Genomic DNA, 47,679 nt, shown 5'->3' with positions numbered 1-47,679 from the left:
GTCATGCCCGCTCTGGCCACCCCGTCGCGGCGGCTGGTATGTTCCCGCCTATTCGATATATCCAAACGATGGAGTGCGAGTTCATGGACCAGGGCGGCCCCCCGATGCTCGACGACCGCGTGCTGCGCGAGGTGACCGACCGCGTGTCCGCCGCGTTCGACGTCCCGACCGCCACGGTCTTCGCCGAGGCGATGCGGCACACGCTGCGCGACGCCGTCGTGCTCGAGCCCGACGGCACCGCCTTCGTGCTCACCGGCGACATCCCGGCGATGTGGCTGCGCGACTGCGCGGCGCAGATGCGCCCCTACCTCGCGCTGCTCGACCTCGACCCGGGGATCGGCGACGTCGTCGCGGCCCTGGTGCGGCGCATGAGCGCGCAGGTCCTGCAGGACCCGTACGCCAACGCCTTCAACCGGACGCCGGACGGTGCCGGGCACCAGGCCGACCGCACGGCGATGACCCCCGGCGTCTGGGAGCGCAAGTACGAGATCGACTCGCTCGCGTTCCCCCTCCAGCTCGCGCACCAGCTGTGGCTCGGCACCGGCCGCACCGACCACCTCGACGAGGCGTTCCGCCGCGCCGCGGAGCAGGTGCTCACCACCCTCCGCACGGAGCAGGACCACGACGCGCGGTCCGACTACCGGTTCGAGCGCGACGACTGCCCGCCCACCGACACGCTCGTGCGCGACGGCCAGGGGTCGCCCGTCGCCGTCACCGGCATGTCCTGGAGCGCGTTCCGGCCCAGCGACGACGCGTGCGTCCACCACTACAACGTGCCCGGCAACCTGTTCGCCGCCGCCTCGCTGCGCGACCTGGCCGAGCTCGCCCGCGGTCCGCTCGACGACGCGGGCCTCGCCCACCGGGCCGACGAGCTCGCGGCCGAGCTCGACGAGGCGACCCGGCGGCACGGCGTCGTCGACCACCCGGAGCACGGGCGGATCTTCGCCTACGAGGTCGACGGCCTGGGCCACCGGCTGCTCATGGACGACTCGAACATGCCGAGCCTGCTCTCGCTGCCGCTCACCGGCGGCATCGCCCTCGACGACCCGCTCTACGTCGCGACCCGCCGGTTCGTGCTCAGCGACGACAACCCCACCTACGTGCGCGGGGCGACCGGCGACGGCCTCGGCAGCCCGCACACGCCGCCGCGCTACGTCTGGCCCATCTCGGCCGCCGTCCGGGGCCTGACCTCGACGGACCCGGCGGAGAAGCGTGCCCTCGTCGCGACGATGCTCGCCGCCAACGCGGCGCGCGGGCGCATGTGCGAGTCGTACCACGTCGACCGACCCGAGCTGTTCACCCGGGAGTGGTTCAGCTGGGCGGACTCCATGTTCTGCGAGCTCGTGCTCGACGTCGTCGGCCTCCGGGTCCCCCGGGCGGCGACGCAGAGGTTCACGCACGCCGCGTAGGAGCGGTCGTGCGGATCGGCAAAGGAGGCGATCAGCACCATGACGGTCACGACAGCGGCGACGGCGCCGCTCGGGCGCGAGGAGGCGGCACCGCCGTCCTCCCCGCCCGAACGCCGCCGCCCCTCACGGCAGTGGCGGATCCAGGAACGGTGGGGGTGGCTGTTCGTCGCCCTGCCGATGCTTCTCTTCGCGGTCTTCGTGCTGGTCCCGGCGGGGATGGCGCTCGTCATGAGCTTCACGAGCTACTCGGTCATCGGTGACTCGCAGTGGCTCGGGCTCGACAACTACCGCCGGCTCTTCCTCGACCCGTACTTCGCGATCGCGCTGCGGAACACGGCGTACTACACGCTGCTGTTCGTGCCGCTCGGCATCGTCGTCGCGCTCGCCACGGCGCTGCTGCTCAACCGGAACGTGCGGGTCGCGTCCCTGTTCCGCACGTTCTTCTACGTCCCGGTGGTCTCCTCGACGGTCGCGACCGCGACCATCTGGTACTGGCTGCTCAACCCGCAGTTCGGCATGATCAACGTGGCGCTCGGCTGGTTCGGCATCGACGGCCCCGCCTGGCTGTACGACTCGGCGTGGGCCATGCCGGCGATCGTCATGATGAGCGTCTGGGCCGGGTTCGGCACCAACATGATGATCTACCTGGGCGGGCTGCAGGGGATCCCGCCCCAGCTCTACGAGGCCGCACGCATCGACGGCGCCGGCTGGTGGCAGCAGCTGCGGTACGTCGTCATGCCGAGCCTGTCGCGCACCACGTTCCTCGTCTCCACGCTGCTGGTGATCGGGGCGTTCCAGGTCTTCGACCAGGCCTACGTGCTCACCAAGGGCGGCCCGGGCAACTCGACGATCACGCTCGTCTACTACATCTACACGCAGGGCTTCGGGAACCTCGAGATGGGGTACGCCTCGGCGATCTCGTTCGTGCTGTTCGCGATCATCGGCGTCTTCGCGGTGATCAACGCCCGCATCACGGGGAGGGACAACACGTGAGCGCCCCGACCGTTCCCCTCCACCACACCCGCCGCACCCCCGCCCAGCACGCGGGTGCCGCCCTGTGGTGGGTCGCCGTGGTCGTCGTCGCGATCCTCACGGTCTTCCCGCTGCTGTGGACGCTCGTGACCTCGCTGAAGCCCGCCGGGGACATCCTCTCCGGGGCCCTCGACCTGATCCCGCGCACCGTGACGATCGAGAACTACCAGCGGGTGCTCACCGCGGTGCCGTTCGCCCGGTACTTCCTCAACTCGATGCTCATCGCCGTCGGCGGCGTGGTGCTCAACCTGTTCTTCGGCTCCCTCGCCGGCTACGCGTTCGCGAAGCTGACGTTCCGCGGCCGCCGGGCGCTGTTCGTCACCCTGCTCGGCTCCCTCATGGTGCCCGGCATCGTGACGATGGTGCCGTCGTTCCTCGTGCTGCGCGCCATCCCGTTCGCGGGCGGCAACAACGCCCTGGGGCAGGGCGGCGTGGGCCTGCTCAACACCTACTGGGCGATCATCCTGCCCGGCGCGGCGGGCGCGTTCGCCGTGTTCTTCATGCGGCAGTTCTTCTCCTCGATCCCGGACGAGCTGGGCGAGGCCGCGCGGATCGACGGCGCGTCCGAGTTCCGGATCTTCGCGCAGGTGTACCTGCCGCTGGCGAAGGCGGGGGCGGCCGTGCTGGCGATCCTCACCTTCCAGGCCGGGTGGAACGCGTTCATGTGGCCGCTCATCGTGCTCAACGTCCAGGAGATGTGGACCGTCCAGGTCGGCCTGGCGTCCTTCGTCACCGACTACGCCACGGACTACGGCCCGCTCATGGCGGGCACCGTGATCACCAGCCTGCCGGTGCTGCTGCTGTTCGTCTTCGCGCAGCGCTACATCATCGAGGGGGTCTCCCATGTCAACGCTCGTTAGCCGCCGCGCGGTGCTGCGGGCGCTCGGCCTGGGCGCCGGCGCGGCCGTCCTGTCCTCCTGCGCCGCGCCGAACCAGCCGCGGTACACCGACACGGGCGCGCGCCGCCTCACGATGTGGGGCAGCTGGTCCGGCGACCAGGCCGGGCAGATCCAGACGCAGCTCGACGCCTTCAACGCCGCCCAGTCCGACTTCGCGTTCCACTACGTGCCGCAGGGCGCCCTCGAGGAGAAGATGCTCACCGGCATCGCGTCGGGCAACGTGCCCGACCTCGTGCTGTGGGACCGCTGGCAGACGGCGAAGTACGGCCGGCGCGGCGCGCTGCAGCAGATCGACGCGTGGGCCGCGCGCGACGGCGTCGACCTCGAGGGCTTCTACGCCGAGGCCGTGCGCGAGATGAGCGTGGGCGAGCAGACGTTCGGCCTGCCGCTGATCGTCGACACCCGCGCCATCTTCTACAACAGGGCGCACCTCGACGAGGCCGGCATCCGCCCGCCGACGACGTGGGCCGAGCTCGCCGACGCCGCCGAGGCCCTGACCGTCCGCGAGGGCGGGCGGCTGAAGCGCGCCGGCTTCGAGATCCAGGACGTCGGCCTGTTCAGCATGTGGCTCGGCCAGGCGGGCGGCCGACTCCTCGACCCGAGCGAGCGGTACACGGCGTTCGACTCCCCGGAGGGGCTCGAGGTGCTCGACTTCTGGGACGACCTGCTGCACGAGCGGAAGGTGTACGAGCTGGGCTTCTCCGACGGCATCGACGCCTTCGCGCAGGGCGTGGTGTCGATGAAGTACGACGGGCCCTGGAACCTCCCGACCTGGGACGCCGTCGACGGGCTCGAGTACGGCGTCGTGCCCGCGGTCGTGGGGCCGCGGGGCGACTCCGGGGCCTCCATGGGCGGCTTCGGGCTCGTCGTGCCCACCGACGCGCCCTGCCCCGAGGGGGCGTGGGAGCTCATGAAGTGGTGGGCCGTGGACCAGGAGAACAGCCTCGCGTTCTCGGAGATCAGCAAGAACATCCCGGCGAACGTCGAGGCGTCCCGGCGCGCGGTGGGCACGGTGGACGACCGGTTCGGCCCGATGGTGGAGACCATCGAGGTCGCGAAGGTCCGCCCGCCGGTCCCCGGGTACTCGGACGTCGAGACGCTCGCCCTCATCCCCGCCCTGCAGCAGGTGATGTCCGGCACCCTGGGCGGCGCCGCCGCCCTCGCCGACGCCGCCGCGCAGGGCGACCGCATCCTGGAGGCCAACCGATGACCACCACCACCCCCGACCCCGCGCGCGTGCAGACCTGGGCCGGGCGCGCCGACGTCGCCCAGCACAGCGTCGACCTGCTCTACGGCGCCGCCCCGCCGCAGCTGCTGCACAACGGGCACCCCGAGCCCGCCGACACCACGTTCAACTACTGGTGGCTCGCGCACGTCGTCGACTGCCGGCTCGACGCCTACGCCCGCACCGGCGACGACGCGTGGCTCGACGCGGCGCGGGCCACCGCGGCGAACATCCGCGAGCGCAACGACGGCAGCCTGTTCAACGACTACTTCGACGACATGCTCTGGTACGCCCTCGCCCTGCTGCGGCTGGCGGAGGCGACGCCGGACGACGGCGAGCGCGCCGCCCTCGAGGCGGACGTCGTGGCGCTGTGGGAGCACGTGGTGACGCTCGGGTGGAACGACGTGCACGGGCCGTCGCTGTCGTGGCGCAAGCAGCAGCCGGACTACAAGAACACCCCGGCGAACGGCCCGCTCGCGATCCTCGGCGCACGGCTGGCGCGGCGCACCGGCGACGGCGCGTACCTCGACCGCGCGCTGGCCACGGTCGCGTGGCTCGAGGAGCACCTGGTCGGGCCGGACGGGTTCGTCGAGGACGGGCTGGGGCGCGAGGGCGGCACGGACGTCGACACGCACTGGCGGTTCACGTACAACCAGGGGCTGTACGTCGGGGCGTGCGTCGAGCTGTACCGCGCCACGGGGGACGCCGGCTGGCTGGACAGGGCCGAGCGCACGGCCCTGACGTCGGTGCGCGAGCTCGCCACGGACGGCGTCTTCCGGCGGGAGGGCGACCTGGTCGACGACGACGTGCCCGACACCGCGGGCGGCGACGTCGGCCTGTTCAAGGGCGTCTGGTACCGGTACGCGGCGCTGCTGCTCGAGGAGCGGGCCGTCCCCGCGGTCGAGGACCTGGTGCGCACCAGCACCGACGCCCTGTGGGCGCACGGACTGGTGCCGCACGACGGCGTGCGTCCCGCGGACGGGGCGTCGGCGGCCGCGGTCGAGGGCGTGCGGCAGGCGGGCGTGGTGCTGCGGCCGGGGGACGACTGGACCCGGCCCGCGCCGACCCAGGTCGGGTACTCGACCCTGCTGAGCGCGGTCATGGCGCTCGAGGTGCGTGCCCGGCGCGCGTGAGCGGCTACGAGCTCGCCGGGCGGGGCGCGGGGGCGGTCGAGCCGCCCGCCAGGATCCGCACGGGCACGGTGTCCTGCGAGACGTCGCCCCGCTCGGCGAGCTGCCGCTCGACCAGCTCGAAGGCGCGCGCGCCGATCGCCTGCTGGTCCTGCTCCACGTGGGTGAGCGGGATCGCGGCGTCCACGTACTCGGGCGGGGCGTCGAAGCAGATCACGGAGAGGTCGTCGGGCACGGTGCGCCCGAGCCGCTGGGCGGCCTGCAGCACGAGGCGCGCGGAGTGGTACTCGGTCACGACGCACCCGGTGAGGTCGGGGTGGGCGTCCAGGAAGGCGACGAGGCCCTCGACGTCCTCCTCCGGCGTCACCGACGCGCCCGGCACCACGGACCGGACGCCGGAGTAGACCTGGGCGTCCTCGAGGCGCACCTGGTGCGCGGCGTGCGCGGCCACGACGCCGCGCTTCCGCTCGTCGAGGGTCGAGACGGCGTTGGGGGACTGGATCAGCGCGATCCGGGTGTGCCCGAGCTCGAACAGGTACTCCGCCGCCAGCCTGCCCGCGGTGACGTTGTCGGAGGTCACGGTGCTGACGGGCACGCCCGTCAGCGTGCGGTCGACGATGACGATGGGGAACCCGCGCCCGACGAGCGTGGCGACGCTCTGCGGGATGGCCTGCGACGACGTGGGCAGCAGCACGAGCCCGTCGATGCCGCGCTCCAGCTGCTCCTCGATGAGGCGTTCCTCCAGGTCGGAGTCGCCGCGGGACATCGCCACCACGACGTGCGCCCGTTCGCTCGACGCCTCGAGGAGCCCCCCGAGCAGGTGCGACCCGAACGCGTCGTCGAAGCCCGGCACGATGTAGCCGACCAGCGGGAGGCGGCCGGGCTCGTCCGGGGGCGCCCCGGCCGCGGGCGTCGTGGAGACGACGACCGTGCCGATGCGCGGGCGCCGGGTCACGAAGCCCTCGTCGCGCAGCATGTCGAGCGCCCGCTTGATCGTGATCGCGCTGACCGAGAACTCGTCGACGAGCTCGGCCTGCGTCGGCAGGCGGTCGCCGACGGCGAGGCCGCCGCCGACGATGCGTGCCCGCAGCGCCTCGTGCACCTGGGCGTACAGCGCCTCGGTCAAGCTCGCTCCCGTCCTCGGACCGTCTGGAAGAGCCGAATGAATATGATCACTGCTCCTGGACCATTGTGGGGCACCCCGCGGCCGCGGTGCCGGACGTGCCCGATGTTCCCGACGGCGGGTCCGTCCCGCGAGGAGGCGTGACGATGCGCATCGAACGGCTCGTGGCCGAGTACGGCGCGCCGGAGCTGGGGATCGGCACCGCCGCCCCCCGGTTGTCCTGGACGCGGGCGGGCGGGGGCGGGGTGCAGCGCGGCTACGAGGTGCAGCTGCGCACCGCCGACGGCGCCGTCGAGGAGCGCGGGGTCGCGGGGCCCGAGCAGGTGCTCGTCGCCTGGCCCTTCCGCGACCTGCGCTCGCGCGAGCGGGTCGAGGTCCAGGTGCGGGCCGAGTCCGACGCCGGGTGGTCGCCGTGGAGCGAGCCCCTCGCGATCGAGGCCGGCCTGCTGTCGCCCGGCGACGTCGAGGCGCGGTTCGTCAGCCCTCGCCATGTCGGTGGGCTGGACGGGGGCGCCGTCGTGCTGGCCCGCGACCTGGAGCTCCAGGGGCCGGTGGCGTCCGCGCGCCTGTACGTCACGGCGCACGGGGTCTACGACGCCTGGATCGGCGGCCGCCGCGTGGGCGACCACCACCTCGACCCCGGGTGGACGGCGTACGACGCGCGCCTGCGCTACCAGACCTTCGACGTCACCGAGCACCTGCGCGCACCCGGCGCGGACCGCATCGCGGTGGGCCTCGGCAACGGCTGGTACCGCGGCCAGCTCACCTGGACGCACCAGCGCGACACGTACGGCGACCGGCTGGCGCTGCTCGCCCAGCTGGAGGTCACGTTCGAGGACGGTCGGCGGCAGACCGTCGTCACGGACGAGCGGTGGCGTGCCGGGACGACGGGCGTGCTCGCCGACGACCTCTACGACGGTCAGACGACCGACCTGCGACAGGCGCTCGCGCCCGACGCCGTCGCGGACGGGCCGGTCGACGTGCTGGAGGCCGGCCCCGCCACCGGCACCGGGCGGCTCGTCGCGCCGACGGGGCCGCCGGTGCGGGAGGTCGCGACCGTCCCCGCTCGCGAGGTCCGCGCGTCGCCGAGCGGCAGGCAGATCGTGGACTTCGGCCAGAACGTGGTCGGGTGGGTGCGCCTGCGCGTGACGGGGGAGCGGGGCGACACCGTCACGGTGCGGCACGCCGAGGTGCTCGAGGACGGCGAGCTCGGCGTGCGGCCGCTGCGTGCGGCGCGGGCGACGGACACCTATGTGCTCGCCGGCGGCGAGCAGGTGCTGGAGCCGGCCTACACGTTCCACGGCTTCCGGTACGCGGAGGTGACGGGCGCCGAGGTGCGCGCCCAGGACGCGCGGGCCGTCGTCGTGAGCTCCGACCTGCGCCGCACGGGGTGGTTCGCGTGCTCCGACCCGGCCGTGAACCGGCTGCACGAGAACGTCGTGTGGGGCATGCGCGGCAACTTCCTCGACGTGCCCACGGACTGCCCGCAGCGGGACGAGCGCCTCGGCTGGACGGGCGACATCCAGGTGTTCGCCCCGACGGCGACCTTCCTCTTCGACGTCGGCGGGTTCCTCGGCTCCTGGCTGCAGGACCTCGCCGCGGAGCAGCAGCCCGACGGCGGCGTCCCCTACGTGGTGCCCGACGTCGTGCGCGAGCTGCGCGGCCCCGGACCGGACGGCGGGCAGCACACGCCGGCCGCCGGCTGGGCGGACGCGGCGGTGCACGTGCCGTGGACGCTGTACGAGCGCTACGGCGACGTCGGCGTCCTGGAGCGGCAGTACGGCTCGATGCGCGCCTGGGTGGAGAAGGCCCGCGCGCTGGCGGGCGACTCCCTGCTGTGGGACACCGGCTTCCAGTTCGGCGACTGGCTGGACCCGGACGCGCCGCCCGACGACTCGGCGGCGGTGAAGGCCGACCCGGGCGTCGTCGCCACGGCCTACCTGGCGCGCAGCGCTCACCTGCTGGCCCGCACGGCCGAGGTGCTCGGGCACGACGCCGACGCGCGATGGTACGCGGGGCTGTCGGCCGACGTCGGGGACGCGTTCCGCGCGGCCTACGTGGGCGCGGACGGCGCGGTGCGCAGCGACTGCCAGACCGTGTACGCCCTGACCCTCGTGTGGGACCTGCTGGCGACCGACGCGCAGCGCCGCGGCGCGGGGAGCCGGCTGGCGACGCTGGTGCGCGAGGCCGACTTCCACGTGAGCACGGGATTCCTGGGGACCCCGCTGATCCTCGACGCCCTGTGCCGTGCCGGGCACCCCGAGCTGGCGCACGCGATGCTGCTGACCCGCACCCGCCCGTCGTGGCTCTACCCGGTGGGGATGGGCGCCACGACGGTCTGGGAGCGATGGGACTCGCTGCTGCCCGACGGCTCGATCCACCCCAGCGCGATGACGTCGTTCAACCACTACGCCTACGGCGCCGTCGCCGACTGGCTGCACCGGTCGGTCGCCGGCCTCGCGCCCGCCGCGCCCGGCTACCGGGAGGTCACCGTGCGCCCGCTGGTGACCGGCCAGCTCGCCAGCGCGTCCGCCCGGCTGGACAGCCCGTACGGACCCCTCGCGGTCACCTGGCGCCTGGTCGAGGGGCGGTTCGAGCTCGACCTCGAGGTGCCCCCGGGGGTCACCGCCCACCTGGACCTGCCGCTCGACGAGCAGCCCCGCACGGTCGGCCCCGGCACGCACCACGTGGCCGGCGCGTGGGTGCCCGTGGGCCGTCCGCTCCCGGCCGGTTGACCGGCGGGTCGCCCGCGCGGACGAGGCGGGGCTGACAGGATCGGCGGACGACGACGAGAGAAGGTGGACGATGGCGATCACCCTGTGCGTGCTGCTGTGGGCGGCCGACGGCGAGGCCCAGGCGCTGGCCGACTACGAGACCGCGGTGCTGGCGCTCGTGCCGCGGCACGGCGGGCGGGTGCTGCACCGCGTGACCAACGTGGCGCACACGGACGACGCCGCGCACGGCGCCGTCCAGCCGACCGAGGTGCAGCTCATCGAGATGCCCGACGAGGAGGCGCTCGCGGACTTCATGGCCGACCCCGACCGCGAGGCGCGGCTCGACGTGCGCGACCGCGCGATCGCGCGCACCGAGATCCTGCGCGTGCGTCCCGTGGGCTGAGCCGGTCCTCACCGCACCGCAGCCACCCGGGTCCGCACGAGCGCGCACGCGGCGGGGACCGGCTCGACGATCGTGACCGCCACGGTCTCGCGCAGGCGCCGCGCGGTCTCGCTGAGCGGCCCGCCGGCGACGATCACCGCCTCGGCCCCCCGTCGCTCGCACGCCCGCACGGCCTCGAGGAGCTGCCGGTACTGCTCCTCGGGGTCGGCGGCGAGCTCGAGCGGCCCGTCGCGGGTGAGCTCCACGCCCGTGAACCCCGCGGAGCAGCCGTGGGCCGCGACGAGGTCGGCGAGCGCGCCCGCGAGGCGGTCGGTCGTCGTCACCATGCCGAAGCGCCGCCCGCCGGCCGCGGCGGCGAGCACCGAGGCCTGCCCGATGCCCACGACCGGGACGTCGAGCTCGGCCTCGAGCGCGGCCCGGCCGGGGTCGCCGATCGCCGCGACGACGACGGCGTCGGGCCGCTCGCGCCGCACGACGTCGCGCACCGCCTCGAGGACCGCGTCCTCGGCCGCGGCGAGCGCCTCGGGCTCGACGATCATGGCGGGCCCGCGCGGGGCCGTCACCTCGACGACGTCGGCGCCGGCCGCGAGCTCGGTCCGTGCGAGGTCGGCCATCATCGCGGTGGTGCGCCGGTTGGTGTTCGGGTTGACGAGCGCGACGAGCGCCCGGCCCGGCGCGGCGTCAGCGGGCGTCGGCGTCGACATCGGGGGTCTCCTCCTCTTCCATGGGCTTGCCGAAGGTCTCCGGCGTGAACTGCACGACGACGGCGAGCACGACGAACAGCGCGGCGAGCACGCCGAACATCCCGACGAGGCCGTACCGGTCGAAGACGGCGCCGCTGACCAGGGGGAACAGACCGCCGGACAGCGAGCCGGCGGCAAGGATGATGGACGTGCCGAACCCGCGCACGCGCGTCTGGTACAGCTCGGGGGCGAACAGCCAGATCGTGGTGTTGAGCACGATGATCGCGAAGTTGAACGCCACGCCGAACAGCAGCACGAAGACGATGTCCGACCCGAGCAGCGCGATCGCGAGACCGGAGCCGCAGCCGATGGCGGCGGCGGCCGTGAGGACCTTCTTGCGGGCGAGCCGCTTGGCCAGGAACGCGGCGGTGGCGGCGCCGAGCAGCGACCCGCTCTGCATGAGCAGCGTGAACCACAGGCTCTGGTTGAGCTCGTAGCCGGTGGCGACGAGGACGGTCGGCATGAGCGTGAGCATGGAGATCTGCGCCGCGTACGACATCGCGACGGCGACGACGAGCAGCACGGTGCGCCGGCGGTACGGGGCGCGGAACACCATCCGCCACGCCCCGCGCGGCGCCGGCGCGGGGGCCGGGGCACGGACGGCGGGCTCGACCAGGAACTCCTCCGTCTCGACGCGACCGGCGAGGCGGCCGCGGGCCATCCGGGTGAGCACCTCGTTCGCCGCGCGCAGCCGTCCGGTGGCGGCGAGGTAGCGCGGGGTCTCGGGCACGTACCGACGGAACCAGAGCACCAGCAGGGCGGGCACGAAGAGCAGGCCGAACACCCAGCGCCACTTGTCGGGGCCCTCGAAGACGGTGAAGACCAGGACGCCGAACGCGGGGGCGAGCATGTTGCCGAGGCCGCCGGCAGTGACGTTGATGAGCCCGACGGCCGTGCCGCGGTGCCGGGCCGAGAAGAACTCGGCCATCATGATGACGGCCACGGCGATCTCGCCGCCGAGCCCGAAGCCGACGATGAAGCGGCCGATCGCGAGCACGGCGTAGCTCGGCGCGAGCGCGCACAGCAGGGAGCCGAGCGCGAACACGATGAGGTTGATCGTGAGCATGTTGCGGCGGCCGAACCGGTCGACGATGAGGCCGGTCGCGATGCGGCCCAGCGCCGTCGCCGTGAACGTCATCGTGTTGAGGAAGCCGATCTCGGCGCCGCCGAGGCCCCAGCTCTCCTGCAGCACGGGGCCGGTGATCCCGACGGCGTTCTGCTCGAGCGCGTCGAAGAACACGCCGAGCAGGATCATGACGACGATCTGCCGGTGCGCGGCGGTCACGCCGATCCGTTGATAGGTGCTCTCGATCTGGTCCGGGATCGAGGTGGTCGGGGCCTCGCCCCGCGGTGCTGTCGTGGCCATTCTTCCGTGTTCTCCTCGTTGAGAAACGTGCTGAGCCGAGCGATGAGATTCCGTGGTTCGGAAGAGTTCTTCCGGGAACAACGGTATACCAAAGTTACAGGGAGGGGGAGCGGGTGTCAACGGGTCGTCCCGCGCGCCCGCCGTCCCCCGGTCAGGAGAACCGCGACGGCGGCGTGCCGAACGCCCGCGTGAACGCCGCGGTGAAGGCCGCGGGCGACGCGTACCCGAGGCGGGCGGCGACCGCCGTCACGGACGAGCCGGGCAGCATCCGCAGGCTCGCCAGCAGGCGGGCCCGGGCGCGCCAGGCGGCGGGGCTGGTCCCGGACTGCTCGCGGAAGCGGCGGTCGAACGTCCGCTCGCCCAGGGCGGCGCCGCGGGCCCAGCGGGCGTTGGTCACGGCCACGTCGGGGGCGGCCAGGTAGGCGCGGCACAGCGTGCGGAACGGCTCGTCGCGCGGCAACGAGATCGCCAGCGGCACCGGCGAGACCTCGCGCAGCTCCCACAGCGCCAGGCGCAGCACGGCGTCCTCGCGCCCGCCCGCCTCGACCTCGGCCGGGAAGGTGGCCGAGGTGCGCAGCAGCTCGCGCAGCAGCGGGCCGACGTCGACGACGGTGCACTGCGTGGGCCACCACGGGACGGCGGCGGGCTCGACGTACAGGCTCCAGGTGGAGACCTCGAGCATCCGGACCTCGTGGGGCACGCGGGGCGGGATCATGACGGCACGGTCGGTCGGGACGGTCCACGACCCCTCGTCCGTCTCGACCAGCATCACCCCGCTGGCGCCGTAGAGCAGCTGCGCCCGGCGGTGCGCGTGCCGGGGGAGCAGGTGGCCCGGCGGGTAGTCGGTCCCGATCGGCAGGACGTCGACCGGGAGGTGGTCGTAGTCGGCGACGGAGACGTTGCGCACGCGTCCACCGTACGACCGCCGTGGCGAAGTCTCGAAAGAACTCGGCGCTCCGTCGGTAGTCAGCCCGGCGGGCGGAGGCGTGTGATGGAGGGCGTGTTCGTTCTCCTCCTCGTCCTGGTCGGTCTCGCCGTCGGCGTGACGACCGTGCTCTTCGGCTTCGGCGGCGGTTTCGTGACCGTGCCGGTGATCGCGGTGGTCGACGTCGGGCTCGGCGGCGACGCCGTCCGCGTCGCCACCGCGACCTCGGCGCTGGTCATGCTCGTCAACGCCGCCGTGGCCACGGCCGCCACCCGCCCCGAGGTGCTGCGCGGGCTCCGTGGCGGTGGCGTCCTGCTCGTCCTGCTCGCCGCCGGCGGGGCGCTCGGCGCCCTCGCGGGGCGGTTCGCCCCGGACCCGGTGCTGCGCTGGGGCTTCGTCGCCTACGTGGGCGTCACGATCGTCGACCTGCTGGTGCGGCCCGGGTTCTTCCGGCCGGCGTCGTCCGCCCGCCCCGGCGGGCCGGCACGCGGCGCCCTGGCCGGCTGGGTGGGCGCGCCGGTCGGCGCGGTCGCCGCGTTCCTCGGGGTGGGCGGCAGCGTGATGACCGTCCCGATGATGCGGCGGGGCGGCGCCTCCATGGCGGCGGCGACCGCCCTGGCGAACCCGCTGACCCTCGCGATCGCCGCGCCGGCGCTCGCGGTCTCCCTGCTCGTGCGGGGCGGGGTGGCTCCCGCGCCGGGCCTGGTGGGCGGCGTCGACGTCGGGTCGGCGGCAGCGCTGCTGGTCGGCGCGCTGCCCGTCGTGGTCCTCCTGCGCCGCCGCCCGCCCCGCATCCCGGACGGCGTCCACGCCTGGACCTACCTCGCGCTGCTCGCGGCCGCGGCCGCGACGGTCGCCGCGGTCGGGTGATCCGGCGCACCGGGCAACCTGGCTAGCGTGGTGCCGTGATCTCCGTCGTCGACTACCACCCGGGTTGGCCCGCGCGCTTCGAGGAGCTCCGCGCCGCCTACGCGCGGGCCCTCGACGAGGCGCGGGCGCCGTACCTCTCCGTCGAGCACGTGGGGAGCACCGCCGTCCCGGGCCTGGCGGCGAAGCCGGTGATCGACGTGGACGTCGTCGTGGCCGAGCCGGACGTCGAGGCGGCGTCCGCGGCGCTCGCCGGCCTCGGCTTCGTCCCGCGCGGCGACCTCGGGATCGCGGGCCGGTACGCCTTCGACACGCCGGAACGGTTCGCGCCGAGCCACACCTACGTGGCCGTGGCGGGCTCCCTGGCGCTGCGCAACCACCTGGCCGTGCGCGACGTGCTGCGCAACGACCCGGCGCTGCGCGACGAGTACGGGGCGGTCAAACGACGGGCGGCGGCCGTGGCCGCCGACATCGACGAGTACCTGCTGCTCAAGAGCGAGGTGCTCGGCCGGGTCCTGCGGCGCGCGGGGCTCTCCGAGGAGGAGCGCCGCGCGATCGCGGGGACGAACCGCGGGATCGCCCGGCGCGGCGCCCGGGGCTGAGCCGTCACGGGACCTCGGGCATGTCCCGACCCGGGATGAGGAGCTCCTCCGGGAAGCAGTAGCCCCAGTGCTCCCCGGGCTCGAGGGACCGCATCACGGGGTGCGCGCTGGCGTGGAAGTGCGCCGTCGCGTGCTTCGCCGGCGACGAGTCGCAGCAGCCGACGTGCCCGCACTCCAGGCACGCCCGCAGGTGCACCCAGGTGCCGCCGGCGGCCACGCACTCGGGGCACTCGCCGACCACCTCCGCCGCGACGGGGACGATCCGGTCCAGGTGCGTGCACGTGCTGGCCATGGTGAGCCCCCCTCCGGCGGGTCCTGTCGCCGCCCCCGGCGAGTCTAGGAAGGTGTGGCGCGCGCTGCGTCCTGGGCGCCACCTCGCTAGCGTGTCGTCATGCTCGCCGGACCCCACCCACGGAGCGGCGACGACGCGCGCGAGCGCACGGCCGTCGTCGTGGAGGACGACCCCGACGTCCGCGACCTGCTCGACGCGGTGCTGACCCAGGCGGGCTTCGCCACGCGCACGGCGGCGTCGGGCCGCGAGGGGGTCGAGCTCGTGCGCACGTTCGACCCGCTGGTCACGACCCTCGACGTGGGGCTGCCCGACATCGACGGCTTCGAGGTGTGCCGCCGGATCCGTGCGGTGTCGGACACGTACGTGGTGATGCTCACCGCTCGCACGGACGAGATCGACGCGCTCATGGGGCTGGACGCGGGCGCCGACGACTACCAGACCAAGCCGTTCCGCCCCCGGGAGCTGCGGGCCCGGATCGAGGCGATGCTCCGCCGCCCGCGCCGGGAGGTGCCGTCGGCGGCCGTGGGTGCGGCCGCTCCGGCCGCCGACGGGCTCGTCGTGAACGTGGCGGCGCGCACGGTGGCCGTCGACGGGGCGGAGGTGCACCTGACGCGCAGCGAGTTCGACCTGCTCGTCGCCCTCACGAGCGCGCCCGGGCACGCCATCCCCAAGGACGCGCTGGTCCGCGTGCTGTGGGCGGACGAGTACGACACGGGCACCCCGGTCACCGACCAGGACCGCCGCAGCGTCGAGGTGCACGTGACCAACCTGCGCCGCAAGCTCGGCGACGATGCCGGGTCCCCCCGCTGGATCCGCACCGTGCGGGGCGTGGGCTACAGGTTCGACCAGCCCTCCTGAGCGAGGACGCCGGCGACGACGATCGCGGCGGTCCGGGCTTCGTCGGCGATCGTGTCGACGTGCCGCTGCGCGCCCACGATCCCCTCGTCCTCCAGAGCGTCGAGCCCGCGCGTGGCGGCGCCCGCGAGCCCGTCCATGCCGAGCATGTCCGCGGTGCAGGTGAGGGTCAGGAGCACCTCGCAGGCGCCGTCCGCGTCGGCGTGCGCCAGTGCCGCCGAGAGCGCCCCGATGCGGTGCGGCAGGAGGCCGGCCCAGGAGCCCGCGAACCCGGCGACCGCCGCCCGGTCGCCGTCGAGGTCGTCCTCGAGCGACTGCCACGCGGCCGCCATGGTGGGGGACAGGCCCGGGTTCATGGACGAGGCCCGGGGCGTTCCTCCCGGAGCACCACCGGTCCCGCCGACCGCGGGGCGTGGCCGTGCACCCAGGGGGAGATGTGCACGGCGGCGGCCCCGGGGGGTCCGGGCGGCGAGATCGACATGGTGCTCCGGGAGGTGATCGTGGGTCGAGCGATCTCGATCCTGCGGTGCGAACCTCGAGGTGACCGCCGTGCGCCGGCAGGTTTGGCTCAAGATCTGCTCAGGATTCCGGCGCCGCCTACCCTGACCGCATGCCCGAGCGTCCGGAAGCACGCGCCGAGAGCCCCGTCGACCGCCCGGTGGTCCTGCTGGTCGCCGACGCGCACGCCTCCCGGGTGGAGGAAGAGTTCCGGGCCCGGTACGACCGCGACTACCGCGTCGAGCTCGTGCGCACCGCCGACGCGGCGCTGGACCGGCTGCGCGACCTGGTGGCCGCGCGGGAGCCGGTGGCGATGATCGCGGCAGAGCGGCGGCTGCCGGACGCGGCGGGCGTCGAGCTGCTGCACCAGGTGCCGGCGGTCGTGTCGACGGCCCGGCGGGTCGCGCTGATCTCGGGCGACGAGTACGCCGACGCGCTGGACGAGATGCGGGCTGCGCTGCTGCGCCGCGACATGGACACGTTCGTCGGCATCCCGCGCGGCGCGCGCGACGAGGAGTTCCACACGGCGCTGGTCGAGCTGCTCTCGGAGTGGGGCTGGTCGGTGGCCCGGCCCACGGTGACGTCCACGGAGATCGTCGCGCAGCCGGGCGACCGCGACGCGGCCGCCGTCCGCGACCTGCTCGAGCGGCTCGGCGTCCCGAACCGCGTGCTCGCCCCCGACGACGCCGCGGCGCGCGAGATCCTCACCGAGGCGGGCGCCGGCGCGGGCCTCCCGGTGGTGCGCGCGTTCAACGGCCGCGTGCTCTCGGGCGCGACGCCGTCCGCCGTCGCGGAGGCGATGTACGGCGGCTACGACTCGATCCCGCCGGGCGAGATCGCGGACGTCGCCGTGGTCGGGGCGGGGCCGGCCGGGCTGGCGGCCGCGGTGTACGCGGCGTCCGAAGGGCTGGCCACGGTGGTGCTGGAACGCGAGGCCATCGGCGGCCAGGCCGGGTCGAGCTCGATGATCCGCAACTACCTCGGCTTCCCGCGCGGTATCTCGGGGATGCGGCTGGCGCAGCGCTCTCGCGTGCAGGCCGGGCGGTTCGGCGCCCGCTTCTACACGGGCCGCCCGGTGGCGCGGATCGAGCCCGGCCCGGCCGACGAGCCGGAGCACCACCACGTGCACGTCGACGGCGCGCAGCTGTGCGCGCGCACGGTGGTGCTGGCGACCGGCGTCTCGTACCGCCGGCTCGGGGTGCCGGGGGTCGACGACCTCGTCGGCGCGGGCGTGCACTACGGCGCGGCGAGCTCGATGGCGCGCGAGATGACGGACCGGGACGTCGTCGTCGTGGGCGGCGGGAACTCCGCCGGCCAGGCCGCCGTGCACCTGGCGAAGTTCGCCGGCTCGGTGACGATCCTCGTACGGCGAGCGAGCATCGCCGAGACGATGTCCGACTACCTGGTCCGCGAGATCGCCGCGACGCCGACGGTCGCCGTCCGGGCGCGCACGGCCGTCGCCGACGGCGGCGGGGACGGCCGCCTGCAGTGGCTGATCACCGAGGACCTGGACACGGGCGAGCGGTCGAAGACGCACGCCGACGGCCTGTTCTGCCTGCTCGGCGCCGAGCCGGACTGCGGCTGGCTGCCGGACGCCGTCGCCCGCGACGACCACGGCTTCGTCCTCACCGGCCGCGACGTGCCGCAGGAGCAGTGGGTGGACGGCCGCCCGCCCGCCAGCCTGGAGACGACGCTGCGCGGCGTGTTCGCCGTCGGCGACGTGCGGGCGGGCTCGATGAAGCGCGTCGCGTCCGCCAGCGGCGAGGGCGCGTCCGTGCTGCCGTTGGTGCACGCGCACCTCGCCTGGCTGCGGGCGCAGGAGTTCGGCGGAGGGAGCCCTCGGTGACCCGCCGCGCGGCACGGGGCGAACCGGGGTCGAATGGCGGCATGGGATCTGCGCAGGACGTCGCCACGGACGGGACCCCCTGGTCACGACCGCCCGCCGAGGTGCTCGCCGCGCTGCGCACGGACGACGGCGGGCTGACCGCCGTCGGCGCGGCGGAACGGCTCGCGGAGGTCGGGCCCAACCGGCTGCCGCCGCCGGAGAAGGACCCGCTGTGGAAGCGGGTCCTCGTGCACTTCGACGACGTGCTCATCTACATCCTGCTGGTCTCCGCGGTGCTCAAGGCGATCCTCGGCGACTGGGTCGACTTCACCGTGATCCTGCTGGTCGCGGTGGTCAACGCGGCGATCGGCTTCATCCAGGAGGGGCGCGCCGAGAGCGCGCTGAACGGCATCCGCCAGATGCTGTCCGTGCACGCGGAGGCCCGCCGCGACGGGGCATGGGCCAGGATCGACGCCGACGACGTCGTCCCCGGCGACGTGGTGCGCGTGCGCTCCGGCGACCGGGTGCCCGCCGACGTGCGGCTGCTGCAGGCCACCAACCTGCGGGTCGAGGAGTCGGCGCTCACGGGGGAGTCGGTCGCGGCGAGCAAGCGGGTCGACGCCGTGGCCGCCGACGCCGGGGTGGGCGACCGCACGAGCATGCTGTTCTCCGGCACGCTCGTGGCCGCGGGGCAGGGCGTCGGGGTGGTCACGGCCACCGGCGAGCGCACCGAGATCGGCCGCATCCAGACGATGATCTCCGAGGTCACGAGCCTGGAGACGCCGCTGACCAAGCAGCTCGACCGGTTCGGCAAGCTGCTGGCGGTGCTCATCCTCGGCATGGCCGTGGTGATGGTGATCATCGGCCGCGTCGTGCACGACTTCTCCGTGCCGGAGCTGGTCTCCGCGTCCATCGGCTTCGCCGTCGCCGCCGTCCCCGAGGGCCTGCCCGCCCTGGTGACGATCACCCTGGCGCTCGGCGTGCAGCAGATGGCGCGCCGCCGCGCCATCACGCGCAAGCTGCCCGCCGTCGAGACGCTCGGCTCCGTCACGACGATCTGCTCGGACAAGACGGGCACGCTCACCAAGAACGAGATGACCGCGCGGCTGGTGCGCACCGCCGGCCGGTCGCTCGACGTCGAGGGTGCCGGGTACGCGCCGCTGCCGCCGCGCCCCGAGCTGCTCGCCGAGGCCGACGCCGCCGCCGTCGTCGCCGCGATGATGCTGTGCAACGACGCCCGCGTGGTGCCGGGGGAGCCCGGCGGTCAGGGCGAGGACTGGCGGCTGGTGGGCGAGCCGACGGAGGGCGCGCTGCGCAGCCTGGGCATGAAGGCCGGGTTCGACACCGCGGGCTGGTCGCGGCGGGACCTGGTGCCGTTCGAGTCCGAGAACAAGTACATGGCCACCCTCGACCGGGCACCCGACGGCGGCGAGGTCGTGCACGTCAAGGGCGCGCCGGACCGGGTGCTGGACCGCTGCACCACGCAGACCGCCCCGGACGGCGGCGCGGAGCCGATCGACCGCGCGTTCTGGGAGGCGCAGATCGACGAGATCGGCGGCCGGGGCCTGCGGGTGCTCGCGGCGGCCCGCCGGCGCGTCGACCCGTCCGCGGAGCCGTCCGGAGAGCTCGCCGACTCCCTCACCGGCCTCGAGCTGTGCGGGCTGGTCGGCATCGTCGACCCGCCCCGCCCCGAGGCGATCGACGCCATCGCGCAGTGCCGCGACGCGGGCATCGCCGTCACGATGATCACGGGCGACCACGCCGGCACCGCGGTGGCGATCGGCCGCGAGATGGGCATCGTCCACGTCGGGGACGGCCCCGACGGCGCCGGGCCCGCCGTGCTCACCGGCGCCGAGCTGGAGGCGATGTCCTCCGAACAGCTGCGCGCCGTCGTGCAGGACGTGCACGTGTACGCCCGCACCAGCCCGGAGCACAAGATCCGCATCGTGTCGGCGCTGCAGGCGCACGGCGAGGTGGTCGCGATGACGGGCGACGGCGTCAACGACGCCCCCGCGCTCACGCAGGCCGACGTCGGCGTCGCGATGGGCATCAAGGGCACGGAGGCCACGAAGGACGCGGCCGAGGTGGTGCTCGCCGACGACAACTTCGCCACCATCGAGCGGGCCGTGGAGGAGGGGCGGCGGATCTACGACAACATCCGCAAGTCCGTGCTCTTCCTGCTGCCGACCAACGGCGCGCAGTCGCTGGTCATCCTCGTGGCCGTGCTGTTCGGCCTGGTGCTGCCGCTCGCGCCGGTGCAGGTGCTGTGGATCAACATGATCACGGCCGTGACGCTGTCCCTCGGCCTCGCGTACGAGAAGGCGGAGCCCGACGTCATGTCGCGGCCCCCGCGCGACCCGCGGGCGTCGATCCTCGACGCCGCGTTCGTCCGGCGGATCCTCGTCGTGTCGTTGCTCATCGGAGGCGCCACGCTGGTCGTCTTCTACGCCGAGCGGGCGCAGGGCGCGCCGCTCGCCCAGGCTCAGACCACGGCGGTGACCATGCTGGCGCTCGGCCAGCTCGCCTACCTGTTCAACTGCCGGTTCCTCGACCGGTCGAGCCTCACCGTGGACGTGCTGCGCGGCAACCGCGTCGTCTGGCTCTCCGCCGTCGCGCTGATCGCCCTGCAGTGCGTGTTCGTGTACGCGCCGTTCATGCACGACTGGTTCGACGCCGCCCCCATCGGCCTCGAGGAATGGGGCAAGACGGCGGGGCTGGCGCTCGTCGTCTTCCTGCTCGTCGAGGTGGTGAAGGCGGTGGGCAGGGCCCGCGCCGCGCGCGTCCGTGCGTGACCGTGGGGCCTACCGTGCGCGTATGAGTCATCAGCTCGAACGCGAGCGCCGGCGGCGTCGTCGCGACCAGCTCACGCCGGACCAGCGCGCAGACCGGCTCAAGGAGCGCGTGTACGTCACGTTCGCGGCGCTGGCCGTCGTGCTGGCGCTGCGGGGCCACGTCGAGGGCCTGACGCCCGGCCGTGCGGCGACCACGCTGGTCATCACCGTCGGCGGCACGCTGCTGGCCGTCTTCCTCGCCGACCTCGTGTCGCACGTCGTCGCGCACAGCCACCTCCCGTCGCGCGCCGAGGGGCGCCACATGGTGGGCGTGGTCTCCAGCGCCGGCGGCGTCGTCGTGCTGCCGCTCGTGTTCCTGTGGCTGGCCGCCGCCGGGGTGTGGACGACGGCGGGCGCGCTCACCGCCTCGACCTACGCGCTCGTCGCGAGCCTCGGCCTGATCGGGTACGTGGGGGTGCGGCGCGCGGCGATCCCCACCTGGCAGAAGTGGCTGCTCCTGCTGGCCGAGGTGGTGCTCGGGCTGGCGGTCGTGGCCCTCGAGGTGCTCGCCCACGGATAGGCGCACATGACCTGGCTCCTGCTCGTCGCGCTCGCGGTGCCCGCGGTGGTGGCCGCGGCGCTGCTGACCCGCGCCACGGACGGACTGGTCCGCGCGGCGCCGCTCGCCCTCGCGCCGGTCGTGGTGGTGGACCTGCTCGGCCCGGTCCGCGGCGTGGCGCTGCAGCTGGACCTGGTGGGGCGGCCGCTGCTCCTCTTCGTCGGGGTGCTGTACGCCGCGGCGCTCGCCCTCACCGCGCGGTCGGCCGACGCGCGGACGGCGTCGCGCAGCGGGCTGCTGCTCGTCGCGTTCGTCGGCACCGCGACGGTGCTGGTCGCTGCCGACGCCGTGACGTTCCTCGCCGGGTGCGTCGCGACGACGGTCGCCGCGCACCGGCTGATCCTGCACCCCCGCACTCCGAGGGCGCGCCGTGCCGCGCGCCTCTACCTGGTCCTGGCGGTGGCGAGCGACGTCGTCCTCGCGGTCGCCGTGGTGCTCGTGGTCGCGGCCGGCGGGCTCCGCCTGGCCGACACCCCGCCGGCGGTCGCGGCGGCTCCCACGGGCGGGGTGATCGTCGGGCTGCTCCTGCTGGGGTTCGGCATCAAGGCGGCCACCTTCCCCCTGCACGGGTGGCTGCCGATCGACGAGGCGGCGGCGTCGGTGCCGGTCGGCGCCGTGCTGAGCGGCACCGTGGTCAAGGTCGGGCTGGTGGGCTGGCTCCGGTTCCTGCCGCTGGGTCACGAGGCGCTGCCGGGCTGGGGCACCGTGCTGGTCGTGGTGGCGCTCGTCGGGGCGTTCGGCGTCCTCGTGCCGGGCGTCCTCACCGACGACCCGGAGGTCTCCCTCGCGTACAGCACCGTGGGCCAGATGGGGTTCCTCGCCCTGGTCGTCGGCGTCGCGCTCGGGGCCCCCGACCTGGCGGAGGCGTGCCTGCTCACCGCCGTCGTCTACGCGGTGCATCACGGCATGGCCAAGGGCGGCCTGATCATGGCGGTGGAGGTCTGGGAGCGGTACGGCGCCGGGCGGGCGCGCGCCGTCGTCGCGGGCGGGGCGCTGGTGCTCGCGCTCGCGATCACGGGCGCACCGCTCGGCAGCGGCGCCGTGGCCAAGTACGCCGCCAAGCGGGCCGTCGGGGAGGCGCCGTTCCTCGTCGACGTCACGGCGGTGCTCCCTTTCGTCGCGACCGTCTCGACCCTGCTGCTCGTCCGCGCGTTCGTGCTGCTGCGGGCGTCGGGGCATCCCGGCCCGGCCGCGCCCGACGCCGGGCTGTGGTCGTGGGCGGTGCTCGCCGTCGGCGGCACGATCGGCACCTGGGCCCTGGCGTGGCTCTGGCTGTCGCCCGAGAAGGTGCCCGGTCTCGACGCCGTGACGGCGTGGGGCGCGGCGTGGCCGATCCTGCTCGGGCTCGCCGTCGCGGGCGCCGTCCTCGGGGCCGCCCGGGCCGGCGTCCTGCCCGCCTGGACGCGCACCCTGCGCATCCCCGCCGGCGACCTCCTGGACGCCGTCGCGAGCAGGGTCGACCGCCGTGCCGAACGCAGTGCCGAACGCGCGGCCGACGCGCGGACCAGGCGCGACGGTGGAACGATCGGCCGCAGCACCCGGTAGGTCCCACCCCAGGAGGACACGACAGATGGCGCACCAGGACACGACGTCGGGGCCCGGCACGACGACGAAGGTGTCGCTGCTGACCCTCACGGCGATGGTCGTCGGGTCCATGGTCGGGGCGGGGGTGTTCTCGCTGCCGCGCCGGTTCGCGCAGGAGACGGGCGTCATGGGCGCCCTCATCGCCTGGGTCGTGGCCGGTGCGGGCATGCTGATGCTCGCGTTCGTCTTCCAGCGGCTCGCGATGCGCAAGCCCGACCTCGACGCCGGGGTCTACGCCTATGCGAAGGCGGGCTTCGGCGAGTACACGGGCTTCTTCGCGGCCGCCGGCTACTGGGCCAGCGCGTGCGTCGGGAACGTCACGTACTGGGTGCTCATCATGTCGACGCTGGGGCAGTGGATCCCCGCCCTCGGCGCCGGGGACACGGTGCTGGCGCTCGCGCTGTCCACCGTCGGCCTGTGGCTGTTCTTCCTGCTGGTGCGGCGCGGCATCAAGGAGGCGACGGCGATCAACCGGATCGTCACCGTCGCCAAGATCATCCCCATCATCGTCTTCGTCCTGCTGGCGCTGTTCGTCTTCGACCCCAGCGCGTTCGCGGAGAACTGGGGCGGCGCCGACTACGCGGGCTCCCTGTTCGACCAGGTGCGCGGCACCATGCTGGTGACGGTCTTCGTGTTCCTCGGCGTCGAGGGCGCGAGCGTCTACTCCCGCCACGCGCGCCGGCGCGAGGACGTCGGCCGGGCCACGATCCTCGGCTTCGTCAGCGTGTTCGCCATCTTCGCGTCGGTGACGATCGTGTCCTACGGCATCATGCCGATGGGCGAGATCGCCGAGCTGCGGCAGCCGTCGATGGCGGGCGTGCTCGAGGCGGCCGTCGGCGAGTGGGGCAGCGTCTTCGTCGGCGTCGGCCTCATCATCTCCGTGCTGGGGGCGTACCTGGCGTGGACGCTGATGGCGGCCGAGGTGCTGTTCGTGGCCGCCAAGGACCGCGACATGCCGCGCTTCCTCACCCGGTCGACCGACCGCGACGTGCCCGTCAACGCGCTGCTGCTGAGCACCTCCCTGTCGCAGGTCGTGCTGATCCTCACGTACTTCTCCGAGGACGCGTTCGACTTCGCGCTCGACATGACCGCCGTCATGACGCTCATCCCGTTCCTGCTCGCCGCGCTCTACGCGGTGAAGCTGCGCGCCACGCGCGAGACCTACGACGGCGCGCCGCCGTCGACCCTGCGCGGCGACCTCGTGATCACGGTCCTGGCGACCGTCTACACGGCCTTCCTCGTCTTCGCGGCCGGCCTGAGCCTCGTGCTGGTCTCGTTCCTCTTCTACGCGCCCGCGACGATCCTGTTCGTCATGACGCGGCGCGAGCAGGGGCGCAGGGCCTTCACCCCCGCCGAGCTGGTGCTGTTCGTCGTCGTGGTCGCGATCGCCGTCCTCGCGGTGATCGGCCTCGTCGCCGGCTGGATCTCGATCTGACCGCCACCGACCTCACCGTCCGTCGTCCGACCGAAAGGTTCTCCTCATGACCACCGCACCGTCCGCGCATCCCGCCGCCCCGGCCCACGGCGTCCACTCGGAGGTCGGCCGGCTGCGCAAGGTGCTGGTCTGCTCGCCCGGGCTCGCCCACGAGCGGCTCACCCCCACGAACTCCGACGACCTCCTGTTCGACGACGTCATGTGGGTGGAGTCGGCGCAGCGCGACCACCTGGACTTCGTCAACAAGCTCACCAACCGGGGCGTCGAGGTCGTCGAGCTGCACGACCTGCTGGCGCAGACGATGGCGATCCCGCAGGCGCGGGACTGGCTGCTGGACCGCAAGGTGGTGCCGAACCAGGTGGGGCTCGGCCTCGTGGAGGGCACGCGGGCCTATCTCGAGTCGCAGACCGACCGCGAGCTGTCGCGCTTCCTCATCGGCGGGCTCTCGACGCACGACCTGCCCGCCGACTTCCGCAGCGACTACGTGAACCTGGCCCGCGAGTCCACCGGTACGCCCGAGTACCTGCTGCCGCCGCTGCCCAACACGCTGTACACGCGCGACACGACCTGCTGGATCTACGGCGGTCTCACGCTCAACCCGCTGTACTGGCCGGCCCGCAAGGACGAGACGCTGCTGATGAAGGCGATCTACTCCTTCCACCCGGAGTACGTGGGCTCGCGGGTGTGGTGGGGCGACCCGGAGCAGGACTGGGCGCAGGCCACGATCGAGGGCGGCGACGTCATGCCGGTCGGCAACGGCACCGTGCTCGTGGGCATGAGCGAGCGGACGTCGCGGCAGGGCATCACCCAGTTCGCGAAGGCGCTGTTCGAGGGCGGCGACGTCGAGCGGGTCGTCGTCGCGGGGATGCCGCGGCTGCGCGCGGCGATGCACCTGGACACCGTGTTCACGTTCGCCGACCGCGACCTGGTCACCGTGCACCCGACGATCGTCGACGGCATCCACGCGTTCACTCTCCGGCCCTCGGACGCGGCGCCCGGCGTCGAGGTCACCGACGAGGGCGACACCCCGTTCGTCGACGTCGTCGCCCGGTCCCTCGGGCTGCCGAAGCTGCGCGTGGTCGAGACGGCGGGCGACGTGTACGCCTCCGAGCGGCAGCAGTGGGACTCCGGGAACAACGCCGTCGCCCTCGAGCCCGGCGTCGTCTTCACCTACGACCGCAACACCCTGACCAACGCCGCGCTGCGCCGCGCCGGCGTCGAGGTCATCACCATCGTGGGGGCGGAGCTCGGCCGCGGGCGCGGCGGCGGGCACTGCATGACCTGCCCGATCTCGCGCGACGCGCTGGACTGGTGACCGACGACGGCAGCGCCCCGCCGGAATACCGGTGGCCCAGGTCACTGTTCGACCCGTCGTGACCCTCCTGACGCGCGCGACCGCCTTCCTCCACGAGCTCGACGTCCTCGAGGCCCTCGAGGCCGCGACCGCCGTGCAGGTGGTCATGGCGCGCGAACCCCGGCCGTGGCGCGGCTGGATGGTCCGGCTGGGCCACGACCTGTACGTGCGCTCCGCGCCCGAGGTCGCGCGGCGCGCCGGCGGCGGGCGGGCGCACCTCCAGGTCGACGGCACCCGCCAGCCGGTGGTTCTCGCGGAGGTGGCGCCGGAGCTGCACGCGCTGCTCGACGACGCGTACCTCGCCAGGTACGGGCGGTGCGCGCCGGAGAAGGTCGCCGCCGTGACGTCCGACGTCGCCGCCGCGAGCACGTTCCGCGTGCGGCTCCGGCGCGCGACGTGGGGCGAGCGGGTCGCCGAGGCCCTCGACGCCGCCCGCCTCGCGCGCCGCCCGCGGCGCGTGCAGGAGCCCTGCCCGAGCTGCTAGGCGAGCTCGGGGACCCGCTCGAGCCGGGCGTCGCGCATCCGCACCGTCGCGTCGACGCCGGCCAGCGTGGACGGGTCGTGCGACACCAGCAGCGTGGCGGCGCCGGACTCGCGGGCGAGGCCCGTGATCAGCTCGACCACCCGGGTACCGCGCTCGTGGTCGAGGGCCGACGTCGGCTCGTCGACCAGCAGCACCTCCGGCCGCCCGACCAGGGCGCGCGCGATGGCGACGCGCTGCCGCTGCCCGCCGGACAGCTGCGCGGGCCGCTTGCCGGCGTGGTCGGCGACGCCGACGGCGTCCAGCAGCCCCATCGCCCGGGCGCGGACGCTCGACGGGCGCCGACCGCGCAGGTGCGCGTGCAGCTCCAGCTGCTCCAGCGCGGTGAGCGAGCCCAGCAGCTGCGGCGACTGGAACACCATGCCGATGCGGTCCAGGCGCGCGCGGGTCGCGGCGGCGACCGTCGTCGTGGGCGTGAAGACGACGTCGTCGCCGACCCGGACCTCGCCGCGGGTGGGGTTCGTCAGCCCGGCCGCGACGGCGAGCAGGCTGGACTTGCCCGCGCCCGACGGTCCGAGCAGCGCGGTCGTGGTGCCGGCGGGGACGGCGAGGTCGACGTCGTCGACGGCGGTGAGCGTGCCGTCGCCGTCGGGGTAGACGAGGGTGACGTGGTCGAGGTGCAGGTCCATCGGGGTCCTCCCGGTTGTCAGCAGGTCAGCGCGCCGCGAGCGCGGCGTGCGGGTCGATGCGGGTGATGCGGGCGATCGAGACGGCGGCGCCCGCCAGCCCGAGCAGCACGAGAGCCGCGGCGGGCACGAGCGTCGTCGACGTCGTCACGACCACCGGGACGACGTCGGGCAGCAGCGAGGCGCCGGCGACCGTGAGCCCGGTGCCCACCGCGACGCCGCCGACCAGCAGCACCGCGGCCTGGCCGAGGGCATCGCGCAGCAGGTAGCGGGTCGAAGCGCCCAGCGCCTTGAGCACCGCGACGTCCCCGGACCGGCCGATGGTCCACACGGTGAAGAACGCGCCCACCACCAGCGCGGAGATGACCAGCAGGAACGCCTGCATCGTGGACAGCGACGTGTTCTCGCCGGCGAACGATGCCACCGCCGAGCGGGCGTCCGACGTCGTGACCGTCGTCGTGCCGAGCGCGGCGTCGGTGTCGGCAAGGGCGGCGTCGACCGCCTCGTCGGTCGTCGTGAGCGCGACGACGGTCGCGACGTCCTCGCCGCCGGTCGCCCCGCGCGCGCCGACCGCCTGCCAGTCGTCGAGCGTCGTCCACACGACGGGGGTGTGCGAGAACGACTGGTCGGCGTCGACCGTGGCCGCGACCGTGAGCTCGACGCCGCCCAGGGTGACCGTGTCGCCCGGGCTCGCGCCGAGGGCGTCCGCCGCGCCCGGGGTGAGCACGACCGTGCCCGGCTCGACGTCCTGCCCGCCCGGCACGAGGCCCGAGCCGTCGGCCACACCCAGCGCGGTGACGGACGCCGTCGTGCTGTCCGACGCGGCGCGCGTCGTCGCCAGGCCCAGCGGCTCGGCGGACTCCACGCTCGGCGCGTCGGCCCAGCCCTCCCACTGGTCGCTCGTCACGCGCGACGCCGTGAACTCCGGCGCGTCGCCGGCGGCGGGCATGGAGAACGCGAGGTGGTCGGCGGGCAGGTCGGTGACCGCCGACGTCGACTCGCGGGCCAGGCCCGCCGTCAGGGACGCGAGGAACGTGACGAGGAAGGTGATCAGCACGATCACCACGGACATGAGGACGAAGCGGCCGCGCGCGTGGCGCAGGTCGCGCAGGGCGACGAACACGGGGATGACCTCCACAGGACGGGTGTTCCGGACTGCTTCCAGCCTCCGCGTCGGGGCGCCCGCGATCATCGGGACCCGGGCGGATCCTGCGGCGCCGAAGGGTGGCCCGGCCGTTCCACCTTTCGGACGATGCGGCGGCGACCCGCGCGGCTACCGTGGACGGGGTGATCCGCCACCCTCAGCCGTCGGCGACGCGCGCCCTGATCCTGGGGCTCGACGTCCTGCTCGCGGCGCTCGCCGTGGTCGCCGTCGTGCAGGCCCCGCCGGGCCGGGCGTGGGCGTCGGCCGCCGTCGCGGCCGTGCTCGTCGCCGTGTACGTCGCCGGTCGCCGGGCGGTGCGGGTGCACGACCGGGCCGTCGACACCCCGCGCGGGGCCTGGTGGCCCGACGCCGCGTGGATCGCGGCCCTCGTGATCCCGTGGGTGGTGCTGCTGTGGCTCTCGCCCGCGGCGCTGTGGCTCGCGTTCCCGCTGATGCTGCTGCAGATGCACGTGCTCGGGCCGCACCGCGGCGTCGTCGCGGTGGTCGTGACGACGGCGCTCGCCGTCGCCGAGGGGCTGCTCGTCCAGGCCGACGCCGACGACCCCTGGACCGGCTTTGTGCTCGGGCCCGTGCTCGGCGGCGCCGTCGCCGTGGGGGTCGTGCTGGGGATCGAGGCCTTCGTCCGCGAGTCCCAGACGCGGCAGCGGACGGTCGACGAACTCACCCAGGTGCGCCAGCACCTCGCCCAGGCCGAGCGGGAGCGGGCCGTCACCGACGAGCGGGCCCGCCTGGCCCGCGACATCCACGACACCCTGGCCCAGTCGCTGTCCGCCATCGAGCTGCTGCTGCGGGCCGCCGACGACGCCGTCGGCACCGACGACGCGAGGGCCCACGACCTCGTCGGCCAGGCGCGCGGCGCCGCCCGCGACAGCCTCGCCGAAGCACGCTGCGTCGTGCAGGACCTCACGCCGCCCGACCTCGACCGCACCACCCTCGTCGCCGCGCTGCGCCGCGTGGCCGAGCGGCAGCCGCTGGACGTGTCCGTGCGCACCGCCGGCGACGTCCGGCCCCTGCCCGTCCCCGTCGAGACGGCGCTGCTGCGCGTCGCCCAGTCGGCCCTCGCCAACGTCGTGCAGCACTCGGGCGCCGCCCGGGCCCGGCTCACGCTCACCTACGAGCGGGACACCGTCACCCTCGACGTCGTCGACGACGGGCGGGGGTTCGACCCCGCGGCCGCCGCGGCCGCCGCGGGGGTGTCCGGGCGCGGCTTCGGGCTGCCCTCGGTCCGGTCGCGCGCGCACGAGCTGGGTGGCACCGTCGCGCTCGAGACCTCGCCCGGGGCGGGCACCGCCCTGGCGGTCACGCTGCCGGTGGAGGAGCCATGATCGACGTCGTGCTCGCCGACGACCACCCCGTGGTGCGCGCCGGGCTGCGGGCCGTGGTGGACGGTCAGCCCGACATGCGCGTCGTGCACGAGGCCGGCACCGCCGAGGGCCTCCTCGCCTGGCTCGACGACGGCGGCCGAGCCGACGTCGTCCTGCTCGACCTGCGGTTCGGCGACGCCGGCCGGGGGCGGCCGCGGCTCGGGGGCGCCGAGGCGACCGGCACGGTGGTGCACCGGCACGCGACGCCGGTGCTCGTCGTGACCACCTACGGCACCGACGCCGACATCCTCGCCGCCGTCGAGGCCGGGGCCACCGGCTACCTACTCAAGGACGCGCCCACCGAGGAGCTGGCCCGTGCCATCCGGTCCGCCGCGGCCGGCGAGGTCACCCTCGGCGCCGACGTGCAGCGTCGGCTCCTCGGCCGCATGCGCTCGCCGGGCGAGAACCTCAGCGCCCGCGAGCTCGAGGTGCTGCGCCTCGTCACCGCCGGCCGGTCCAACGACGCCATCGCGCGCGAGCTCTTCGTGTCCGTCGCCACCGTCAAGTCCCACCTGGCGCACATCAACGCCAAGCTGGGCACCCAGTCGCGCACCGAGGCTGCCGCCGTCGCCCGCGAGCGCGGGATGCTCTGACCTCCTGACGGGCTCGGGAGCTCGACCGCCTCGTCGGCGACGGGTGCGCGCCGTGCGGTTCAGACGCGCCGTGCGGTTCAGAAAGGCGGGTCTTCTGGGTCGGGCGCCGTGTCCACAGGGTCTGGTGGGACGAGCTCCCGACCGGTGAGGTCGACCGGGTCGGCGACGGGGTCGCGGGACACCCGGCCGGTGGGCGACGTCCAGACGAGCGTGCCGTCGGGCTCCTGCCGCGCCTGCCACCGCGTCTCGTGCTTCAGCACGTGATGGCGCCGGCACACGTGGGCCAGGTTGTCCGCCGTCGTGCGTCCGCCGTCGGCCCACGCGACGGTGTGGTCGACGTCGCAGCGGGGCGCCGGGCGGGTGCAGCCGGGGAAGCGGCAGGTGCCGTCGCGGGCCTCGAGGTAGGTGCGCAGCGCCGCGGGCACGGTGTACGTGCCGGGGTCGGTGGACAGCAGCTCGCCGGACAGCGGGTCCACCAGCAGCCGGCGCAGCGACGGCGCCCCGGCCGTGAGGAACGCCGCGACTCCGGGGTCGATCGCGCCGTGGCCGGTCAGCTCGGCCGCGTCGTCGGAACGTCCGAGCAGCGCCATCACCGGCACGGTGATCTGCACGCGCGGGACGATGCGGCGGGCATGGTCGGCGAGGTCCGGGACCAGGCCTGCCGCCGACTCGCCCGCGCCGGGCCCCGCTTCGCCGGGGTCGGAGGCGCCGGGGACGGAGCGTGCCGCGGAGCCGGAACCGGCGGCGGGGCGGACGTCGGAGGAGGGCTCGACGCCGGCGAGCAGGAGAGCGGCGCACGCGTCGGCCCGGAGCTGGGACAGCGTGCGCGCGTCCCCCGCCTCGCGGGCGGTGCGGGCGGCGGTGGTCAGCCGGTCGAGCGCGGCGTGGGCGGTGGTCGCGGGCAGGTGGGCGCTGAGCCAGGCCATGCCGTCGGCGGCGGGGTCGACGAACACCGCCCGTCGCCGCGCGGCCCTGTCGTGCCGGAGGGTGAAGGGTTCCGGGTGGGCACGGTCGCGGGCGCGGCGGAGGAAGGACCGGAACTGGGCCGGCGTCGCCGTCGCGGCCCGGGGGAGCGTCTCGGCCTGCACCGCGGCCCTGGCCTGGGCGTCCGGGAGGTCGGCGAGCACGTCGGCCATCGCCGTCGCGAGGCGGGCCCCGATCCGGCCGTGGCAGAGCTCGGCGAGCGTGGCGGAGCCCGACGAGGTCAAGGTCCGTGCCGTCTCGAGGAGGTGGTCGGCCTGCCTTTCCGACACGTGCACCGTGGTCGCGACGTCTGCGACGAACGCGCGCCGGGCCAGCTCGTGCTGCCGGGAGGTGCCGGCGTTCAGCACCCGCAGCTGCTCGCCCGCCAGCAGGTCGGGCTCGCACCGTATGGCTGCGCGTCGGGCCCGCTCGAGGGCCAGGAGCTTCTCACCCTCCAGTGCGTTGATGCGGGACTGGAGCCGCTCCAGGTCGTCGAGCGCGGCCGAGACGTCGTGCACCGTCGTCGGGCCGACGGGGGAGAGCGCGTCGTCCCACGGCGTGGTGACGACCGGCAGGTCGTCGTCGAGCGCGACCTCGAGCGTCGCAGCGGCCATGGCCGTGTCACCTCCTCACCGTCGAGGGCTGCCGAGCGGGTGCTCGAACACGTGTTCGATCCTAGCGCCTGCGCGCGCCCACCACCAGGGCCGATGCGCGCCTGTGGACAACCCGTCGACGGTCGGAAACGCGTTGCCGTGGGCCCGTGCGTCGGGCAGAGTCCCGCCATGACGATCCGCTACCCACGCCCCCTCCGGCCAGGCGACACGATCGGCGTCACCGCGCCGTCGGCGGGCGTCGAGCCGCCGCTCCAGCGGCGGCTGCTCCACGCGGCCGACGTGGTGCGGGCGAAGGGCTACGACGTGCGGCTGGGCGAGACCCCGACAGGCGCGGGCGTGGTCAGCGGCCCCGCCGACCTGCGCGCGGCCGAGCTCACGGCGATGCTCACGGACCCGGCGGTGCGCGCGGTCGTGCCGCCGTGGGGCGGGGAGCTGGCGACCGACCTGCTGGGCCGCCTCGACTGGGACGCGCTGGCCGCCGACCCGACGTGGCTGGTCGGCTACTCGGACACGTCCACCCTGCTGCTGCCGCTCACGCTGCGCACCGGCCTCGCGACGCTGCACGGGCAGAACCTCATGGACACCCCCTACGACGTGCCCGACGGTCTGCTCGGCTGGTGGGAGGTCGCCTCGGCGGCGCAGCAGGGCCAGGAGCTGACCCAGCGCTCGCCGCGGCGCCACCGCTCGTCCGGCTGGGACGACTGGGAGCGGCACCCCGAGGCCAGCACCTGGAGCCTGGACGCGGAGGGCCCCTGGCTGCGGCTCGACGGCGAGCACGCGGAGGCGCCCGTCGACATCCAGGGCCGCCTGATCGGCGGGTGCCTGGAGACGGTCTCGCTCCTCGCGGGCACGCCGTACGGCGACGTGTGCCGGTTCGCCGCCGAGCACGCGCCCGAGGGCCTGGTCGTCTACCTCGACGTCCTGGAGTGGGACGCCTTCGAGGTCGGTCGGGCCCTGTGGGCGCTGCGCCACGCGGGCTGGTTCGACGCCGCGCGGGCGGTGCTGGTGAGCCGCACGCACGCCCCGGACTCCGACGGGCTCCGCCAGCACGACGCCGTCCGCGACGCGCTCGGCGACCTCGGGATCCCGCTCCTCGCGGACGTCGAGTGCGGGCACGTGCCGCCGTACCTCGCCCTGGTGAACGGTGCGCTCGCGCGCGTGCAGCACGGACCCGACGAGTCGGTGATCAGCCAGCGTCTCGTGCCCTGACCGAAGATCAGGTGGTGGGCCCGACGACGAGGAGGGCACGGATGGGCGGGGACGAGCACGGCGGCACGGAGGCGCGCGGGTTCGCCGCGCTGCTGCGCGACTGGGGTGCGGCGATCGTGGCCAACGACGCGGCGGCGATCGACGGGTTCGTCGACCCGGGCTGGACCCTCGTCGGCGCGGACGGCGGGGTGCAGGAGCGTGCCGGCTTCCTCGACCTCGTGGCCTCGGGGGAGCTGGTGCACACCGAGCTGTCGGCCGAGCTGGTGTCGGTGCGCGTGCACGGCGACGTCGCCGTCGCGCTGGCCCGCGGGGTCTCGGCGGGCACCTGGCGGGGGACGCCGTTCCGCGACGAGGAATGGTCGGTGGACACGTTCGTGCGGCGCGGCGCAGCCTGGCGCTGCGTCCACACCGCCGTGGTGCCGGCGTCCGCATGAGCCGTCAGGCGCGGAACGCCCGGCCCATCACGTCGCGCGCGGGCCCGGTGCGGTCGAGGAACCCGACGTCGCCGGCGAGCAGCTCCTGCGCCGCGGTGACCAGCCCCGACAGGGCGTTCCACGCGAACGTGCCGCCGACGGAGATGCGCGCGACGCCGGCCTCGGCCAGCTCGGCGGGCGTGGGCCCGCCCGCGACGAGCAGGGCGTTGACGGGCCGGTCGACCTCGCGGCAGACCGTCGCCAGCGCGGCGGCGTCGCGCAGCCCCGGCGCGTACAGCACGTCGGCGCCGGCCTCCTGGTAGGCCTGGAGCCGCGCGATCGTGTCGGCGAGGTCGTCGCGGCCGAACAGGTGGTTCTCGCAGCGGGCGGTGAGCACCATGTCGCCGGCGGCCTCCGCGGCGGCGGCGACGCGCTCGACGGCGAGGGTCCGGTCGTACACCGGCTCGTCGTCGCGGCCGGTCGCGTCCTCGACGGAGCCCCCGGCCACGCCGGCGGCGCGGGCGTCCGCGACGGTACGGGCGACGTCGGCGGGGGAGTCGGCGAACCCGTTCTCCAGGTCCGCGCTCACGGGGACGTCGACGGCGGCCGCGAGCGCGGCGGCGTGCGCGAGCGCCTCGTCCCGGCTGACGGCGCCGTCGGGCCGGCCGAGCGTCGCGGCGAACCCGCTGCTGGTCGTCGCGACGGCGGCGAAGCCGAGGGCGGCGAGGATCCGCGCGGACCCGGCGTCCCATGCGTTCGGCAGCAGCAGCGGGTCGCCGGGGCGGTGCAGGGCGAGGAAGGCGGCGCGGGCGTCGGTCGCGGGGGAGGCCATGGGCCGACGCTAGCGACGGCCACCGACGTCGCCCGCCCGCGCCCGACGGGCCCGCGCTGGCTAGGCTCGGGCCTCGTGAGCCGCGAACGCTTCCCCCGGTGGGTGTACGAGAGAGGCACGGAGCCCGACCCGCGGTTCTCGCTGGCCAACGAGCGCACCATCCTCGCGTGGCTCCGCACGGCCCTGGGGCTCATCGCGGGCGGGACGGCGCTCGAGGCGCTGGACCTGCCCATGGAGCCGCACCTGCGCCTCACCTCAGCGATCGTGCTGCTCGTGGCGGGCGCCGTCGTGCCCGTCGCTGCGGCGGTCGAGTGGGCCCGCTCGGAGCGCGCCATGCGTGAGCACGGTCCGCTGCCGGGAGCGATCACCGGGTTCGTGCTGGTCGTGACCATCACCGTCGTGGGCATCCTCGTGCTGCTCGCCCTGCTGCTGCACTGACCCGGCGGACGACATGAGCACCGACCGCCCCCCGCCGCTCGTCGGGCCCGAGCGCGACCGCGGCCTGCAGGCCGAGCGCACCGCGCTGGCCTGGCGCCGCACGCTGCTGTCGTTCACGGCGGCGTGCGCCGTGGCCTGGCAGACGCTGCCGGGCGTGGACGGCGCGACGTCGTTCCTCCTCACCGCGGCCGTCGCGCTGGTGCTCACGCCCCCGCTGTGGTGGTTCGCCAAGCGGCACGCCGGGCACACGCAGCGGCACCTCGACACCGACCGGCCCCGCCTGCGGCACGGCCGGCGGATCGCGCTGATGTGCGCGGGCACGGCGTTGCTCGGCCTCGCCGGGCTGGTCGCCGTCGTCGTCTTCTGACGACCTGTTCCGACGGCCTGCGGGCGCGCGCCGTCTGCTTCACTACCGCCATGTTCCTGCTCGCCGGCCTGTTCCGGCTCTTCGTCGTCGCGCTCGGTCTCGTCGGCACGCGCGCCATCTGGCGCGACGGCGACATCGAGGGGTTCGTCTACTTCACCAACCTCACCAGCCTCCTGGCGGTGGCGGTGTTCGGCTGGGCCGCGGTCACGACGTTCCTGCGCCGGGAGCCGCCGCCGGTCTGGGCGAAGGGCCTGGTGACCCTCGCCGCGGCGATCACCGGGCTGGTCGCGTGGCTGGTCCTCGAGCCGGAGTCCCCGGACGCCCCGGCCGTGTTCCTCGGGCTCACCGACGGCCAGGTGGAGCACCGCGCGCTGCCGCTCGCCGTCGTGGTCGACTTCCTGCTGCTTGACCCGCACCGCCGCGCCCGCCTGCGCGACGCGGGCCTGTGGATGCTCTTTCCCGTGCTCTACTTCGGCGCCGTCCTGCTGCGCGGGCAGCTCAGCCCGGGCAGCGCGTACCCGTACGGGTTCATCGACCTGGACGCCCTCGGGTGGGGCGGGCTGGGGCTCAACCTGGTGCTGTACGGCGGCGCCTTCTACGTCCTCGGGCTGCTCATCGTCGCCGTCGACCGGGTGCTCCCCGCCCGCCCCCTCGTGGGGAACGTCAGGGAGTGACGATCGAGAAGTTCTTGTCGCCCGGATCGAGGACGGCGGTCAGCCGACCGAGGGCCGAGGCGTCGCCCGAGATCTCGATGCCCGCGGCCGCGAGCGCGGTGGGGTCGCCGGCGGCGAGCACGGGCAGGGAGGCGCGGCGGGCGGTGATGGTCGCGTCGGCGTCCCCCTGCTGGGCGGCGGCGCTGTAGGTGAGGACGCCGTTGGCCAGGCGCACCCGGTAGCGCTGGTCGGTGTCGGTGACGACCACGTCGATCGACAGGTTCTCGTCCCACGCCCGCGGGCCGTTCACCTGGATGGCGATGGCGTCGAAGAGCATCTCGGGGGACAGGTTGGCGATGACGTCGGGCGCGTTGGTCTCGGTCGGGGTGCCGAACTGGCCGTCGCGCAGCTCGGTGGCGCCGGACAGGTAGAAGTCGCGCCAGGTGCCGTTCTCCGAGCCGTACCCGAGCTGCTCGTAGGTGTCGGCGAGCAGCACGCGCGCGGCGGCGTGGTCGGGCTCCGCGAAGACGGCGTGGTTCGCGGCCTCCGCGGCCCACCGGTAGTCGCCCGCGTCGAACGCCTCGCGCGCGTTCGAGACGAGCGCGTCGACGCCGCCGGCGAGCTTCGCGTACCGCTTGGCGCGCTCGACGGGGGTGTGCTCCCACAGGTGGGCGGGGTTGCCGTCGAACCAGCCGAGGTAGCGCTGGTAGATCGCCTTGACGTTGTGGCTCACCGAGCCGTAGTAGCCCCGGGCGTTCCACGCGTTCTCCAGCGCGGGCGGCAGCTGGATCTCCTCGGCGATCTCCGGGCCGGTGAGGCCCTTGTTGAGCAGGCGCAGGGTCTGGTCGTGCAGGTAGGCGTAGATGTCCCGCTGGTCCTGCAGGTACTTCACGACCCGGTCGTGTCCCCACGTCGGCCAGTGGTGGGACGCGAAGACGACCTCGACGTCGCCGAAGAGGTCGATCGACTCCGTGAGGTACCGCGACCACGCGTGCGGGTCACGCACGACGGCGCCGCGCAGGGTCAGCAGGTTGTGGAGCGTGTGCGTGGCGTCCTCCGCCGCGCACAGCGCCTGGTGGTCGGGCAGGTAGATGAGCATCTCGGACGGCGCCTCGGTACCGGGCGCCATCTGGAAGACGAAGCGGACGCCGTCGATGACCTCCTCGTGGCCCGTCGTCGAGACGGTGTCCGTCGGGGGCATGAAGGTGACCTCGCCCGTGGAGATCGTCTGGCCGAGCCCGGCACCGACACCGCCCTGGGCCCCACGGGCGAGCGCGGCCCCGTACATGTAGGCCGCACGACGGTTCATCGCCACGCCCGCGTACACGTTCTCCGAGACTGCGTGCTCCACGAAGCCCTCGGGCGCGTAGATCCGTACCCTGCCGGAGTCGACGTCCTCCTGGGACACGAACCCCTTGGTCCCGCCGAAGTGGTCGGCGTGCGAGTGCGTGTAGATGATCGCCTTGACGGGGCGGTCGCCGCGGTGCTCGCGGTACAGCGCGAGCGCGGCCGCGCCGGTCTCCTTCGTGAGCAGGGTGTCGATGATGATGACGCCCTCGTCGCCCTCGATGATCGACGTGTTCGACAGGTCCATCCCGCGCACCTGGTAGATGCCGGGCGCCACCTCGAACAGGCCCTGGACCGCGTTGAGCTGCGACTGCCGCCACAGGCTGGGGTTCACGGTGTCCGGGGCGTCGCCCTCGAGGAATGCGTACGTGTCGTTGTCCCAGACGACGTCGCCCGCGTCGTTGGTCACCGCGTTGGGCGAGCGACGGGCGACGAGTCCGCGAGTCGCGTCCTCGAAGTCCTGCCGGTCGGAGAAGGGAAGGCTGTCCAGCAGAGCCTGCTGCTGGGCGGCGATCGTGGGCGTGGCTGGCTTCGGTGCGGTAGGCATGGCGCCACGATGGCACCGGCGCGGCGCGGGCGCGCGGCGAAGGTTCAGTCGTCCGGGGACTGCGCCCGGCGGGCGCGGCGGCGCTCCGCGAGGTCGTACGCCTCGCGGACGGAGCCGAGCAGCACGTCCGTCTGCGGCACGACGGCGCCCTGCAGCCGCGTCGAGACGCCGCCGGCGGCGAACCGCCGCGCCAGGTCCTCGGGCACACCGCAGACGACGACCTCGACGCCGTGCTCGTGCCAGCGGTCCAGGAGGCGGTCGAGGGACTTGAGGAACGTCGTCGACGGGATGCCGGCGGAGCCGCGCAGGGAGATCACGAGGGCGGCGTCGTGCGCGTCGGCGGTGTGCGGCCACTCCTCCTCGAGGCGGTTCACCTCGGCGAAGAAGCCGGTGCCCACGTAGTGCAGCACGGTGGTGCGGCCCGACGGCAGGGTGGTGGGGGCGTCGTCGACGCGGAAGTCGCCGCCGTCGGTGGGGACGAGCTGGATCAGCCTGCCGCGCTGAGCCGCCTGCACCGCGAAGAGCACGATCGACAGGCCGGCGCCCAGGAAGATGGCCTGCTGCAGCGGCAGCTGCGTCGTGGCGAGGAACGTGACGACGAGGGCCGCGGCGGACAGCCACGACGTACGGAACACGAGCACGATGTCGGCCCACCGGCCCACGATGAGCTCGCCGCCGATGACGAGCAGCAGGCCGCCGATGACCGCCATGGGGATCTCGCCGGCGAGCGGGCCGAGCAGCAGCACCAGGACGACGAGCCAGACGCCCGCGAAGATGCCCGCCCAGCGGGTCTGCGCGCCGCCGCTGGTCGCGACACCGGTGCGGGAGAGCGACCCGCCGGTGGGCAGGGCGCCGAAGAACCCGCCGGCGACGTTCGCCATGCCCTGCGCGGTGAAGTCCTTCGAGACGTTCGTGCGCGACCCGTCCGGGTTGGGCACGGCCGCGCCGATGCCCGCCGCCTGCGCCAGCGCGATGAGCGCGATGGCGAGCCCGCCGGACACGAGCTCCGGCATCGCCCCGAGGTCCGGCAGGGTGAACGGCGGCAGGGAGCGCGGGATGGCGGCGATGTCGCTCACCCGCTCCACGTCCGTGCCCAGCAGCGCGACGACCACCGTGACGACGACGAGCGCCACGAGCGTCGCCGTCTTGCGCAGCCGCGGCACCAGGCTCAGCGCGGCCCACGCGGCGACGGTCGCGAGCGCGACGGCGACGGTGGGTCCGTCCCAGTCCCCGACGTGCAGCACGCCCTCGACCAGCTTGCCCACCGTGTTGTGCGCCTCGGGCGTGTAGCCGGTGGCGTCCTTGACCACGCCCGCGACGATCTGCACGGCGATGCCCGCCGTGAACCCCGTCATCACCGCCGTGGAGACGAACGACATCACCGACCCGAGCCGGAGCACCCCGAGCAGCAGCATCCACAGCCCGACCATCACCGTGAGGGCGGCGACGGAGCCCAGGTCGCCCGGGTCCAGGCCGGCGCCGGTGAGGATGCTCTGCGCGGACAGCGCGATCGCGCTGGTGAGCGTCGTGACCATGAGCACCGTGCGGCTGAAGATCGACCCGATCACCGTGGGCACCGCGCCCGACCACAGACCCATCGGCGCGGAGAACCCGCCGACCGTCGCGTACGCCATGCCCTCGGGGATGGAGAACAGCCCGGTCACGAAGCCGGAGACGACGTCACGGGGGGTGGGCTTCGACACTCGCACCCCAGCACAGTGCCGCACGACCTGGGGCGTCGCGACCCGACCGGTACTCCGGCGACCTCAGCGGCAGTCCAGGTCCTCGCGGACGGACGTCGTCGCGTCGGCGACGCCCTGGGCCTCGTCCTTGAGCGAGTCGGCAGCCTCGGCGAGCGTGGCGTCGTCGTCGACCTCGTTGAACGCGGTCACGAGGGCGTCCCACGCGCGGGCGATGTCGTCCGTGCGGTCGTCGCTCACCTCGGAGATGCTCTCCTCCAGCGCCTCCTGGGCCTGCCGGGCCTGGTCGCGGGCCGCCTGCACCTCAGCGACGGTGGCGTCCGGGCCCAGCGTCCCCGCGAGGTCCCGCAGGGCGTCCGTGTAGGCGGAGAGGCGCTCGCAGGTCTGGGTGGTGTTGTCGCCCATCGCGTCCGTGCTGGCCTCGCCGCACCCCGCCAGCAGCCCCGTCGCGCCCAGCAGCGTCGCCCCCAGCACCGCGTACCCTCGTGTCCTCGTCCGGCCCATGATCGGCTCCTTCGTCGCGCTCCGCCGCCCTCACCTCGACTGTCGCCGTCCTGTGCCGCGCTCGCTCGCGCAGCGACGCAGGGCCACGAGCCGGGCGTTCCAGACCATTACGGATGAACCGTCGTTCGGCGAGCCAAGTCGCCCGATGTCTGACACCTTCGTGAATGGTGCTCGCGCACAGCGTCGCGCGCGGGCGGTTTGCACCGATGTGTGGAGGGGCACGGATGGTGGACGGTCGCAGGACTGTAGGGGAACGTCAGCGTCGGCAGGCCCGGTTGAGGGCACGACGGCGCGTCCGTCGTGGTGCGTCCGTGCTCGGCGTGCTGGCGCTCGCGCTCGCTGGAGCGGTCATCCCGGCGACGACGGCCTCCGCCGCGAGCTGGGGGATCCAGAAGGTCGTCACCAGCGAGGGGCCGTACGAGCCGGGCCAGCAGGTGCAGTTCGCGATCCAGATCTCCTGCTCGGACCCGAACGCCCAGCCCTGCACCAACAGCGTCATGACGGACGAGCTGCCCGAGGGGCTGATCCTCGTCGACGCGAGCGTCTCGACGGGCGACGGCGACCTGGTCGTCGACACCGACACCAACACCGTCACCTACTCCGACGACACCGCCCCCAACGGCTCCCAGGCGGTCATCACGGTCACGGCGCAGGTCGACCCGGACCTGCCGTACAGCGCCAACGGGGTGCCCATCACGAACACGGCGACCGTCGACGGCGACAACACCGACCCGGCGTCCGCCGACGCGACCGTCACACCCGTCGTCGACCTGGAGCTGGGATCCGAGACGACCAAGTCGATCGAGCCCGAGGGGGCGCTCGCGGCGCCCGGCACCGCGGCGACGATGACGATCGGCGCCACGAACACGTCGAACGACCCGGTCGACACCCTGGTGATCCAGGACCCGGTGGACCCGACCGCCGACCCCAACCCGTTCACCTACCTCGAGTACACCGGCACGGGCGACATCACGATGCCGCCGAACGCGACCGACGTGACGCAGGAGTACTGGGACGGCGACTCGTGGGAGCCGCTGGACGACTCGGTGGACCCGACCACCGTGCAGGGCGTGCGGTACACGTTCAGCGGTGACATCCAGCCGGGCGCCGAGGCGTCTGTCGCGGTCGAGGTGCAGCAGAGCGCGGCCGTCACCGAGCTGACGGACCCGCTGACCGTCACCAACGACGCGTCGTCGCACGTCACGCACGGTGACGACGAGTCCGACCCCACGACGGCCGAGGACACCTACGTCATCACCCCGCCGAACAACTCCGTCACGGCGAGCAAGAGCTTCGACCCCGCGACCGTGAGCGCGGGCGACCCGACGACGGTGACGATCGGCGCCACCAACGCCGGCACCGCGGTGGACACGATGACGATCACGGAGCCGTCGCCGGACGGCCCGAACCCGTTCATCGGCGATGACCCGCTCACCTTCACCGGCTTCGGACCCGACGGTGACGGCACGGGGGTGCAGTGGCCCAACGGCGCCAGCGAGGCGAGCGTGACCTTCACGTGCGCCGACGGCTCCACGCCCACCGAGGAGGCCTCGGCACCGAACACCCTGCCGAACCCGCCCACAGGCTGCGTGGTCGAGGGCTTCACGGTCACCTTCACGGGCGACCTGCCCACCGGCGCCGAGGCGTCGATCCCCTTCACGGCGGACACCGACCCCGACCAGGAGGCCGAGGATGTCACGCACACCAACGAGATCACGGCGACCGTCCCCAACGCCGAGGACACGGCGTCCGCCGACCTCGTCACCCTGGTGGACCGGCTGGCGACGGAGACCGACAAGCTCATCTCGCCGTCAGAGATCCCCGCGATCCCGGGGCAGAGCGTCGTCGTGCAGCTCCCGACGCAGCTGCTGCCGTTCGGACCCGACGGGTCGACGACCAACGCCGACCAGGTGGTGATCCAGGACCCGACCGACCCGACGGTCTCGGACGAGTGGTCCGAGAACTTCGTGCCGACCGCCGTACGGTCCACCGACGTGCCGGCGAACTCCACGCTGACCGTGAACTACTGGAACGGCAGCGCCTGGGTGCCGGCCCCTGACTGCGGCCCGTTCACCGGGCCGGCGACGGTGAGCTGCGACCTGCCGGCCGACGCGCAGGGCGTGCAGTTCGTGTACGACTCGACGGGGGACGGTTTCCCGCCAGGCACCAGCTTCCAGCCGAACTTCGTCGCGGAGTACACCGGACCGACCGACCGGGACGACCCGATCGAGAACTGTGGCGCCTCCAGCGCGTCGTCGGGCTCGGTCTCGCCCACCGAGCCGGCCGAGGGCTGTGCCACCGTCGACCCGTTCCCCGTGGACGGCACGGGTGACCTCGACTTCATCGACAAGACGTTCCTCGGTGAGCAGCCGGTCAGCGTGCTCGCGCGCTCCGACGACCAGGCGACGGCGCAGATCACCTGGTCCACCAACGGCTTCTCCGGCGTGGACCCGATGGTCATCTCGGACGTCGCGGACCCGGCGACGACCGCGATCGAGGACTCGTTCTACGACGCCTTCAACCTGGTGAGCATCCCCGCGATCGACAGCTCGCTGGACCCGCTGATCGAGTACGACGCGATCGCCGGCGTCGAGCTGTGGAACGGGTCGGCCTGGGTGCAGGCCTCCGGCTCGGGCTGCACAGCGGCCACGCCGTGCGACGGCGGGATGCCCGCGGTGAACCTCACCGCGGCGGAGCAGGAGTCCACGACGTCCGTCCGGATCGTGTACACGGAGTCGCCGTCGCGGTCCACGACGCCGGACGACCCGACCGAGCCGGCGGTCGGCGACGGCGTGGCGCGGTCCACGCTCTCGGACGGCCGCCACCTCAACCTCACGTTCCAGGTGCGCGACTACAAGCGCAGCGACGGCGAACCGGTGCTCGGTTCGACGAACGGCACGCTGTACAACACCGACGACCCGGGCCTGGTCAACGACACCGCGCGGGGAACCGGCACGTTCGACGGCAACGACTACACGGACACCGACGACGCCGATGTGCTGATCATCGACCAGCCGCTCAACGTGACGGTGAACAAGGACTGGACGGGCGGGCCGATCTCCGTGCCACCGCCGGGGACGCCGACCGGGTTCTACCCGTCGACCACCGTGACGATCACCGGCACCAACGCCTCGGCGGCCAAGGTCGACCAGCTCCGGCTGGTGGAGCCGGGCGCCCCGGACTCCAACGCGGTGCAGACGGCGCCCGGCACCCCGCCGTTCACGGTCTTCAACCTCACCGGGATCGACATCACGCCGCCGCCGGGCGTCTTCGCTCCCGGCGACAACCCCGACTTCCCGGACGGCGGCACCGTCGTGACCCTGACCTTCGCGGGCGGGGCGACGCAGGCGCTCTCGGAGACGGCCGCCGAGGCACTCGACCCTGCTGAACTCTCCGACGTCGTCGGTGTGGTCGTGTCGTACAACGGCCTGATCCCCGCGGGACAGTCGGGGTCGATGGACCTCACGCTTCAGCTGCGGGACACCGACCGCTACACCGGTGAGCCCCTCCTCGACGAGGCGGGTGCGATCGCCACGACCAACCCCGTGCCGGACGGCGCGGTTGCGACGATCAATGACCCGGGCGGCACCGACGAGGACGTGCGCCGCGCGTACGACGACGCGACCATGCCGCTGCAGACGGCGGCCATCGACCTCGAGGTGGGCAAGACGTTCAGCCCGGACACGATCGTCGAGCCCGGCACGGGCCCGGTGACGATGACGCTCACCGGTCAGCCGCAGGGCCCGTCGCGCAGCGTCGAGATGGTGCTCATCGACGACGACCCGCAGTTCTGGAACCAGTACGACTTCGTCGGCTTCGACGGCGCCAGCCTCACGGCGCCGATCCAGCAGGTGCAGGTCGACGCGTTCACGGGCGGTACGTTCACCGGCGACCCGGGATCCTCCGACCCGGTGACCGTGACCGGTGGCGCCTGGGTCGAGGGCACGCCGTCGGGCACCTTCGCCCTGCCCGCGGGCGTCGCCCCGGAGGACGTGCAGGGCCTGCGGTTCACGTTCAGCCGCACCGACGGCTCCATCTGGGAGAACCCGGCGAACCCCACGCAGAGCATCCCGATCTCGGTCGAGCGGCGCGACGAGATGCGCTCGGGCGGTCCGGTGCTCCCCGACCTGGCGGCCAACCCGCCGGGTCCCGGCGAGACGGACCCGGGCGTGGCGAGCAACTCCGTCCAGGGCACCACGACCGGCGCCGACCTCGTCGTCGACCCGGAGAGCGGCGAGCTGGTGCCGGTGAGCGCCGAGGACGAGGCCGAGGCATCGATCCTGTACCAGCACGCCACGAACGGCGTGACGATCGTCAAGGACTTCGACGGGACGGTCACCGGCGGCACCGAGGCACCGAACGCGGTGTTCCCCATGAACATCACCGTGACCAACACCGGTGACCGGCCTATCGTCGACCCCGTCGTGACCGACCCGATGCCGGTGGACGACGAGGGCGCGCAACTGCGGCTGGCCGACGTCGACGACCCGTACCGGTACGCCCTGACGGGCGGCGACCCCGATCCCAGCACGCCGGACCTGCCCACGGACGCCGGCGAGGTGACGGTCGATCAGCAGGGCGACATCGAGAGCCTCGGGTTCACGTTCCCCGAGGGCTCGGTGCTCGAGGTGGGCCAGAGCTACACGATCACGGTCATGGTGAGCTTCCGCGTCAGCCTGCCGCCGCAGACGGTGGTCGAGAACACCGCCGGCGTCACGGGCGACCGGCCGTGGGACGAGTGCACGACCCGGTTGAACGAGGAGACCGGGGCGTGCGAGGCCGACTCGGACGTGCAGTCGACGGCGACGGCGGCCCTCAGCCAGTCGAAGTTCGTCAAGGCGACGAACGACGACGAGCTCGACGTCATCGTCGACCCGGACGCCACGAACCCCCCGGACGAGTGCACGCCCAACGCGGCGGGCTTCTACGCCTACCCGTGCACCCCGGTCATCGCGCCGGGTCACGACGAGACGTGGCGGATCCGCGTGGACAACGTCGGCAACCTGCCGATGAACAAGGTGGTGCTCTACGACCGTCTTCCGGCGCCGGGTGACACCGGCTCCTTCGACCCCGCGGAGCGCGGGTCGGCGTGGGCGCCGCTCCTCAACAACGACTACCCGCCGGAGCTCGTCAACGCGCCCGCAAGCGCTGAGGCCACGTTCTACTACTCCACCGTGCAGGACTACTGCATGGACGACATCAACGACCCGATCAACGAGCCGGTCTGCCCCACCGACGACCCGACCACCGGATGGGTGCAGCTCACCGGCGACGAGCCGGAGTCGGTCTACGAGGAGATCACCGCGTTCAAGGCCGTGATCACGTTCCCCGAGGACGACATGTTCCAGCCGGGCGAGTTCCTCGCGCTCCAGGGCGTGACCACCACCCCGCCGACCGTCCCCGATGCCGGGGACCGCTCCATCGCCTGGAACTCCGCCGCCGCCTCGGCCGTGGCGATCGGTCCCGGCGGGAACCAGGTGCGGATGCTGCCCACCGAGGGCACGAAGGTCGGCGTCGCCACCGCCAGCGGCTCCCTCAACGTCGTGAAGTTCGCGGGCGGGCCGGGGGCGGAGTACGCCCCCGACGAGTTCCAGCTGAACGTGCAGTGCACGTCCGCCGTGGGGACGTGGGTGGAGCAGGCGCTCGACCCGATCCCGATCACCGTGAGCCCGTTGAGCCCGGTGACGGTCGACAACCTGCCGTACGGCGCCGAGTGCACCATCACCGAGGACGACGGCGTGAACGGTGAGACCGAGCTGATCGTCGGGTCGGTGACCATCGGCGAGGACCCGGACGTCACGGGCATCACCGCCATCAACTGGTACGAGCTCGGCTCGCTCGAGCTGTCCAAGTCGGTGGTGAGCGACGCCGTCGACCAGAACGGCGACCCCGTCTCGTACGGCCCGTTCGAGGCCACCGTGGAGTGCACGTTCCTCGGCGAGGAGGTGTTCGCCGAGGGCTACTCCGCGGAGAACCCGATGGTCGTGGAGCTGGCTGGTGACGGCACGCCCGTGACCTTGACCGGTCTGCCCGTGAACGCCGAGTGCACCGTCACCGAGACGAACACGGCGAACGCGGGGGCGACGTCGATGACGGTGACGCAGCCTGGCGAGGATCCGGTCGAGACGGACGGGACGTCGGCCGACGTCGTGATCGTCCCCGACGACGCCGGAACGGCGGGCACCCAGCTCGAGGCGACGAACACCTTCGACGTCGGCGCGATCAACCTGCAGAAGGTGGTCGACGGCGAGGGCGGGCCGGCCTACGGCGCCGGCCCGTTCACGATCCAGGTGGTCTGCACCTACGACGCGGACGGCGAGGGCCCCGGCGAGGCGGGCACGGTCTACGACGGCACGGTCGTCCTCGGCGGGGCGGGGCCCCTCGACGCGCAGATCGCGAACCTGCCGGTGGGCGCGGAGTGCGACGTCACCGAGGTCGACGACGGCGGTGCGACAGGGGCCGTCGTCGTGCCGGAGACGGTGACGGTCGCCGCGGGCGAGCCGGCCGAGGTGGTCATCACCAACACGTTCGACGTCGGCACGATCGAGGTGGACAAGGACCTGGCAGGCCTCGGCGCCCTCTACGGGCCCGGCCCGTTCGAGGTGACGTTGGAGTGCACCTACGAGGGCGTCGACCTGGCGATCCCCGGAGGGGCGGTCCGCGAGTTCATGCCGGGCGCCCCCGCGGTCTTCGAGGGCCTCCCGGTGGGCGCCGAGTGCACGGTCACGGAGACGGGCGACTTCGGCGCCTCGTCGACGACGGTGAGCGTCGACAGCGCCGAGCCGGTCGAGGGGAACACGGCCGACGTCGTGGTCCCGCCGGCCGACGACGGCGAGCCGACCACCGTCTCGGTGCTGGTGACCAACACCTTCGACACCGCGCCTCTGCTGGTCCAGAAGGTGGTGGACGGCGACGCGGCGGCCTTTGCCCCGGCGATGCCGGACCTCCCGCCGCTGCCGGAGATCCCGGACCCGCTGCCCACCGACCCGGAGGAGATCGAGGCGCTCCTGGAGCAGGTGCTGGAGTACCTGGCCCAGGTGCCGTTCGACGAGTTCCCGTACGAGGTCTCGTTGGAGTGCACCACCTCGACCGGCGCACCGGTGGACTTCATCCCTGGCGGCCCGGACCGGCGGTTCGGGCCCGGGTTCCCCGGCGTCTACTTCGGGCTGCAGGACGGCGACACGTGCACCGTCACGGAGACCGACGTCGCCGGCGCCACGAGCGTGACCGTCGACCCGGACCCCGTCGAGATCGACGCCGACACCGAGACCGTCGACGTCGCGACCGTGACGAACACGTTCGACGCCGGGTCGATCCAGGTGGAGAAGGTGCTCGACGGTGATGGCGCGCCCTTCGTCACGGCGCCGTTCGAGGTGTCGCTGGCCTGCACGTTCGAGGGCCAGGACATCGAGGTGCCGGGCGGCGCCACCCGCACGGTGACGCCGGACGAGCCGGCCACGTACGACGGGCTCCCGGTCGGCGCGGAGTGCGTCGTGACGGAGACGGACGCGGCGGGCGCCACGTCGACCACGGTCTCGACGACCGTGGAGGACGGCGACCCGGGCCAGGTCGAGGTGCCTGGCGCCGACGCCGACCCGGCGGTGATCACCGTGACGAACACGTTCGACGTCGGCTCGCTGGCGGTGGACAAGGTGGTCGACTTCGAGGGCGACGCGTACGACGTCGGGCCGTTCGAGGTGACCGTTGGCTGCACGTTCCAGGGCGCGGACATCGAGATCCCGGGCGGTGCGGCACGCGAGATCGCGGCGGGTGACACCGTCACCTACGACGGGCTGCCGATCGGCGCGGAGTGCGTCGTGACGGAGACCGACGACGGGGGTGCGGCGTCCTCCACGGTCTCGGCCGTGGGAGACGGTGAGCCGGGCGTGGTCACGATCGCGGCCGACCCGGCGTCGGTCACCGTGACGAACACCTTCGACGCCGTCCCGCCGCCGCCGGGCGACACGGGCGACTCCGGCGGGGGCGGCTGGCTCCCGACCACCGGTGCGGACGTCGCCGTGTGGGTGGGGCTGGCGGTCCTGCTGGTGGCCGGCGGCGCGATCCTCGTCGGGATCCGGCGACGACAGCAGCACTGACCGGATGCCACGACGGCGCCGACCCTGGTCACGGGG

The 47,679-nt window shown here is 73.9% G+C and carries 38 protein-coding genes; 25 read left to right on the top strand and 13 right to left on the bottom strand.

Annotated features, from left to right (window positions below):
- Positions 1-68: 68 nt before the first annotated feature.
- From ACFUVW_RS03875 to ACFUVW_RS03855, 5 genes are read left to right on the top strand one after another with little or no spacing between them, the layout of a single operon-like run.
- The gene (locus ACFUVW_RS03875) at positions 69-1,409 is read left to right on the top strand and encodes a glycoside hydrolase family 125 protein (RefSeq protein ID WP_430570035.1); all 1,341 of its coding nucleotides are present in this window, start codon (positions 69-71) and stop codon (positions 1,407-1,409) included.
- 39 nt (positions 1,410-1,448) lie between these two features.
- Entirely contained in the window at positions 1,449-2,402 is a 954-nt protein-coding gene (locus tag ACFUVW_RS03870) for a carbohydrate ABC transporter permease (RefSeq protein WP_430570034.1), read from the top strand.
- Positions 2,399-3,301 carry a carbohydrate ABC transporter permease gene (locus ACFUVW_RS03865; protein ID WP_430570033.1) on the top strand — a complete coding sequence of 301 codons (903 nt, stop codon included), beginning with the start codon at positions 2,399-2,401 and terminating at the stop codon, positions 3,299-3,301. The genes ACFUVW_RS03870 and ACFUVW_RS03865 overlap by 4 nt, the downstream gene beginning before the upstream one ends.
- Positions 3,285-4,550 carry an ABC transporter substrate-binding protein gene (locus ACFUVW_RS03860; protein WP_430570032.1) on the top strand — a complete coding sequence of 422 codons (1,266 nt, stop codon included), beginning with the start codon at positions 3,285-3,287 and terminating at the stop codon, positions 4,548-4,550. Before ACFUVW_RS03865 ends, ACFUVW_RS03860 begins: the two co-directional genes overlap by 17 nt.
- A complete protein-coding gene (locus ACFUVW_RS03855) occupies positions 4,547-5,698 on the top strand; it encodes a glycoside hydrolase family 76 protein (RefSeq protein ID WP_430570031.1) in 1,152 nt (383 codons plus the stop codon). Before ACFUVW_RS03860 ends, ACFUVW_RS03855 begins: the two co-directional genes overlap by 4 nt.
- 4 nt (positions 5,699-5,702) lie before the next feature.
- Here the strand turns inward: ACFUVW_RS03855 and ACFUVW_RS03850 are convergent, their stop codons facing one another.
- A complete protein-coding gene (locus tag ACFUVW_RS03850; RefSeq protein WP_430570030.1) occupies positions 5,703-6,821 on the bottom strand; it encodes a GntR family transcriptional regulator in 1,119 nt (372 codons plus the stop codon).
- Between the two features lie 143 nt (positions 6,822-6,964).
- Between ACFUVW_RS03850 and ACFUVW_RS03845 the strand changes: the two genes are divergently transcribed.
- Both ACFUVW_RS03845 and ACFUVW_RS03840 read left to right on the top strand, forming a co-directional pair.
- On the top strand, positions 6,965-9,553 hold the full coding sequence (locus ACFUVW_RS03845; protein WP_430570029.1) for a family 78 glycoside hydrolase catalytic domain: 2,589 nt from the start codon (positions 6,965-6,967) through the stop codon (positions 9,551-9,553).
- 70 nt (positions 9,554-9,623) lie between these two features.
- Positions 9,624-9,935: a DUF1330 domain-containing protein gene (locus ACFUVW_RS03840; RefSeq protein ID WP_430570028.1), complete on the top strand. Its 312-nt coding sequence runs from the start codon at positions 9,624-9,626 to the stop codon at positions 9,933-9,935.
- 8 nt (positions 9,936-9,943) lie between these two features.
- On the opposite strand, the gene ACFUVW_RS03835 is transcribed toward ACFUVW_RS03840, so the two are convergent.
- The 3 genes from ACFUVW_RS03835 to ACFUVW_RS03825 form a co-directional block, all read right to left on the bottom strand.
- Positions 9,944-10,639, bottom strand: coding sequence for an aspartate/glutamate racemase family protein (locus ACFUVW_RS03835; protein WP_430570027.1), 696 nt, complete (start codon positions 10,637-10,639; stop codon positions 9,944-9,946).
- On the bottom strand, positions 10,617-12,044 hold the full coding sequence (locus ACFUVW_RS03830) for an MFS transporter (RefSeq protein WP_430570026.1): 1,428 nt from the start codon (positions 12,042-12,044) through the stop codon (positions 10,617-10,619). The genes ACFUVW_RS03835 and ACFUVW_RS03830 overlap by 23 nt, the downstream gene beginning before the upstream one ends.
- A gap of 151 nt (positions 12,045-12,195) precedes the next feature.
- Positions 12,196-12,951: an AraC family transcriptional regulator gene (locus ACFUVW_RS03825; RefSeq protein ID WP_430570025.1), complete on the bottom strand. Its 756-nt coding sequence runs from the start codon at positions 12,949-12,951 to the stop codon at positions 12,196-12,198.
- Between the two features lie 93 nt (positions 12,952-13,044).
- On the opposite strand from ACFUVW_RS03825, the gene ACFUVW_RS03820 reads away from it, so the two are divergent.
- Together ACFUVW_RS03820 and ACFUVW_RS03815 are read left to right on the top strand one after the other, a co-directional pair.
- Positions 13,045-13,839 (top strand): TSUP family transporter, encoded by a 795-nt coding sequence (locus ACFUVW_RS03820; protein WP_430570024.1) that lies wholly within the window; start codon positions 13,045-13,047, stop codon positions 13,837-13,839.
- 35 nt (positions 13,840-13,874) lie between these two features.
- Complete coding sequence (locus ACFUVW_RS03815) at positions 13,875-14,438, top strand: GrpB family protein (protein ID WP_430570023.1); 564 nt, start codon at positions 13,875-13,877, stop codon at positions 14,436-14,438.
- A 4-nt stretch (positions 14,439-14,442) separates the two neighbouring features.
- On the opposite strand, the gene ACFUVW_RS03810 is transcribed toward ACFUVW_RS03815, so the two are convergent.
- Positions 14,443-14,730 (bottom strand): UBP-type zinc finger domain-containing protein, encoded by a 288-nt coding sequence (locus ACFUVW_RS03810; protein WP_430570022.1) that lies wholly within the window; start codon positions 14,728-14,730, stop codon positions 14,443-14,445.
- A 99-nt stretch (positions 14,731-14,829) separates the two neighbouring features.
- Here ACFUVW_RS03810 and ACFUVW_RS03805 point away from each other — a divergent pair, with 99 nt between their 5' ends.
- Complete coding sequence (locus ACFUVW_RS03805) at positions 14,830-15,588, top strand: response regulator transcription factor (RefSeq protein ID WP_430570021.1); 759 nt, start codon at positions 14,830-14,832, stop codon at positions 15,586-15,588.
- On the opposite strand, the gene ACFUVW_RS03800 is transcribed toward ACFUVW_RS03805, so the two are convergent.
- Positions 15,564-15,941: a hypothetical protein gene (locus tag ACFUVW_RS03800; RefSeq protein WP_430570020.1), complete on the bottom strand. Its 378-nt coding sequence runs from the start codon at positions 15,939-15,941 to the stop codon at positions 15,564-15,566. The two genes, ACFUVW_RS03805 and ACFUVW_RS03800, sit on opposite strands and share 25 nt — an antisense overlap.
- A gap of 254 nt (positions 15,942-16,195) precedes the next feature.
- On the opposite strand from ACFUVW_RS03800, the gene ACFUVW_RS03795 reads away from it, so the two are divergent.
- Genes ACFUVW_RS03795 through ACFUVW_RS03765 form a run of 7 tightly spaced genes read left to right on the top strand, consistent with a single transcriptional unit; the run spans position 16,196 to position 26,155 of the window.
- The gene (locus ACFUVW_RS03795) at positions 16,196-17,929 is read left to right on the top strand and encodes an FAD-dependent oxidoreductase (protein ID WP_430570019.1); all 1,734 of its coding nucleotides are present in this window, start codon (positions 16,196-16,198) and stop codon (positions 17,927-17,929) included.
- A gap of 41 nt (positions 17,930-17,970) precedes the next feature.
- Complete coding sequence (locus tag ACFUVW_RS03790) at positions 17,971-20,700, top strand: cation-translocating P-type ATPase (RefSeq protein WP_430570018.1); 2,730 nt, start codon at positions 17,971-17,973, stop codon at positions 20,698-20,700.
- Positions 20,701-20,722: 22 nt separating this feature from the next.
- Positions 20,723-21,259, top strand: a complete 537-nt coding sequence (locus tag ACFUVW_RS03785) for a hypothetical protein (RefSeq protein ID WP_430570017.1) — start codon at positions 20,723-20,725, stop codon at positions 21,257-21,259.
- A 6-nt stretch (positions 21,260-21,265) separates the two neighbouring features.
- The gene (locus ACFUVW_RS03780) at positions 21,266-22,843 is read left to right on the top strand and encodes a proton-conducting transporter membrane subunit (RefSeq protein ID WP_430570016.1); all 1,578 of its coding nucleotides are present in this window, start codon (positions 21,266-21,268) and stop codon (positions 22,841-22,843) included.
- Between the two features lie 25 nt (positions 22,844-22,868).
- The gene (locus ACFUVW_RS03775) at positions 22,869-24,317 is read left to right on the top strand and encodes a basic amino acid/polyamine antiporter (RefSeq protein ID WP_430570015.1); all 1,449 of its coding nucleotides are present in this window, start codon (positions 22,869-22,871) and stop codon (positions 24,315-24,317) included.
- A 46-nt stretch (positions 24,318-24,363) separates the two neighbouring features.
- Positions 24,364-25,632: an arginine deiminase gene (locus ACFUVW_RS03770; protein ID WP_430570014.1), complete on the top strand. Its 1,269-nt coding sequence runs from the start codon at positions 24,364-24,366 to the stop codon at positions 25,630-25,632.
- Positions 25,633-25,690: 58 nt separating this feature from the next.
- Positions 25,691-26,155, top strand: a complete 465-nt coding sequence (locus tag ACFUVW_RS03765) for a DUF2255 family protein (protein ID WP_430570013.1) — start codon at positions 25,691-25,693, stop codon at positions 26,153-26,155.
- On the opposite strand, the gene ACFUVW_RS03760 is transcribed toward ACFUVW_RS03765, so the two are convergent.
- Both ACFUVW_RS03760 and ACFUVW_RS03755 read right to left on the bottom strand, forming a co-directional pair.
- Positions 26,152-26,841 (bottom strand): ABC transporter ATP-binding protein, encoded by a 690-nt coding sequence (locus ACFUVW_RS03760; RefSeq protein ID WP_430570012.1) that lies wholly within the window; start codon positions 26,839-26,841, stop codon positions 26,152-26,154. The genes ACFUVW_RS03765 and ACFUVW_RS03760 overlap by 4 nt on opposite strands.
- Before the next feature lie 25 nt (positions 26,842-26,866).
- Positions 26,867-27,976: an FtsX-like permease family protein gene (locus tag ACFUVW_RS03755; protein ID WP_430570011.1), complete on the bottom strand. Its 1,110-nt coding sequence runs from the start codon at positions 27,974-27,976 to the stop codon at positions 26,867-26,869.
- Between the two features lie 149 nt (positions 27,977-28,125).
- On the opposite strand from ACFUVW_RS03755, the gene ACFUVW_RS03750 reads away from it, so the two are divergent.
- Positions 28,126-29,328, top strand: a complete 1,203-nt coding sequence (locus tag ACFUVW_RS03750; protein ID WP_430570010.1) for a sensor histidine kinase — start codon at positions 28,126-28,128, stop codon at positions 29,326-29,328.
- Positions 29,325-29,960 carry a LuxR C-terminal-related transcriptional regulator gene (locus ACFUVW_RS03745; RefSeq protein WP_430570009.1) on the top strand — a complete coding sequence of 212 codons (636 nt, stop codon included), beginning with the start codon at positions 29,325-29,327 and terminating at the stop codon, positions 29,958-29,960. Before ACFUVW_RS03750 ends, ACFUVW_RS03745 begins: the two co-directional genes overlap by 4 nt.
- A gap of 77 nt (positions 29,961-30,037) precedes the next feature.
- On the opposite strand, the gene ACFUVW_RS03740 is transcribed toward ACFUVW_RS03745, so the two are convergent.
- Positions 30,038-31,537, bottom strand: a complete 1,500-nt coding sequence (locus ACFUVW_RS03740) for a DUF222 domain-containing protein (protein ID WP_430570008.1) — start codon at positions 31,535-31,537, stop codon at positions 30,038-30,040.
- Positions 31,538-31,705: 168 nt separating this feature from the next.
- On the opposite strand from ACFUVW_RS03740, the gene ACFUVW_RS03735 reads away from it, so the two are divergent.
- Together ACFUVW_RS03735 and ACFUVW_RS03730 are read left to right on the top strand one after the other, a co-directional pair.
- A complete protein-coding gene (locus ACFUVW_RS03735) occupies positions 31,706-32,746 on the top strand; it encodes a S66 peptidase family protein (protein WP_430570007.1) in 1,041 nt (346 codons plus the stop codon).
- 41 nt (positions 32,747-32,787) lie between these two features.
- Positions 32,788-33,180, top strand: coding sequence for a nuclear transport factor 2 family protein (locus tag ACFUVW_RS03730; RefSeq protein WP_430570006.1), 393 nt, complete (start codon positions 32,788-32,790; stop codon positions 33,178-33,180).
- Positions 33,181-33,184: 4 nt separating this feature from the next.
- Here the strand turns inward: ACFUVW_RS03730 and ACFUVW_RS03725 are convergent, their stop codons facing one another.
- A complete protein-coding gene (locus ACFUVW_RS03725) occupies positions 33,185-33,991 on the bottom strand; it encodes an isocitrate lyase/phosphoenolpyruvate mutase family protein (protein WP_430570005.1) in 807 nt (268 codons plus the stop codon).
- Positions 33,992-34,066: 75 nt separating this feature from the next.
- Here ACFUVW_RS03725 and ACFUVW_RS03720 point away from each other — a divergent pair, with 75 nt between their 5' ends.
- Genes ACFUVW_RS03720 through ACFUVW_RS03710 form a run of 3 tightly spaced genes read left to right on the top strand, consistent with a single transcriptional unit; the run spans position 34,067 to position 35,470 of the window.
- Positions 34,067-34,429, top strand: coding sequence for a YidH family protein (locus ACFUVW_RS03720; RefSeq protein ID WP_429730731.1), 363 nt, complete (start codon positions 34,067-34,069; stop codon positions 34,427-34,429).
- A 13-nt stretch (positions 34,430-34,442) separates the two neighbouring features.
- A complete protein-coding gene (locus ACFUVW_RS03715; protein WP_430570004.1) occupies positions 34,443-34,796 on the top strand; it encodes a DUF202 domain-containing protein in 354 nt (117 codons plus the stop codon).
- 50 nt (positions 34,797-34,846) lie between these two features.
- The gene (locus tag ACFUVW_RS03710) at positions 34,847-35,470 is read left to right on the top strand and encodes a Pr6Pr family membrane protein (RefSeq protein WP_430570003.1); all 624 of its coding nucleotides are present in this window, start codon (positions 34,847-34,849) and stop codon (positions 35,468-35,470) included.
- On the opposite strand, the gene ACFUVW_RS03705 is transcribed toward ACFUVW_RS03710, so the two are convergent.
- The 3 genes from ACFUVW_RS03705 to ACFUVW_RS03695 are packed head-to-tail and all read right to left on the bottom strand — an operon-like array spanning position 35,460 to position 39,547.
- A complete protein-coding gene (locus tag ACFUVW_RS03705) occupies positions 35,460-37,343 on the bottom strand; it encodes an alkyl/aryl-sulfatase (protein WP_430570002.1) in 1,884 nt (627 codons plus the stop codon). The two genes, ACFUVW_RS03710 and ACFUVW_RS03705, sit on opposite strands and share 11 nt — an antisense overlap.
- Before the next feature lie 44 nt (positions 37,344-37,387).
- On the bottom strand, positions 37,388-39,052 hold the full coding sequence (locus ACFUVW_RS03700; protein WP_430570001.1) for a SulP family inorganic anion transporter: 1,665 nt from the start codon (positions 39,050-39,052) through the stop codon (positions 37,388-37,390).
- A gap of 57 nt (positions 39,053-39,109) precedes the next feature.
- Positions 39,110-39,547, bottom strand: a complete 438-nt coding sequence (locus ACFUVW_RS03695) for a hypothetical protein (protein ID WP_430570000.1) — start codon at positions 39,545-39,547, stop codon at positions 39,110-39,112.
- A 311-nt stretch (positions 39,548-39,858) separates the two neighbouring features.
- On the opposite strand from ACFUVW_RS03695, the gene ACFUVW_RS03690 reads away from it, so the two are divergent.
- Positions 39,859-47,643, top strand: coding sequence for a DUF5979 domain-containing protein (locus ACFUVW_RS03690; protein ID WP_430569999.1), 7,785 nt, complete (start codon positions 39,859-39,861; stop codon positions 47,641-47,643).
- The last annotated feature ends 36 nt before the right edge of the window (positions 47,644-47,679 follow it).

The sequence above is a fragment of the Isoptericola sp. NPDC057391 genome (assembly GCF_042668085.1).
In the GTDB taxonomy this organism is placed as follows: Bacteria; Actinomycetota; Actinomycetes; order Actinomycetales; family Cellulomonadaceae; genus Isoptericola.
Note: the sequence above shows the minus strand (reverse complement) of the source record. Positions and strands in the feature narration are given on the sequence as shown.

Coding starts and splice junctions, on each gene's coding strand:
- ACFUVW_RS03875 (WP_430570035.1), top strand. CDS start 69: ATGGAGTGCGAGTTCATGGACCAGGGCGGCCCCCCGATGCTCGACGAC.
- ACFUVW_RS03870 (WP_430570034.1), top strand. CDS start 1,449: ATGACGGTCACGACAGCGGCGACGGCGCCGCTCGGGCGCGAGGAGGCG.
- ACFUVW_RS03860 (WP_430570032.1), top strand. CDS start 3,285: ATGTCAACGCTCGTTAGCCGCCGCGCGGTGCTGCGGGCGCTCGGCCTG.
- ACFUVW_RS03855 (WP_430570031.1), top strand. CDS start 4,547: ATGACCACCACCACCCCCGACCCCGCGCGCGTGCAGACCTGGGCCGGG.
- ACFUVW_RS03845 (WP_430570029.1), top strand. CDS start 6,965: ATGCGCATCGAACGGCTCGTGGCCGAGTACGGCGCGCCGGAGCTGGGG.
- ACFUVW_RS03840 (WP_430570028.1), top strand. CDS start 9,624: ATGGCGATCACCCTGTGCGTGCTGCTGTGGGCGGCCGACGGCGAGGCC.
- ACFUVW_RS03835 (WP_430570027.1), bottom strand. CDS start 10,639: ATGTCGACGCCGACGCCCGCTGACGCCGCGCCGGGCCGGGCGCTCGTC.
- ACFUVW_RS03830 (WP_430570026.1), bottom strand. CDS start 12,044: ATGGCCACGACAGCACCGCGGGGCGAGGCCCCGACCACCTCGATCCCG.
- ACFUVW_RS03810 (WP_430570022.1), bottom strand. CDS start 14,730: ATGGCCAGCACGTGCACGCACCTGGACCGGATCGTCCCCGTCGCGGCG.
- ACFUVW_RS03805 (WP_430570021.1), top strand. CDS start 14,830: ATGCTCGCCGGACCCCACCCACGGAGCGGCGACGACGCGCGCGAGCGC.
- ACFUVW_RS03800 (WP_430570020.1), bottom strand. CDS start 15,941: ATGAACCCGGGCCTGTCCCCCACCATGGCGGCCGCGTGGCAGTCGCTC.
- ACFUVW_RS03795 (WP_430570019.1), top strand. CDS start 16,196: ATGCCCGAGCGTCCGGAAGCACGCGCCGAGAGCCCCGTCGACCGCCCG.
- ACFUVW_RS03790 (WP_430570018.1), top strand. CDS start 17,971: ATGGGATCTGCGCAGGACGTCGCCACGGACGGGACCCCCTGGTCACGA.
- ACFUVW_RS03785 (WP_430570017.1), top strand. CDS start 20,723: ATGAGTCATCAGCTCGAACGCGAGCGCCGGCGGCGTCGTCGCGACCAG.
- ACFUVW_RS03780 (WP_430570016.1), top strand. CDS start 21,266: ATGACCTGGCTCCTGCTCGTCGCGCTCGCGGTGCCCGCGGTGGTGGCC.
- ACFUVW_RS03775 (WP_430570015.1), top strand. CDS start 22,869: ATGGCGCACCAGGACACGACGTCGGGGCCCGGCACGACGACGAAGGTG.
- ACFUVW_RS03770 (WP_430570014.1), top strand. CDS start 24,364: ATGACCACCGCACCGTCCGCGCATCCCGCCGCCCCGGCCCACGGCGTC.
- ACFUVW_RS03760 (WP_430570012.1), bottom strand. CDS start 26,841: ATGGACCTGCACCTCGACCACGTCACCCTCGTCTACCCCGACGGCGAC.
- ACFUVW_RS03745 (WP_430570009.1), top strand. CDS start 29,325: ATGATCGACGTCGTGCTCGCCGACGACCACCCCGTGGTGCGCGCCGGG.
- ACFUVW_RS03740 (WP_430570008.1), bottom strand. CDS start 31,537: ATGGCCGCTGCGACGCTCGAGGTCGCGCTCGACGACGACCTGCCGGTC.
- ACFUVW_RS03735 (WP_430570007.1), top strand. CDS start 31,706: ATGACGATCCGCTACCCACGCCCCCTCCGGCCAGGCGACACGATCGGC.
- ACFUVW_RS03730 (WP_430570006.1), top strand. CDS start 32,788: ATGGGCGGGGACGAGCACGGCGGCACGGAGGCGCGCGGGTTCGCCGCG.
- ACFUVW_RS03725 (WP_430570005.1), bottom strand. CDS start 33,991: ATGGCCTCCCCCGCGACCGACGCCCGCGCCGCCTTCCTCGCCCTGCAC.
- ACFUVW_RS03715 (WP_430570004.1), top strand. CDS start 34,443: ATGAGCACCGACCGCCCCCCGCCGCTCGTCGGGCCCGAGCGCGACCGC.
- ACFUVW_RS03710 (WP_430570003.1), top strand. CDS start 34,847: ATGTTCCTGCTCGCCGGCCTGTTCCGGCTCTTCGTCGTCGCGCTCGGT.
- ACFUVW_RS03705 (WP_430570002.1), bottom strand. CDS start 37,343: ATGCCTACCGCACCGAAGCCAGCCACGCCCACGATCGCCGCCCAGCAG.
- ACFUVW_RS03695 (WP_430570000.1), bottom strand. CDS start 39,547: ATGGGCCGGACGAGGACACGAGGGTACGCGGTGCTGGGGGCGACGCTG.